Source organism: Silvibacterium dinghuense (genome assembly GCF_004123295.1).
Classification (GTDB): Bacteria; Acidobacteriota; Terriglobia; order Terriglobales; family Acidobacteriaceae; genus Silvibacterium; species Silvibacterium dinghuense.
The window spans coordinates 692,060-749,730 of the sequence record NZ_SDMK01000002.1; the positions used below are offsets into that span (position 1 = coordinate 692,060).

The window sequence follows — 57,671 nt, forward strand, 5'->3', positions numbered from 1 at the left end:
GCGGTCCCTGGACTCAGCTCCGTAAGCCCGTCCCAGGTGCCCACGGGTGCAACGACGCTCACAGTTACAGGCGTTAACTTCACAACTGGCACTACGGTCTATCTCAACGGCAATCCCGTCACCACCACCTACGTCTCTCCAACCACCGTTACCGCGGTGGCGCATGTCGCACCATGGAGCACCGGATCCTTGGCTGTCGGCATCTCTTCTTCCTCCACCGCGGGCGTCTTTGCCTCTCTGTCCCTGCCCATCCAGAACCAGACAACCATCAGCTACGACGCCGCTGCGCGCTTTTCTGCCCAGGCTGCCTTCGGTCCGCGTCCGGATGTCGTCGCACAGATTCAGCAACTCGGGTTCTCCGGATTTCTTACCCAGCAATTTGCACAACCGGTCTCAACTTATCCCACACCCGTACCGCTCAGCAGCAATAGCTCGCAGTCGCAGTTCACACTGAATGCCCTGCAGGGCTCCAACCTGCTCCGCCAGCGTGTGGCTTTCGCGCTCGAAGAGTTCATCGCCGTTTCAGTCATTGACAACAATGTCTACCAGACCGGGGTTCCCTGGCAGCTGCTGATGGAAAAAGACGCATTCGGCAACTTCCGTGACCTGATGACCGACGTCACATTGAACTCCACCATGGGCGTGTGGCTGAACCTGGGCAACAACTGGGCTCCGACCAGCTCCTCTGTTCACCCCAATCAGAATTACGCCCGTGAGTTCATGCAGCTGTTCACTATTGGACCAGTGATGCTCAATATGGACGGCAGCGAGGTACTCGACAGCTCAGGAAACCCTGAGCCGTCCTATGACACAGCCACGGTCCTCGATCTGTCACGCGCGTTGACTGGCTGGGCTCTCCCTGCCGCCGACAGCTCGAACTTCTCGATCAGCGGCGTGGACTATTCGCTGCCCATGCAGGCCGAAGACTCCAAGCACGACCACGGAGAGAAGACGCTCTTTGACACCACGGTTCTGCCAGCCGGCCAGACCATCACACAGGACCTGACCTCCGCCCTGGATGCGGTTTTCAATCACCAGAACACCGCGCCATTTGTATCGAAGCTGCTCATCCAGCACCTGGTCAAGAGCAACCCGACACCGGCCTACATCGCCCGCATCTCAGCGGTCTTTGCCGACAACGGACAAGGCGTCCGCGGTGACCTTAAGGCTGTCGTGCAGGCTATCCTGCTCGATCCTGAAGCGCGCAGAGGTGACACCGGTACGATGGGCAGCCTCGATGGCAACATCCAGGAGCCCATTCTCTATTACCTCAACATCATGAGCGGCCTGCAGATCGCGCCCACGGCGCAGAACTTCGTTCTTGCCGAGCAGAATCTTGGCCAATACCTGTGGGAACCGGACAGCGTTTTCAGTTACTACAGTCCTTCGTACATGATCCCGACGACCTCTATCAATTCGCCCGAATATGAGCTCTTCAACGGCAACCTGCTCGTTCAGCGCTCCCAGATTCTCTACAACATCCTGAATGGAACGCAGACTGACTTCTCCGGTGCGACCTATCGCAACACCGACTGGTTCTTTACTTACTTCTCGACCGTTCCTGACATTCTGGATGCCGTAAATCACATGTACTTCCACGACACGATGCCAGCGGCAACCATCACCGCCATTGAGTCCTACTGCGCCACGCTTTCCACGCTCAAGCAGCAACAGACCACGGCGCTTTATCTCGCTCTCAATTCCGACTCCTTCCAGGTAGCCCACTGAGGTAAATATGATCGATCGACGGAAACTTCTGCAGCTCGGACTCAAGGGTGGCGTCGCTACCGCCACCATGCCTCTCTGGATGCGTCTTGCGGGTGCCAGCGCTTATGCCCAGTCCTCCAGCAGCTACAAAGCCATCGTCTGCATTACGCTCTTCGGCGGCAACGATGGCAACAACATGATCGTTCCGCTCACCAGCGCCACGTATCAGCAGTACGCCACACTGCGACAGGGCCTTGCACTCTCCCAGTCCGCACTTCTCCCCGTGCAGGATCTGACCACGGGTGCAGCCTATGGCTTCCATCCCAGCCTGAAGAATGTCAGCTCTCTCTTTACGCAGGGATATGCATCGGTCATTGCCAACTGCGGCCCGATGGATCAACCGCTCACCAAAACGCTGTTACAGGAGAATTCCAGCCTGCTGCCGCAGATTTTCGGCTCGCATCCTGTCTCCATTGCGCAATGGGAAAGCGCCACGACGGGCAGCGCACCGAGCACCGGCTGGGGCGGACGCATCGCAGATCAGATCAGCAGCCTCTCGGGCGTTCTCCCGCCCGTGCTCAGCGTCAGCGGCGTCGGGACCTTCACTGTCGGAGCATCCACGCAGCCGGTGACGATGATGCAATCGGCTATCGGCGGCGCAGCGCTGCCTTCCGGTCTGCTTGACCCAACCAACGACATTGCCGTCATCGACGAGAGCTCTGCAAACGAGATCATCCAGCACGCCGCAGCCCTGCGTGTCTCCACGATGCAGATGCAAAACGTGCTCACGGAGAGCCAGACCGCCGGCTCCACACTGAAGACGACCTTCCCCACCAGCGCTCTGGGCCAAAACCTGCAAACCATCGCCGAGGTCATCAATGGCCGCTCCGTTGTCGGTGCCTCGCGCCAGCTCTTCTATTGCAGCACCGGAGGCTATGACACCCACGGATCGCAGCTCGCTACCCACGCCAGCCTGCTTAGCGACTTCGATTCCAGTGTTGGCGCTTTTGTCGCTGCGCTCCAAGAGATCGGCATGCTTCAGAATGTGCTGATCCTGACTCTCTCCGACTTTGGCCGCACCATGCAATCCAACTCCAACGCCGGCAGCGACCACGCCTGGGGCAATCATCAGCTCGTCCTCGGCGGAGGCCTGACCGGCAAGCGCCTTATCGGGTCGCTGCCCGACTTCGATCTCGGCGGAAGCCAGGATTACACCGGCCAGGGCGTATGGATTCCGGGCATAGCCACGCAGCAAATTGCCGGCGCTGCGGCCTCATGGCTCGGCCTCGGCTCCAGCCAGATCGCCAACATCTTCCCCAACCTGTCGGCCTTCTCCAGCAGCACCTTCACGCTCTAAAAGAGCCTGACGCAAAATGGGCGCAGAATCCTCCTCAAGAGGACTCTGCGCCCTGTGTTTTGGAACTATGGTGATGGAAACCTGTTATGCCGTGCGCCGCTGCGCTGCGGCAATCACCTCTGCATAGACCTGCTCGAGCTCCATGGTCTGCTTCACGATGTCGAATTGCTCCCGCACCCACTCGACACCGCGGCGACTCGCCCGTTGCCAGGACTGATCGTCGCCCAGGTAATGCATCAGCCCCTCGGCGAGGTGCTCCGTATCCCGTTCTCTGGCCAGAAAACCCGTTTCACCATGGCGCACCACCTCCGGGATACCTCCGTGTGCAAAGCTCACGACAGGAACCCCCATGGCTTGAGCCTCGGCGAAGACCATGCCAAATCCCTCGCTGTCACCATTCCGCGCGGTAATACTCGGCACACAGAAGACTCTGCTGACCTGCAACGTACTGCGGACTACACTGTTCGGCTGAGCTCCGAGAAAACGTGCATTGATACCGAGAGTCGACGCCAGCTGCTCCATCTGCGCACGCAGCGGTCCGTCACCAATCACCGTCAACTGTGCCGATGGCCGCTCCTTTTGCACCAGCGCCATCGCACGCAGCAGGAATTCGCACCCCTTCTTCTCCACCATCCTGCTGACAAACAAGACCGTATCTGCAGCTGGGATCTGGCCGGAAGGCTGGAACTGCGACACATCCACACCGATGTGGTGCACCCTCAACTTCTCTGCCGGAAATCCGACCTCAAGAGCCTTCTGCCGGATGAACTCCGAGACGCAGAGGAAAAGCGATGCCCGTTTCCATAGCTTTGCGTAGGTAGTCGGAGAATTGCGCGGAATCGTCACGTCATATCCATGCAGAGTGACGATCAGAGGAAGGTTCAGCGTCTCCGCCAGGTGTGTTGCGGTCAATGCGTCCGGTGCGAAATGCGCATGCAGCAGATCTGCCTTTACGCTGGCGGCTCGACGATGAAAGAGCGGAGCCACCCATGTCGACCAGTACAACCGCTTGCGAATGCGGCCGGCGACGGAAGGCTCACCGGTAAGAAGAATGGAGTCCCTGGGCACGTCGAGGCTGCGCACAGCCCGGCAAAGACCGATAAAGCGAGGCTCAAACGCCCGCAGAGCGCTCGCCTGCGCAGCAATAAATGTCTCGCTGATAGGAAGGAGGTCTGTCCGATAGATCAGAACTCTCCGCTTGTTAAGCGTCACGAGATTCCTGCGGAGTACTCCTTATCGCCTTTGCGGTCAGATGGGCGCTGTGAGCCACGCAGCCCACGAAATGAAGCATAGTAAAGCACCCTTTTCCGGACATCCGGCGACATGATTTTCCTTAGATATGGATATACCATACCGTTCAACAGCAACAGCCACAAGATCTTCGCATCCAGTGCACCATACTTGCGGCAATCGCTCACCAGCGAGAAACGCTTACGTAAAGGGACCCCCTCCTGCGCTGCCAGATTCATCGGCAGAATGGCGAGGTAGGATGACAGTGCCTTCGGCGTGAAGATTTCCCGGTTACCTACTGCCCAGTTCCGGCAGTCCTGCCAGTCCATGCTCCCGGTGATCCGTTTCCGTTTCCGCTCGTTGTAGAAAATGCTCAATACTTCCGGCACCAGAGCTACGCTCACACCCGGCAGACGCAGCGAGCGCAGCAGCCAGTCCGTATCCTGGTTGCGCTTAAGCCCCTTGGTGAAAGGCGCTTCCAGGAAAAAGCTGCGCGAGATCAGCCATGTCGAGGTCTGGGGAAAGCCCTCCATTAAACCGAGCCAGGAAACTTCGCTGTACAGAAAATCGCTGATCTTCTGGCCAGGAGCCAGAAACCGCCGCGGACGGACCAGCTCGGTGTCGCCCATCTGGTCCAGGTATTGGCAGGCAACCAGAATGCGGGGGCCAGGAAGTGTTTTTGCCACCGCCAGCTGCTTTTCGATCTTCTCCGGTAACCACTCGTCATCGTCGTCCAGCAGTGCGATCCATTCCCCGACTGCTGCTCGCGCGCCAACATTCCGGGCCTCCGAACCGCCGACATTATCCTCCAGCGCGAGAACACGGACGCGGGCATCCCCGATGGCATGGAGTGCGGAGACCGTTTCTTCATCAGGGCCGTCCACGACCACAATGACCTCGATCTCCTGAAAGGTCTGACGCAGTACGCTCCGCACCGCGCGGCATACGAGTGCCGGACGGTTTCGTGTAGGAATCACAGCGCTGACTTGATAGGACACCTGTCGAACCTTCTCCTTATTCCATATCCCAACGGGATTGCCACTTCGACTTGAGCCAGGATTTCCACCATTTTCCCATGCCCGCATTTTCTCCGCTGTACCCGATCGGTCAGCCACCGTTCAGTGACTTGGACGCGATTTCACCTGAACCGCGTTCGCAGGCACATCCTGCCTCACCTGCGCCGGCATGCGCACCTTCCGCAAATCATTTTCTCCGAATGCGATGTTCTGGCTTGCTGATCCGGAGATAGCGGCGTAAACGGCTGCCGGCTCAAGCGCCACGCAGCGCTCAATAGACGCATTCTGCACATTTTGCAGCTCTACAAAAGCCTGCGGATTGGCCGTCCCCGTCGCATCCACATCGGTCAGAGTCAAGCCATTCACATCTTCAAAATGGAGTGTCGCTCGCGGATCACCCACATTCGAGTGAAAGTGAACATCGTTCAGTGCAATCGACTCTGCATGGCGGCAGTAAAGCCCAAAGGATGGAAGCCTGCCGAACATTTTCGATTCCGGATACCCGTTCGGAGTGTCCGGTACCACACTGCCTTTCCATGCCATCTGTCCCGGCTCATCCGTGCTGATCTGAATATTTTCAAGCGTGATTCCACGCACCGGAGACCCAGGAATCCCGGTGATGGAAGACGCCATGATCGCGCCGGTCGCCCTTATGTTCGAGATCTTTACATTCTGCAGACGCCCGGACATCATCGCATCCTTCTTCTTATAAGAGTTCTGCAGGCGAACGAAGATCGGAGCCCGAACATTTTTCATCGTGATATTCGATATCGAAACACCGTCGATCCAACCGTTATCTGTCATCTCGACCGAAACGCCGCCGATTGCCCGTTCATTGATCTTGTCCGCGGTACAGATGATCTCCGAATCTCGAAAGGTGATGTTCTGGAATCCTCCATACCCTTCGACGCCGACCTTAAACCCATTACACGTTGTGTTGATCCGGCAGTTCCATACCTCGATATTGCGAGAAACCGGCGTCGGCCCATACGGATTGAAGGTCTTCACACAGATCGCATCGTCGCCCGTCTCCACATCGCAATCCACGATCTGCACATTCTGACAGCCTGTCGGATCGATCCCATCGGAGTTGGGAATATTGAAAGGATTACGAACCTTGACGCCACGAATCAGCACGCTATTGCAAGCTACCGGTCGCAGCGTCCACCCCGCAGAGTTCTGCAGCGTCACGCCTTCCACCCGCACGCGCGAACATTCGCCCAACTCCACCATCGGCGAGATATAGTGAACCAGCTTCCAATGCGCGCCCTCTACCTCTTTCCATGCATTGTCCGGGGATGGTTCCGGCACACCATTGGGAGCAATCTGGCACTGCCCGTCGATCACTCCCTGCCCCGTGATCGCGATATCCTGCTGCCGCAAAGCGAAGATCAGATGCTGTACCAGTACACCTTTCAGAGCAGTCAGCGCCTCTGCGGGCAGAGTGTAGTCACCCATATCTCTGCTGCCCAACAATACCGCTCCAGCCTGCAAATTGAGCTCTACATGGCTCTTGAGTACCAGCGTGCCTGTCAGATAGCGCCCAGGCGAAAGCGACACAACACCGCCGCCCGCAGACGCACAGGCATCAATCGCCTGCTGCAGGGCCTGTGTATCCTTAGAGGCTCCGTCGCCGCGTGCTCCAAAACGGCGAGGGTCCCATACTCCGATGCCTGCCTGCTGCGCATACGTGTTTAGCGGAGTTCCAGCCAACCACCCGGCAGCCGCCAGCCCAGCCGCACCCTTCGCTGCACCCTTGATCCACGATCTGCGATTCATCCCCTGCCCCATTGCCTGATCTATACGTAACGGTATGGATTACATTTCGTAGTTCAGGTTTTCAGACCCACGACTACGCGCCGCCAGCGCCTCACCCGCAACACCGAATACTTTCCAATAGGCTCTCCGCGCTGCCGCCGGATGGTACTTGCGCAGCACAAGTTCTCTTGCCCGGCGTCCATATTCTGCGGCCAGAGATCGATCTCCGAAGAGCCGGTTCAGCTGCGCTGCGAGGTCCTTTGCTCGCCCGCTCTCAAAGAGCATGGCCGCATATCCATCTTCCGTAATCTCTTCATGCACTTCCAGATCGCTGAAGATACACGGAAGACCATGCCCCATCGCTTCCAGGCTCACCATGGGCAAGCCTTCAGGCCCCATCGACGGCATCACAAAAACATCCGCTCGCCTGTAAAAGACCTCCGTGTCCTTTCGAAAACCGGCGAACTCTACATTTACCCCTTCCGCCATGGACTCGAGCTCTTTCCGGTACGTGCCGTCTCCTACCACGGTGAGCTTTGCCTCAGGCACCCCACGCAGAGCATCTATCACAAACTGCACGCCCTTGTAGCGCTCCAGCCGCCCGACATACAAAATCTCCCAGCCTTCATGAGCCTGATTCCATTCTTTCGGGGTATCTGGAATTTTGCTCACCCAGTTCGGGATCACAGTCATCTTCTCTGCGGGGAGGATTCGCCGCACGGCGCGCCCAACTGTTTCAGAGACACAGACGGTATGCGTTGCAAATCGCACAAATGTCTTTGAGGCCAGACGCGGAAAGTACTTGTGTGGGCTGCGGAACCATGAGTAGAGATCATCTTCAAATGGACCATGCCGCGTGTAGACGGCCTCACGTCCCAGCATCCGTGCAGGAAGCAGATACAGCGACTCCAACAGGCCATTCACCTGTATGACATCGATCCTCCGCAGAAGCAGGACGAAGAGAATGACTGCAAGCCCCACGACGAAACGCAGTGGCTTGAAGATTCCCTTGAATGCCGGCACCATGGAAACCCGCACTCCAGCACGGCGCAACACCTCGGCCAGTTCCGGCAGGATACATACGGCAAATAGATCCGCATGGCCATCCAGCATCCCGGCCAGGCCGATCAGGTAAGACTCCACGCCTCCCATCGACGCGCCCAGGTCGATAAAAAGGATTCGTTTCTGCTTGCTTGCCATCGCTTCCCTGTTTACTCCCTGTATTGCCTAGGCCGTCTGTAGTAGACATCGCCATTCCGTGCAAAAAGGGGGCAGTCGCGTGAAGATGCTCCGCAGACGCCCCCCTGGTGTTGTTTGTGATCGAGGAGGTTTTGCCTCAGGAGTGCCCGGCGATCTCTGCCGAACCCCCATTCACAGGTTACGTGTTCAGCTCCTGTCCCAGCTTCATCACCCGAGGCTGCCCAGCGGTGAAGCCACCGAGAATGCCTCTGCAGTGTGCAAAGCAGAGCCCTGCGGCCGCGATCTTACCCCGCAGCGTAACCAGAACGGCCCGTGCCAGATCATAGGCCGCCAGCATCAGCCATAGAGAATAGAGCGAATGCTTGCGCAATACGCGTCCCATCCCGCGACCATAGCTGACAGCACGCTCCTGGACAATCTGGCTGCTCAGCATATCCCGCCGAGGGTGACCGATGCTCCATGTACGATCGAAGCGCCCGCGGAAGCCCAGTTCCATCAACTGAAGGATGAAGTCTGTCTCATCACCGCAGCCAAACGAAGTTCCAGCGCCAGGCCCAATCGTTTCATCAAATGCCGCTTCTCTGGCTACCGGGGTATTCCGCAGAAAAAGGCTGGAACAGAAGGTGGTCCGGAAAATATTGATCGGACGCAGATCGCACGAACTCTGAATCCACCGGTTTCCGCTTGCAATGCCTTCTTCATCGATAGCACCGACAGCCAGGATGTCGTATTTCTCATGGGTCCGGAACCATTGATCGACATTCGCCAGAAGCCCATCCGTGTACCAGCAGTCGTCATCCGGAAACGCGACGATCTCTCCCCTGGCCTGCATGAACCCGGCATTTCTCGCCCGCGATGCTCCAGGCGGAGACACGATATGCCGATAAGGCACACGGTTGGCAAACTCAGAGAGGAGTACCGCAATGCGGTCGTCACGATTCTGATCGACGACAATTAATTCATAATCCGGATAATTCTGTCGCACCAGCGAATGCAGAAGCACCCGTAGCTCGTCGGTGCGTCCATAGGTGGCGACGACTAAAGAAAATCGGGGCAATGTATCACCTCGCATGGAACAGTATGTTTATGTTTTTCGTCAGCATGGAGTCTTTCTCAACTTGTTTTTAGCGCATAAATTCATGCAAGAACATAAATCGATCCACATGTTCCCACATTAGTACCGGCTCTCGAGCTTGCCGGCACTTCGATGCCACTCTCCTGAGCTGCGCCAACGATTTCCAGCAATTCTCCGCCGCTCAACTACTTTCAGTTTCGGGAGAAAGAAGCGCTATTTCGTTTCCAGCTTCTACTCCGTCTGCCGAAATACTCCTATGGTTCGTGCAACATCCTGCAAATTTGCCAGGTACTATGCGGCTGCCGCGACAGCCTGGCGGGTTGCGGTGCGCGAAAGCCGCGCCACAATGACCCAGTTCATGATGCCCAGGCCACCATCGGTTAAGAGGCTGGCCCAAGCAGCACCCAGCCATCCGTGCCTTGGAATCAGCCACAGATTCAGGCAAAAGTTGAAGGCTGCCGCAACGCATTGGCTTGTTGTACGGTACTTCTGCATGCCGGAACCAGTCAGAGCCGATCCTGTCATTTGATGCACACTGCGGAACACCGGAATCAGGCATAGCCAACGCAGCGCCGAAACACTCTGCGCATAATCATGACCCACGACATAAGGCACCAACGGAGCCAGCAGAAACATTCCCGCTGCACCGGCCAGTCCCAGCCAAAACGCCTTACGCAGCAATGTGCGTCCTAGCTCGGCGGCGTGATCGATGCCTTTTGCTCCCTGCTGGAAGAACCTCGGCATCGCCGCGTCGCGCAGAGAAAAAATCGGAATTGTTGCGATCTCAACTACGCGATAGGCCATGGCATAAATACCGTTGGCCACATTCATGCCGTAATGGCTCAGCATGGTTTTATCGAGATCGTTATAAGCCGAAGACGTCGATTGCGAGAACGAGTATTGCAGCCCCTCGCCAGCATGCCGCTTTGCCAGCGAGAAATCGAATTTGGGACGGCCGAAGTTCATCGAGACTGCCACCACGGCCACAACCGCTCCGATCAGCGAAACGATCAGCGAAGCGATCACCCACTGTCCTGCCGTCGCACGATGCATGGTCACGACCATCACCGCCGCTGCAATCAGGCGCATGACATTGGTCAGCAGGTTCATCATCGCGGTCACGCGCATCTTCTCGAAGGTCTGAAACACGCGTCCTGCGGCAAAACCCATCTGCGTGCAGAAGCAGATACTAATTGCCGCCGGAAAAACGATCGCCGCGCTCTCCGGGTTGAGGATGTAGTGGCCGATCAGATGGAGCACAAAAGAAACCACCAGGCTCAAACCACATACAAACAGCAGCACGTTGCCCCAGTATGGGGCGAAGCGCGTCTTGTCCGCACTCACATAACGGAGAAAAACGGTATCGGAACCAAGAGAGCTATACTGCCCCACCAACGAGACCAAGGCAAAGGTTCCGGCATAGACGCCATATTGAGCCGTCCCCAGCAGACGCGCCAACAGGATGAAATAGAGCGCCTGCGAGATCAGTCCCAGTCCCTGCCCTAGAAACATCCAGCCAGCATTGCGTGCCAGTGTGCTCTTCTTGAGCTTTTGCAACTCCGCTTGCAACAACTTCATGCAGTCACCAAAGCTCTCTGCCGCTTTACTTCCATGGCCAGACAAGCATTGGAAAACACAAGGATCGTCCACTCAATCGAATGCGGAATCATGTAGCGCTGACCATCTACCAGAGCAAGTACTTCGACAAAGATCATGGACATATACCAGAGCGCGTACCCCGGCGTATCGGAGCGATAGCACTGAATCGCACGCCATACTCCCTGTCCTAGAATCGCAAGGATCAGGATCACGCCGACCAGTCCCACTTCAAGACAGAGCTGGAAGAGTGCATTCTCTGCATTCGCCAACCCAGGGGCGCCGGAAGCCAAAGCCAGGTGGATCGCCTCGCCCTTGAATCCGATCCAGAACGCGTCATAGCCAAATCCGAAGAGAGGCCGTTTCATGATGGAGAGAAACACCGCGTGCCAGATGATGGTGCGTCCGCTCAGCGTAGCGCTCTTATCCATCAGTTTCAGCAGCTCTGCGCGGTAAAGATAGATCAGGCATCCGGCTGCAGTTGCCAGGGCGGGAAGCGTCGAAATCACCAGTATCCGCTCAAGCACGCTGAAGCGGCGAAGGTTCTTCGCCAGGTAAACAAACAACAGGCAGCACAACAACACCAGCCAGCCGGTACGCGAAGTGGAGATCGCACTCAACACAACAGCGCAAAACAAATAACTTGCTTTCTTGAATGCTGCCGAATTTCCCTTAAATCGGTAAAAGTACGCCGGCAACATAAAGATGGCAGTCAATACGCCACAGATATTCTTGTGCGGATAGATGCCCTCGCAACCGATGGTGTGATTCTTGTAATCAATCCCAGCCTTCGGCATGCCTCCGATGATGAGAAAGCTTCCCAGGGTTGCCACTAATCCCACCAACAGGAAAAGCTGCATCTGCTGTTTCGGCTTAAAGCGTACGGCAAGAAAGATGGCGAATACGGTATTGATCACCACCGTTATGGCAAAGGCAAAACTTCGCTTGGGCTCCTGCGACCAGACGGTAGAAAACACGGCCCAGAGCGGAAGCGCAAAGGAAAGCTTGTTTTCCAGGATGACAGGCATCAACTGCTTCATATACGGAAATACAGCCAGACAGATGATCCCGTAGTAGAAGCAAAGCTCCAGGGAGTGCAGAGCCGAGCCACTCCCGTAATTCGCGATCATCAGCGATCCGTAGATGCCGGTCTGCGCATTGTTCTGCGCCGTGTATTCGAAGGAAAAGTTTCCGCGCACCGCGAAAAAGAGCAGCGGCAGCACAAGTATGTACGTGATCACCATCCGGTAGGCCGAGATTTCGCTCGGCGCACCGGTATGGTTCTCACTACGCCTGAGCACAGGGAAAGCAAAGGGCGCTGTCATCGTTGCCATGTCATGCCTTCCTCTCCATGCATCAGTTGATTTTTCCGCTTGCGCATCGTATCGATCCCTATTTCCTTAGAAAACGAACACAGACGCGTTCGTAGCCGCGGCGAGAATCGAGGTCACGCCAAGAGCAGCGTTCTTGGTGAAGCTGAACGGCACATAGAGGATGTCATTTGCCTGCAGAACCTCATCCGGATGCTTGCCCTTCTGCATGTCTCCCAGGGGAAGCTTGATGTCTTCGATCTTTCCATCCGGACCGCGGCGCACCAGGCGCACATGTCCGAGGGATGCCGTATGATTCGCGCCTCCGGCAAGCGAAACCAACTGCAGAACAGTCAGGTGAGAGTCGTTGTTATAGATCGGGAATCCGCCCGGACGTCCCAGATCGCCCAACGCAAAGACCAGCTCGGCCTTGGCCACACGCACGGTATCACCCGGATAGACCATCGTCTCCCGTGTATGCAGAGCTTCCGCGTTTGCCGGCTTCACGCCTGGCGCTGCGGAATCCGGCACGGTCAACGGCCAGTTCGAGGAGTAGTATGTCACCATCTCGCCGGTGCCATGGCGCTGAATGATGACATTGCGATCAGCATCGGCCTGCAAACCACCTGCCAGGGCAAGCACCTCGGCTACCGTCTTCGCCGCTGTTACTGGATACGAGCCGGGCTGCCGCACTTCGCCCAGGACCGAGATATTCTGCGTGGCGAACTGTTCCACCACCACCGAGATCTTCGGGTTGACGAGGAAATGTTCGTTCACCAGCTGAGTTCCGATAGCATTCGCCGCCTGCTCGGGAGTCATGCCGGCGATCTTTGCATTCCCGCCCACCATGAGCGGAACCTCGCCGCTCTCTGTCACCCGGGCATGCTGCTCGAGCTCGGGAGCATCCAGCACCGTGATGTGCACCATGTCCCCTGGTCCGATCAGCAACGCATCCTGCTGCGCCCAGGAGGCTCGTGCAAAGCCGAAGGTTACCGCAAGAAGAAGGAGAAGCAAGGACTTAGAGGGTTTCATGAACATTCTCCATGTAATAGTGCGAAGTCTTCTCGCCGAAATAGCTGTGATAAGCATCGGAGTTCATCGTTACGCCGTTGAGTACCACGCCAATGGAAGAGCGCGGTGTGCGCGAAGCCAGCAGATGGAAGGCTCGCTTGAGTGAATCCTGTGTTGTAGAAGCCTGTCTGGCCACCAGCAGCGTAGAATCAGCCAGCTCAGCAAGAATCAGAGCATCCACCACGGGCAGCAGCGGAGGAGTGTCGATCAAAATCAGGTCGAAGCGTGTACGAAGATCCGAGATCAGCTTGCCCATATTGGCCGAGCTCAAAAGCTCCGATGGATTCACCGGAACCGGCCCAGACGGTAAGAGAGAGAGATTCGGCACGCCATCCACGGTGAGGATGTGCGGAACCTGCTCTTCTTCTGTCAGCAGCAGGCTGAGCCCGTCCTTGCCCGAGAACTCAAGCCCCTTCTTATCCGAAGGCTTACGCAGATCTGCATCGATGAGCAGCACCCGCTTGCCCTGCTGGGCTGTGCTCACGGCCAGGTTCTTCGCGGTCAGGCTCTTGCCTTCCCCAGGGCTGGCGCTTGTCACCACCACGACGCGCGGCGGCTCCATGGTCGTCCGTGTCGGCGTCAGCGATGCCCGCAGTCCGCGCATCGCTTCGCTGTACGCCGAACGCGGTGCGTTCAGCGTGCGGACATGTTGAATGCCGTCCAACGCGCGCTTTTCTTTGCTGTACCTGGGCAGGATGGCCACCAGCGGCACACCCAGACGGTCCAGCTGCTCCACGGTCTGGATGCGACGATCCATCGCCTCGGCAATCAGCGCACCGGCTAAGCCAAGCACCAGGCCGCCAAAGGCAGCGATCAGCAGATACAGAGGTACATTCGGCTTCTTCGGCTTCGCAGGTACGCGGCCTGGATCGACGACCGTAATATCGGAAGCCTTCAACCCTTCCAGCACGCCGGCTTCTTTTAACTTGCGCAGCAGATCTTCATAAAGGCCGCGGCTTTGCGTCGCTTCCTCGCGCAGAATCGAATAATCGATCGCTTTATCCTTGAGCGCATCGGCTGCCTGACGATTTGCCTCGTACTGCGCCCGCGAATCGTTCTCTGTCTTCTGCGCGATCTCGTAGTCGCTCTTGGCACGGGCCTGCACGCGGGAAACTTCATCGGAGATGGCCTGGTTCACCTTGTCGAGCGAAGCACGCAGCTCGACCATATGCGGGTAGGCTGAACCATAATGCTTTTCACCGCTGGCAATTTCCGTCTCAATATTGGCCTGCTGCAGGCGCAGATTCTGGATCAGGCTCAGTGCATTGGTGACAGCCGGAGCAGTATCCGCAGTGGAAGTACCGCCCAGCTCTGAAATCAGCTCTGCATTGCCGCTTTCAACAGCCTTGTATACCGCTTCCTTGAGAATACGGTTCTGCGAAGCAACCGAAAGCGCGGCCGTCGACTGCTGCAGGCGATCGAGAACGTCGGAATAAACCTGTTCCCGCCCCTGGTTGTCGGTGCCGAAGCTGTAGATACCGGTCTGCTTCTCGAGAGCAGCCAGCTTCTCCTGTTCTTCCTCACTCTGCTTGCGCAGATCGCCCAGCTGTCCGGTAAGCCAGGTTGCCGCCTCAGAGGTCGAGTTCACGCGCGTCTGGAAGGCATAATCGGTCAGCGCCTGGATCAGGTGATTCACTACCGCAGCCGCAACCTTCGGATCCGAGTTCGTGAAGTCGATCTCAATCAGGCGAGTGCCGCTCACGGACTCTGCCTTCAGGTTTGCAGCAAAGATCTTCAGCAGACGCGTCCGGCGCGCCGGCGAATTTTCGAGCGAGGCTCCCGGAGGATCGGCAATGCCTTTCGGAGCAAAGAGCCCCATCACCCAGCCGATCGGATTGAAGTGCGGCTGGAAGTCGCGATTCTTCTCCAGGTTCAGATCCTCGATGACGCGCAGCGCCAGCGTGTCCGACTGCAGAATCTGAGACTGTGTCTCGAGATTGATGTTTGCGGCCAGAGCATCGTCTCCACCACCGGCAGCGGCATTGTTCTGCAGGTCAGACATGCTGAGACCCGAATCCGTGTCTTTCTGCAGCTGCACAATACCCGTCGCCATATAGCGGCGCGTTGCAAAGATGCAGTACAGAATGGCCAGCAGCAAGATTGCGCCAAAGATCGAATAGACCGTCCGGCGCCGCCTGCGGATGATCTTGGAAAGATCACCCAGCGTAAGGCCGGGCTCGACGTGAGTTGGCGGTGCTTCAAGCAGGTAGTTATTCATGTGCTAATTTCCTATACTGCAAATTTTTTGAAGATAGACCGATCGTCTTCCGCTCGATTTCAACGTTCCGAAGCCGGATGCGCATACAACGACGCTCTTCTGCTCCGGCTCAACGTGCTACTTCTTACCCTTGGCCCAGCGCACTACGCGATACACCACCGGAGGAATGACTTCGTTTGCAATTCTTTTCCGGAGTGGATCTCGCCGGTCATAAAAAGTCGGTGCATACACCGAGGCATGTGGAATGAACTTCTCATCCGGCACCGTGTGAAAGTACGCGGCGAACGACATGCGCGCGCGATCTTCCACCAATACCGGGCGAACCCCGTGAAAGTTCTGGTCGGCAACCTCGAAGATCACCGTCCGATTGAAGATCGGCTCGACAACCCGCTCGCAACGCGAGCCGGTCGTATCCCAGAGCTCCAGCTGGCCGCCATATTCTGGCTTCCAGTTCTTGTTCAGATAGGTCAGCATGGCCAGCCGACGGCGCAGGCCGGTGTTCTGATCGATATTCCGGTCCGCATGCACGTCGAACTTGCCGCCCTTCGGCACAACGTGAAAGCCCGCGCCTCCCATATAGGGGTCGGGCAGCAGAGACCATATATCGGTCAGCTCCGTGAGCAGGTAAAGGAACTTCGCGGAGTTCACAAACGCGGAGAATTGGTAGCCCTTCTCTTCAAACTCAACGGCCGAACGCAGATTCGACTTCGCCAGCCGCTCCCGCCGCTCATGCACCCACTTATCGTCCGTAAGCGGAGGAATTTCATTCAGGACGCCGTCCAGGACCTCATCCGGGAACATGTTATCGATGACCAGGTGGGGAAACGGCTTGGCGTTCTTATACTGCTGCTGCAGCTCCGCGGTGCTGACCGGCAGCTTTATCTTGCCCGCCATCATCGTCATAATGCCTGTCTCTTGCATCGTCGCCATCATCGTTCCTTTATTCGCGGTGTTCTGGGTTGCAGGTCAGGATTGCAAAGTTTAGATCGAGAGGAGGGAGTTAGACACAATGGATCATCCAGGTGCACGCTTACCCGCGCCAATCTGAACCCTGCTGCATCATTACTGTTCTGCTTGCTGGACCTGACGAATCAAAGATGATCGGAGCTGCCCGTCACTACAGGACCTCGATTGCGGCACGCTGAGGGAGGCGCATCGCATGTCTTTCAGAGGTACGGGCTTCGCCCCTTTCAGTCACATACCGCCCTTCACTCGGCCGGCAGCGATCTGCGGTGCTGTCGAGAGCGTATCGCGAGTTTATCCCGCCTCACTCTCGTTCTGATACTGACAAAAGTACTAAACGCGACAATAAATTGTTATCCCCGGATGGTAATAATCACCACGATCTTTGGAATCCGGAAATGGGTCGCACTTATGTAACTGTTACCAGGGTGTATCGACCTATTCGGGGATGCAGCGTTGCTGGGGCAAATTGGCCCAGACGAGGCGGAGTCCGAAGACTGTGGTGGGCCCACCGTCGAGGGCGACAACGAAGTATGGGCCAATTTGCCCCGCAACCCGGAGGGCCGGGGCCGATTTTTTCCGCTCTCCTCGTCACTCGTCGCTCGCAGATGTCCAATCTGCGTCGCTCCTCGCTCCTCGATAGCGGAAAAAATCGGCTCCCGGCGCTCGCTCCTCGAATAGGTCGATACACCCTAACGGTGACTCCCGATGGTCTCCAGATAGGAACGCACTCCGGTGGCCACAATCTGGATGCCAATGCACACCAGAATGAACGAGGAAAGCCGCATCACCACGATGGTTCCCGTCTTGCCCAGCAGCCGTTCGGCACGCCGCGCATAGCGGTAACAGATATAGATCACCAGGCATACCAGCAGGGCGCCGGCAATACCCGGAATCAGGACACGAGGGGATAGAAACGCCAGACCGCCGCGTTCCGCCATCAGGTGCGCGCCCAGCGTGATGGCCACCGAAATCGAACCCGGCCCTACCGTGATCGGCAGCGTAAAAGGATAGAACGCATGGTCGATCAGATTCGATCCATCGTCTCCATCCGTTCGCGCCTTCCGCGCATCCTGGTTCAATAATGACCAGCCCGCGACCGTCACAATAAGCCCTCCGCCGATCTGCACCGCGTAGATGGAGATGCCGAAGAACGACAGCACCTCGACACCCCACAGCATCGATGCGACCAGCAGCACTACGCTGTAGATAGCAATCTTCCGCGCCAGGATCGCCTGGATCCGTTCATCGACCTCACCGACAAGGCCGCTGAAGATCGCAGCACTGCCGAGCGGGTTCACGATAGGAAACAGCGCGGCCACAACCAGCACCGTTTCTTTCAGCAGGAATGTAATGTCCAAAGAAAGATTGCTCACCATTTCGAAGTCTAATCGAAGCTGCGGCCGTTTCCCTGCTCTATCTCTTCCGCTATCTCATCGGCGTATAGGCAAAAAAAAGACGCTCCGGTTGGGAGCGTCTTTCTACCTCTGCAGTCTTCTCCTCAGTTTCGGGGAGATGCCGGCCCATCAGGCTTCGGCATGCTGCAGAACCTCTTCGCGCACCGCTTCGTCTTTACGCTCTTCAGCCAGGGACTGCGGCAGCGCAATCCGAAGCACATCCTCGATCCGGCTTGCATAGTGGATCGAGACACCATCAGTCTGCTCCGGCATCAGGTCTTCTTCCACATTCTGGCGATTGTCCGCCGGAAGAATGACCGTAGTGACCCCGGCACGCTTGGCAGCCAGGAACTTCTCCTTGATACCGCCGACCGGCAGCACATTGCCGCTCAGCGTGATCTCTCCGGTCATCGCGGTCAACGGATGCACGGGGCGATCGGTCATCAGCGAAACCAGCGCTGTCGCCATGGTCACGCCTGCCGAGGGACCGTCCTTGGGAATCGCGCCGGCCGGGACATGGATATGGATGTCCACATTGCTTGTGAACTCCTCATCGAGCCCCACCTTGCTCGCATTCGAACGAACCCAGGTCAGAGCGGCCTGCATGGATTCCTGCATCACCTCGCCGATCTGCCCGGTCATGGTGAAGCCGCCCTTGCCCTTCATCTTGTTGGCCTCGATGAAGAGCACGTCACCCCCAGCTGGAGTCCAGGCCAGGCCCACAGCGACGCCTGCGCGCTTGGTACGTTCGGCAATCTCTGTATCCACCCGCACCTTGATGCCGCCCAGGAACTCCTGGACGATCTCCTTGGTGATGACCAGCTTTTCCGTCTTGCCCTCGGCGATGCGCCGCGCCTGCTTGCGGCACACGGTCCCAATCAGCTGCTCGAGTTTACGCACGCCGGCTTCCCGCGTGTAATGCCGCACGATGTAAGAGACTGCCTCGCGGGGAAAGTCGATGTTCTCCTCCGTAATGCCGTTCTCCTTGATCTGCCGCGGAATCAGGTAGCGGAATGCAATGTGCGTCTTCTCCTCTTCCGTATAGCCCGTCAGGTCGATGATCTCCATGCGATCAAGCAGCGGAGCCGGGATCGGATCGAGCTGGTTGGCGGTGCAGATGAAGAGCACCTTCGAGAGATCGAACGGCTGGTCGAGATAGTTATCCCGGAATGTGTTGTTCTGCTCCGGATCGAGAATCTCGAGCAGCGCCGACGACGGATCGCCACGGAAATCCCGGCCGAGCTTATCGATCTCATCCAGCATGAACACAGGGTCGTTGGTCCCCGCCCGGCGCAGGTTCTGGATGATCTGCCCCGGCAGCGCTCCGATGTACGTCCGGCGATGTCCGCGCAACTCTGCCTCGTCGTGCATGCCGCCGAGCGAAATGCGCCGGAACTCACGGTCAAGCGCCTTGGCGATCGAGCGGCCAAGCGAGGTTTTGCCCACACCCGGAGGCCCGACGAAGCACAGGATCGGTCCCTTCATATCCGGCTTCAGGCGACGGACAGCAAGATAGTCGAGAATGCGGTCCTTTACCTTCTTGAGATCGTAGTGGTCCGCATCCAGCACCTCGCGTGCCTTTGCAATATCGACAGCGGAACCTGAGGATTTGGCCCACGGCAGCACAGCCAGCCACTCGATATAGTTCCGCGTCAGGGAGTAGTCCGCCGCCATCGGGGACATGCGCTGAAGGCGGCTCAGCTCCTTCAGAGCCTCTTTCTTTGTCTCCTCGGGCATACCTGCGGCTTCGATCTTCTGACGCAGCTCCTCGATATCCTTCTGACCCTCGTCCTGTTCGCCGAGTTCCTTCTGGATCGCCTTCATCTGCTCACGCAGATAGTAGTCGCGCTGCGACTGCTGGACCTGGTCCTGCACCTCGGACTGGATCTTGTTGCGCAGCTGCTGTACCTCGAGCTCCTTTGCCAGGTGCTTGTTCAGGCGCTCGAGCCGCGCGGTGACATCACCGGTCTCCAGAAGCTCCTGCTTGTCCGCCGTCGAGAGAAACGGTAGCGAAGAGGCAATGAAATCCGCCAGACGGCCGGCATCGTCGATGTTCATCGCGATGGTCTGCAGCTCATCGGAAAGTGTTGCCGACGCGGTGACGATCTGCTGGAACTGGGTCAGCACATTGCGCTGCAGGGCTTCCAGCGCAGGCCCCTTGGCCGGCATGATCTCCGGCACCGCTTCAACCGAGGCGGTCATGAACGGCTCAGTCTGCGTGAAGTTGCCTACCTTCACGCGCTCGGTTCCTTCTGTAAACACAAAAAGGCTCTGATTCGGCATTTTGACAACCTTGTGGATCGTCGCCAGAGCGCCATAGGTATAGAGATCCCCGGGCTGCGGTGTGTCGATGCGTGCGTCGCGCTGCGCGACCACGACAATCGACTTCTCCTCCCCGAGGGAATTGATCAACTGAATCGAGCTCTCCCGGCCCACTGTGAGCGGAAGAACCGCATGCGGAAACAGGACGGTGTCCCGAACCGGAAGCACGGGAAGAGTCCGCTCCCCGGGGCGATCCTCACGCTTGACGCCTCCGGGTTGAATCACGCTTACGAAATCGCTGGCCATTGAGTGCCTTTCTATCAAATTATTAGCTATTAGACGCAGCAATCATCATTCGGTCGCAAAACGCCGCCAGAAAGATATAAGTAGATGTCTTTTCTGTAACTTGCGAGGTAGGGCAAACTGTTCCCGCATGCCCGGCGCCGGATTTTCGACATTTCCATCGATTCCCATAGGCCCCGCAGCCTCCTCAAAAGAGTGGGATGCCATCGCCGTGCTGGCCGTTCGCCGTCCTATGCCGACGCAAACACCATAGGCCACCTCTTTCGTCATCGACAATCTCTCAACGGGCAATCAACCATGCGCAGGCACACTCCGGCCCGCACGTCCCAATTAGGAAATTGCGATCATGCTTTCTGACCGGCGATGCGCCAGCTCTACTCTGCTTCGGGATACGCTGTCACGTACCGTCCCAGTTCCCTCACCATGGAACAATGGCCGGCCAGCAGCGCCAGCGCCTGCTCTGCCATTTCCGGCGAGCTCAGCTGGTAATCGGTATAGAAGATGTAATGCCAGGGGCTGCCCGGCACAGGCCGCGATTCGATCTTGGTGAGGTTGACACCGAGACCGGCAAGCGACTGCAGCGCAGCAACCAGGCTTCCCGGCCGGTTCTGCACCTCGAAGGCCACGCTCACCTTATCGGCAGCGGGGGAAAGTACGGCCTCGGCTTTTCGCTTCACCAGAAAAAATCGCGTGTAGTTCTGCGCCGAGTCTTCCAGATTGCGCTCGAGAATCTCGGCCCCATAATGCGTAGCCGCTCCGGCTCCGGCAATCGCTGCCCCGGTACGATCCTCCTGCGCCATCAGCTGCTTTACGCTTCCCGCTGTGTCATAGGAGGCACGCGCGGTGATCTGCGGATGCCGAGCAAAGAAACGCCGGCACTGCGCCAGCGCAATCGGATGCGAGTAGACACTGCGGATGTCCGCAATCGTTGTTCCAGGCACCACGATCAGATTGTGATGGATCGGAAGCAGGTACTCCCGCTCGACCAGCACTTCGTGCTGCAACAACAGGTCGTAGTGCTCGAGCACCGAGCCCGCCAGAGCATTCTCGATCGGGATCACCGCTGCATCCACTCTGCCGTCTGCCAATGCGCCGAAGACTTCGGCAGAAAACGCGCAATGGACCACGATGCACTCCGGCACCATACGTACGGCTGCTTCGTGGCTGAATGAGCCCGGTTCTCCCTGAATCGCTACCCGCATTCTGCTTCCTCGAATTTTTCATTGTACGGCAACCCAATTCGAACGCCGCGCACCTTACCTCTCCTAGCAGGTCGCTGCTAAAGCGGCCGACTCTAGGAGAAAAAACACGATGCTTTGGACAATCTTTGTCATTCTTCTTGTTTTGTGGCTGGTGGGTCTGGTGAGTTTCCACGCGATTGGCGCGTACATCCACATCCTGCTGGTGATTGCTCTCGTGGTGCTGCTCATCCAGCTCATCAGCGGACGGCGGACGCTCTAGTCAGCTCCTGCCCTTCTACCGCCGCGTTCGACCCCTCCCCCGCGGCGCATCCTTAACCCCAAAGAACGACTGACCGTAAGACTGGAGCGAATGATGAACCGAGACCAGATAAGCGGAAAGATCGATCAGGCCACTGGAAAAGTAAAAGAAAAAGTTGGAGAAGCGACCGGTAACCAGAATCTTGCCAATCGCGGTGTTGCTGAACAGATGAAGGGCGCGGCAAAAGAAACCTGGGGCGATCTGAAAGAAGCCGCTCACGAGACCGCGCACGACCATCGTCGCGAAGCAGAAGCTCAGGCAAACGAGACCCGCAGCAAGGTTTCCGGCGCGGTGCAGGACATCAAGCAGCGCGTCCAGGGAAAGATCGATGAGCATAAAGAGGCGCACCGCGAGCGACGTCCCGCATAATGCTCGAGTTCCCTCCCCGAACGCCAAAAGGCCCGCGCAATAAGCACGGGCCTTTCGCTTCCTTTTGCCGACAAGCGCTACCGATGCAGCATCAGGTCCGCTGCGACAAAAAGGAAATACACCACCGAGATCACGCCGTTCATTGTGAAGAAGGCCGCGTTCATCCTCCGCAGATCGCCCGGCGAAATAATCAGGTGCTCATAGCACAGAAGCACGGCAACGGCGGCAATTCCCACATACGCCACAGGCCCCAGCGCAAAGGCATGCGCCAACACGATCAGCAGAGCCAGCATCGCAACATGCATGAGACGCGCAATCCAGAACGCCGCTGTTACGCCGAAGGTCGAAGGCACACTGAACAGGCCTTCCTTACGATCGTGTTCCACATCCTGGCAGGAATAGAGGACGTCGAACCCGGCAACCCAGAGCATGACGGCAGCGGTAAGCAGGATGATGCGCGTATCCAGACTGCCGCGCACGGCGATCCACGCGGCAGAGGGTGCAATCCCCAGCGCGATACCCAGCACCACATGCGACCAGCGCGTCAGCCGCTTCATGTAGGAATAGGAGAGCACGACCAGCAGCACCAGCGGGCTCAGCAGCAGCGTCAGACGATTCAACTGGCTTGCAGCCAGCACGAAGAGCGCAGCCATCACCAGCGTAAAGCCACCGACAAAACTCCGCGACAGCAATCCGGCGGGAATCGCCCGCATGGCCGTCCGTGGATTCGTCGCATCGATGTCGGAATCTGCCCAGCGATTAAACGCCATCGCAGCTGAGCGCGCCGTCACCATGCACACGATAATCCACGCGAGCTGCTGCACATGAGGAATACCCCGAGCCGCCAGCATCGCGCCCGTCAGGGCAAAGGGCAGCGCAAAGATCGAGTGCTCCCACTTGATCATCTCCAGCGTGACACGCACATTGCGAAAAAAAGCCATGTCTTCAGTGTAGCGAATGAAGGCGCCATGGCCTGCTGCGCTCAAAAAGCAAAGGCCCTCTGCGAACGAGGGCCTCGATCGAAAGAAAAAGCGAACTTTACTTTTCGTTCGATCCGTTGGCTACCACCAGGTTATTCGTCACGTGGAAGACACCGGATACGGTATTCGCCCGAATCCCCGCGGCATCCTTATCCGCCTGCGAGTCCACCACGCCGTACAGCGTCACATTGCCGTTCTGTACGGAGATGCGGATCGGCTTGCCCGGATCAATCGCATACTTGTTCAGCGAGGGGAAGCCGTAGATGGCGCGGAAGGCCGCAATGCGGATGCGATTATCCATCGGAGATAGCGGATCCACCTGGATATCGTTGACCACATCCTTCACGCCCTTGGTATTTGCCGCAACAGCCACAGCCGAGTCGGCGTCCACCGGACCGAAGGCATGTCCGGAGAGCGTGACCACTCCGCCCTGCACCTGCACAGCAATGGCATTGAAGGCCGTTGTGCCATAGCCTACACGGTCGTACTGAATCGCTTTCACCAGCTTCGACTGCAGCTCAGCATCCGGGACATCGGGGCCGGCTATCTGAATTTCATTGTCCACGCCCGTCACACCCTTGACCCGGTGCACGCGCTTGTCCGCGTCTTCCTTGGTGTCAAAGACATCCACCGTGCCTGTCAGCTTCACCACACCATTTGCAACTGTTACCTGCACATTCTTGAACTTAGACTTATTCAAGGCCTTATTGATGACTTCTGCCCGCAGATTGTTATCTGCAGCCATGGTCTGCGCCACCGCTACGCCGGTGCCGGAGGCTGGTATGAGGTTCGGTCCAAGGAACAGCAGAAATCCAACAACCGCCGTCGTTCCGCGCATTGCTACTCGCATTTCCTCTTCCTCCTTGCTGGTTTTTAAAGCTATCTGACTGCTACCGCATGCGAAGAAATCCGCAGGACCAGCGTATTGCCCGTGCCCGTTACCATACGGTAAAACGGTCATGTTACGCCAGCATCATGAAATATTCAGCTTATAACTCAGCGATAGCGTCGCCGCACCTTGAACAGCAGGCTGAACACGCCCGACTCATCGCGGACTGCCAGAACCGAGAAGTTCTCGGTGAGATTCCACTGTGCCTGGATGAGCTGCTGCGCCGTCGAGTTGACGTTGGTCGCATAGGTCAGCGTGGCATTCTTTGAAACCTGTTGCTGCACCGTAATACGTGCCGTCGAATCGCCTGTACCACTCACAAAGGTCGGATCAATCTTCACGCTGCCGCCGCCAAAGAGCTTCTGGATGCGGCTGCTGACCGTAGCATTCAGCGCTCCGCCAAGCAGTGTGTCGGCAGTCGAATTCACGCCCGCAGAGGCCTGCATGTTCGAATAGATTTGCTGCTCTTCCTGCGTGCGCCCCAGCGCCAGCAGCGAGAAGATATCTTGCTCGGAAAGTGGAGGCTCCGACCGGAAGGTCGGCGTCCATTTCGAGGATGTGCCGGTAAGTCCGACGGTAATGTCGTAGTCTTCCACTCGCGCAGTGGCGCTCAGGTCAATCGTCGGCTCAATGCGCAGCGGGTTATTGAAGTAGATATCTCCGTGCTGTAACTCATACTTCGTTCCCGCAAAGGTTGCACTGCCCTCTGTGACCGTGATGTGTCCCAGCACGGAAGGCTGCGCCAGGGTTCCTCGCACCCGAAGATCCACATCGCCGGCCAGCTTTGCCAGGGAGTTCTGGAAGTCCAGCTGAGGCGCGGAGACAATGTGCACATCAAGGCGTAATTTGTTCGACGGTGCGTCAGGATCGGGAGGCAGCGAGACCGAACTGTTCGACGAACTCAACGACGTGAGATCGAGATCCGATCCGATGACAAAGCGTGTGATGGTTACCGTGCCGCTCAGCAGCAGAGAGGCCTGCGTGCCCTGCAGCCGCATCTTCGCATCCGCCATCGAGCTCACGCCCTGGGGATAACGGATACGCACGTCTTTCGCGGTAGCGCTCAAATCCGCGTAGAGCCCCTGCTGGTAGGTCATGAAGCCCCCCAGCGTGATCTTGCCGCCGCCGCTCACCGCAGTCAGATTTTTTACATCCAGGCGATCCTGGTCGAAGGCCAGCGTGCCGTTCATCTGGCTTAGACCATTCGGGAAATCCTCAAGCGCAACGGCCACGTTGGTGAACTTCACCTGCCCTGTCAGCCCTGGGCGCTTGAGTGTCCCTCCCGCATCCACGTTAAAGTCCACGTGCCCGGAAGAGGTCAGGTCCTTATCCAGCACCTGCGCCAGTTTCATATTCACGGAGCCTGAGGCATGCAGATCCAGCTCACGATCTTTGTCGAATACCCCCATCGAACCGGATGCGCGGGTGTTCGTATCTTCTCCCGTGATGTGCAGCGGATCGAGATGCAAGACACCAGCCGATAAGGTTGCATGCAAATCGCCATCGCTCTTGAGCGGAATGCCTCCGAGTGCGACCTGGAACTGCGAAAAGCGCGCATCGCCGGAGAGCTGCTTCGGCTGCTTCAACGGGCCGCTCACCGTCACGGCTCCGGCAATCGTGCTGTGCACCTCCACACCGCGCACGGCCAGCGATGTCAGGATCGGCTCCACATCCAGCCCGGTCAGGTTCAGCTGCATTTTGCTCTGATAATCCCCCGCAAGCTGGACCTGACCGTTCACCTGCAGCGCCGCATCATTTAAATGCGCATTGCCTGTCAGCAGCAGCTGCTGTCCCTGAGTGTGCGCAGTCAAATCCATAGAACCGGTGGTGGCCTGCGCGAAGTTCAGCTTCGCCAGATGCAATGCCGCCTGCAGGTTCGGGTGCTCGACCGTGCCGCTGCCCTGCGCCTGGAAGCTCACCAGGCCGGAGATGGGGTATTTCCCGTTTTTCAGCCGCTCGATGTGCGCAAGATCGAATCCCTCTCCCTGCGCCTGCACATGAAAGCTCTTCGCGTGATAGTTATAGCCGCCGTCGCCGGTCAGCTTTCCGCCATCGAGCAGAAAAACGAGATGCTCCGCGTCGATCTCCTGCCCGGAGAAACGCAGGTCTGTATTGAGTGTGCGATACGGCTCTCCATATACGGAACCACCGGCAACAGACAGGTGACCACCACCATTCAGGTTGCCGAGCGTTCCGCTTACACGGGCCTGCAGATTCACGGTGCCAGTCACCGGCAGATCCTGTCCGGCGAGTCTCAGTAACTCCGGCACGGCAGCATTCTGCATCGCTACATCCGCGCTCACCACCGAGTCGTCATCGAATTCGCGTCGGTTGCGTGAAAGTTCGTGTGCGTGCAATGCCCCGCTCAGATGTACCGTGGTCTTGCCCTGCTGCACCGAGCCATTCTCGAGCGCAATCAGGTCAGAGGAATAGGTAGCGTGCCCGGAAGCCGCATCCACATGGATCGTCTGTCCGGGCGCAGGCGTCCCATTCCCTGCTGCCGGCGTATTCTCTGCCGGCAACATCAGATCGAAATTCGACGCTTCCAGCTGGCCATCCACTTTGGGGTCGAGAATCCCCTGCGAGATTGTGCCGTCAAAGGACGCCTGCCCATGCAATGCCACCGGAAGCGCCTTGACTCCATGCTCGCCGCGCGCTGCCACTCCCAATACGGTGAGTGTCCGGTCGAACTCCGCCAGATCGTTCGTCGTGAGCTGCACGTGCAGACTCGAATCCTGGGTAATCGGATAGACGCCCAGATTTCCTGACACCGTAAAGTGCGAGCCCGGGGTCTGCCCTTCCAGACTCCGGATGCTCACCACTCCGGTCACATTCGAGTAGCCCGCATCGATAGTGCCAGTCAATGGCACCTCGCCAGCCATAGGGCGGCCAGAGGGCGCGAAGGACATCTTCACATTGCCGGTAAAGGCCTGCGGCGAGCCCGTCCAGTCCACGCCTGCATCGCCATTGACCAGCGTATCGAAGCCCAGATCCTCAAAGTGCCGCGGGGCCACCATCCCCATCACCGCGCGCAGCGAGACCCCGCGTATCTTCGCGCGAATAGTCGTCTGCTGCTTGCTGCGATCCGCATCCAGTTTCTCTGCCTTGCGAATGGCACGCGTCGTCGCCGGAGGCAGATTCGGCACCAGGTTCGACGGCACCGGATTCAGCCAGTTGTGAATATGCATCTCGGCATCGACCAGTCCTCCCACAGCCAGACGCGCATGCACGTCCGTCAGATCGATGGAGTCGCTATCCAGATGCACCTTCGTATCCGCACTCACACCGGCCAGGTGGATCGTCGCAATGTGATAGCCGCCATCCTTCACCCCGGCGCGGCCATTGACTTCAAACTTCGACCGTGTCCCCTGGCCGCCGATATCCAGGCTCACCTGCCCTTGATCGAGCCCCGGGATATCTGCAATCGCATTCACCTGCCGGATATCGAGATTGCCCTGCAGCTTCGCCTTCCACTGCGGGTTTGCGAAGTCATCGAGGGAGGCTGTCCCGGTCAGCACCGATTTTCCTGTCTCGAGCCGCAGGGAGGTCACGTCCACAGCATTGCGTTTCAGGCTGGCATGTACTTCCACCTTCGAATGCACCGGGGCAGCTTTCCCACGCACAGCCACCACATCTTCGGCCGCAATCTCGCCGTCATATCGTTCCTCCGCGGCAGCGTTCTTCGCATCCAGAGGAGCCGGGACAAATGTCACCTTCACCTGCAAATGATCCGCTGTGACATCGAACGGCACAGCACGCTGCTCGACCGCCTGCTCATCCAGCAGAAAGAGGCCGTCTGTCACCTCCGCCCGCTTCACTGCCAGGTCGAAGATCGTATCCATCACCGGCTTGTCGCTCTTCGTCGCCACCTTTGGATGCGGCTGATTCGTCGTTCCGTCGGCGTACACAATCAGGTGCACCACAGGGTGGGTCACGGTCAGCGCGTCGAGCGAGATCTTCGGCCGCAAGAAAGAGACGATACTGACATCCACCCAGATGCGATCCGCATGCGCATAAGGTATTTCTCCCGGTCCTTCCAGTCCGTGAATCGTCAGGTTATCTGCCTCGAACTGCAGATCCCAGAACTTCCAGTGGAAGGCTCCAAGCTCCACGCGGCCGCCTGTCGCTTTTTCGAGGACCGAGATGAGTTCCTGCCGCACGCGATTGGCAAACTCCGGCGTGCTTGCATACCAGGCCACGCCGCCGATCACCACCATCAGCAGTACCAGCAGGCCAGACACAACCCGTCTTATATGCCGCCAGGAAGACTTCTGCGGCGGTGTCGGGTCCTGCTGTTCAGCAGTCTCTTCCTGCTCGCTCACTTAGTCGTCCTCCTCGGTATCCGTGCCCGAACCGCTGCTCTGTCCGTATGCCGGATCGAGCACCTGCACACTGCCCTCATCCCGCAATGCCTTCAGCCAGTCATGCAGCGTCTCGTTCACATGCTCCTGTAGGAGCACCTCCTGAATACGCGACGAGAGCTTGTCCAAAGGAGGCGGCTGTGTCCCGGATTTGGTGAAGCTGGGCACGATGGTCTTCTCGTAGTAGTCCGAAATCTCCTTGCTTGAAATGCGAATACCGGTGCGAAAACGAACATCGATGAACTTCAGAATCTGCATTCTCTGCCGCCAGTGCGTCAGCACATCGGCTTCCGTCAGATCGTTGGTCGCCAAAAACTTCTTCCACCCATCTTCGGTCGTGCAGTCGTATTCCTTGCAGGCCGGCAGGCTCTTACGCATCTCCTCGATCTGCTTTGTTACCTCTGCATCGGTAATGCCAAAGCTCTGCTGCTGTTCCTTCATCTGCTGCAGGATAAGGGTGCGGCTCACCAGCCTGCGCATTGCCCTCTGCAGCGAATCGCTGCCCGTCGGCACTCCAATCGGCTCAAGATGCGCGAAGTGCATCTCCTCCTGCACATCGCTCTCGAGGATCACATCGCCATTGACGATGCCCACCACCTTGTCGAGGACCACCGCTCCGGCCATGCCCCCTGTCGCCTGCGCATGCAGAGAATGCCCGCCGGCAGCAATCGCCAGCAACAGCGCAATATGCAGTCCGCGTCTCATCAGAACGCCTGCCCGATGCTGAAGAAAAAGTTGAAGTGCCCGGCATTACCCACGTAGGGAGGAATCGACGCCCCGCTCGACGTCGTTCCATACGTAACAATCACCGGATAAATAGGCGGATTCAGGTTATAGCTGAAGTCCAAGCGAATCGGCCCGATCGGCGTGTGATAGCGCAGGCCAAGGCCAAGAGCATGAGAAAAATAGTTGAAGTTGCACGTGCCGGCAGCGCCTGTATCCGCATTCGTGACCGTCTCCTGGTCGGCCGCGTCCAGGTCTTTGCACGTGCTGCTATGCGGCTGGCGCGTGCGCAGAAAGCTGGGCCAGATATCGGACGACTTCGAGAACACGTTACCCATGTCATGGAAGAGCACAAAACCCAGCGCATTTCCGAAATATGGCAACGTGGGATTCGGGAAGCGTATCTCCGTGCTGTTTACGAAAACGCCTGCGCCCCCAATAGGAAAGCCCGTCAGCGAATCACGCGGTCCCGCAGCATTGATGGAAAAGCCGCGCAGCGATTGCGCGCCGCCCGCATACAGGCGCTCCGGCAGGGGAATCACCTCATATTTCGGATCGCCGAAGGCGCGCTCAAACCCAAAGCGGGTGCTGCGCGCAAGCACATACTTCTTCTTTCCCAGTACGTAATAGCTCGAGTTCGTTGCGTCGAAGCGGTTGTAGTTGGCTTCTGACGAGAACTTGCTATCGGTAAAGAACTCTTCCACGCTCGTGTAGGTTCCGCTCTCGGCATCGAGTGGCGAAGGACGCCGTGTATCGCGGATCCACGTGATACCTGGTCCAGCCACGCGCACCGGCTCCGATACCAGCGGAATCTCATCCGGAGCCACCTGCACGCTGTCAGGATTCACCTTCACACGGCGGTAGGTGAACTGATAGATCAATGTCTCCGGCTTCGATGGCCTCTGCGTCAGGCGTACCGTACCTTCGAGGCGGGACGCTGCGTAGGTCGTCACATCCTGCGCGTTGGTATAGCCGCCGCTCAGCGAAAAATCGAACTTGCGCGAGTTGAAAATATGCGGGAAGGAATAGACCAATGTAGCCATCTGCTCCAGCGAGCCGTATTCGGTGCGCAGCGTCAGCGACTGGTTCCTGCCCCACAGATTGATGCGCGACACATCGAAGAGCACCAGCGCGCTCGCACCGGTGTTGCCGTTGGAGCTGCAGCTCGATTCATACGTAGCTGGATTGATTCCCAACTGCACCAGGCTCGCCGGATTCGGGCAGTTGGTCGAAGGATTGCCTGTCTGCGCCTGAAAGCCGAATCCATAGCTGATATCCCAGCGCCGCGCTTCGGTGAACTGCAACAGCACATTCTTGCGCAGCTCATCGCCGTTTGGATTCTGCACCACGGCATTCACTTCATTGAACAGCGTCAGGTCATACAGCTGCCGTTGCGTCTCGAGCAGCGCGGACTGATCCAGCGGATCGCCGGGATGCACGAGCACATGCGGCTGGATCGTCGACGTCCGGGTGTAATCAAGACCGGAGATCAATACCCGGTTCACATACACACGCTCACCCTCGCTGATATTCATCGATACGTCGATCAACTCGGGGTGATCCGTCTCGGGCTTTTGCACGATGTTCAGCTGCGCCGCATCGAATCCATGGCTGAAGTAATAGGTGAGAACGGCATCGCGATCGCCGGAAATTCCCGCGGAAGAGTACGGCTGTCCCGACTGGACACTCATCAGTCCCTTCAGCGTCTCCAGCGGCACCTGCTGATTGCCCACAATCTGGTATTTGCCGATCTTCTGCTGTGCGCCTTCGTCGATGATGTACGTGACATCGAGACCTTCCGGCTTGCCTTTTGCCTTCGGTGGAACAGTCTTGATCTCCGGCGTCACCTTCACGCCGCTGAAACCATTGCTCTGGTAGAGCGCCGTGATCGTGTTCACATCCGCCTGCACCAGGGCCTGGCTATAGCTGCCGTGTTTCTGCAACAGGCTCGCCTTGTATACCCCCAGCCGCGGTTCGAGGATATCGCTGGTGAAATACCGGTTCCCCCGCATACGCACCACGGTTACCGTATGCCGATCTCCCAGCTTTACATCGAATGCGATCTGCGTATGCGCCGGGTTCGACATATCGCGTGTATGCGACACCTGCGTCTCGAAATATCCCTGCCGCTGGTAGTAATCCCGGATGCGGCGATTCCCCTCGTTCAGCAGATCCTCATCGACCGAGCCTTCTTCATACACAGGAACCAGGGTCTTTATCTTGCCCGGGCTCAGTTTCACGCCGTTCACAGTGATCGAGACCAACGGTCCCTGGCTCACCAGAAACTTGTAATTGAGCCGGTTGGTCGGTGGTGTGAACTGCTTGGACTCGAGGCCCAGGCTCGCCTCCAGCCGCTGATCCTTCTCATAGTTCTTGCGCAGATTGCTCAGTGCGCGGCTTACCGTATCGCGCGTGACCTTCGAGCCTTCCTTCAGCTTGCCCTTCTTGCGGAAGCGCTCCATGGTCATGCCCGAGTCACCATCCACGGATACCGCTCCCACACGCGTCTGCTTGCCCGACTCTACATTGAAGGCGATATCGGTCTGCGCATCCGCCGTATCTGTGCTCATCGTCCGCGTGATCTTCCCCAGGTAGTAGCCGTTCTCCTCCAGCGTCTCCTGAATCAGACCATCGGCCCGCGTCAGCTTGTTATCCGTAAACACCGTTCCGGGGCTCAGCCGCGTCGAACGCTGTAGCTGATTCGAGAGCCGGTCGCTTTTCACGCCACTGATCGTCACGCGCCCGATAAAGAACGTCGGCGTCCCGCGGAAGATGAGCTTCACGTGATCGCCGGTGCGCACGCCGGCCACCTCGATGGTCTTATACAGTCCCGTCTGATAGAGACGCCGCAGGCTCTGCCGCACATCGGCGGCGGAAAGCGCATGCCCGGGCTGCAGCGGCAGCATCTCCGGCAACGGCTCCAGCCGAGACTGCTCGATGCCCTCGAAGTTCACCGAATCCACCTGCAGACCGACCCACGCCTCGATGCTCTCGGTGGCCGCTGTGGAGGGCTGAGCAATCTTCGCCGGACGCGTATCCCCGTCCACCACTGCGGCAACGCCATTGGCAGACGCCCCCGCCGTTGACGACGGCACGCCGATGGTCCCGGGGGCACCCTTGGTCTGAGGCTCCGATGCGTTCAGAGAAGCAGGTGTTCCGGGCGCGCCCTGCGTCTGCGCCTCCGCAGCCCCGGTCTGCCACAGAACCGACGCCATCAGAAAGCAGAACGAACGCCTCCATGCCTGCCTCGAAGCCCGTCCCCAGGTTTGGCCCGCTGTCCGCAGGAAGAACAATCAGATCCTTTCGCGCATGGATAGAAGTTCAGCCGGCTATGACAGCGCCTCAGGTTCCGCCGGCCAGGATGCAAGTCATTAAGATGCACGGTTTGCTACCCGCGACCGGGCAAGCAGCAAAGCATGCTCACACGGCTCTTCTTGATTGCGACTTCTATACTAATGAAAGAACGAATGTTGCTAAAGAAAGCAGGAAAACCGGTGAACGCAGTCCCCGAACACACGGCCCAGGCACGCGATACCAGAGAGCGCTACTCCCGGCAGATTCTCTTTCGCGGGATCGGTGCCACGGGCCAGGAGCGGCTCACAGCCGGCCACGTCGCTGTCGTTGGCTGCGGAGCCACCGGGGCCGCGGCGGCCGGCCTGCTTGCCCGCGCCGGGGTCGGCACCCTTACCCTGATCGACCGGGATTACGTCGAGGAGAGCAACCTCCAGCGCCAGGTTCTCTTCGACGAGCAGGACGTCGCTGAAGCCCTGCCCAAAGCCGAAGCCGCACGCCGCAAGATCGCCCGCTTCAATAGTGAGGCCGTCGTCCATGCCCATGTCGCCGATCTCGCGCCGGCAAACATCCATGAGCTGCTCGGCAGCGCAGAGCTCGTCCTCGACGCCACCGACAACTTTGAAACCCGCTACCTGCTCAATGACTATGCGGTCGAACAGCAAAAGCCGTGGATTTACTCTGCCGCCGTCGGCGCCTACGCCGCGACCATGAATATCCTGCCCGGCGAAACGGCCTGCCTGGCCTGTATCTTCCCTGAGCCGCCAGGCGGCGTGGTCGAAACCTGCGACACCGCCGGCATCCTCAATGCGGCGGTGAACTTCGCCGCCTCCATCGCGGTCACCGAGGCGATGAAGCTGCTCACCGGCGCCCGGGATCAGCTTCGCCGCACCCTGCTCTCTTACGATCTCTGGACCCATGAATTTTCCGAGATAAAGACCACACGCCCATGGCCCGGCTGCCGCGCCTGCTCCGAGCGTGATTTTCCCCACCTCCGCGGCGAGGGACGGCCGCACATCACTCTTTGCGGCCGCAACTCCGTCCAGATCCACGAACACCATCGCCCTGTCGATCTCACCGCGATGGCCGAGCGCCTGCGTGCCCATGGCAACGTTCGCTCCAACAGTATGCTGCTGCGCTTCGAGCGCGGGGAGCACGTTCTTACCGTCTTCACTGATGGGCGCGCCATTATCCAGGGCACGACGGACGTCGCCCAGGCGCGCAGCCTCTATGCCCGCTTCATCGGCTCCTGATCGCGATGCTCTACGGCCCGGGTCTGGCAGACAGCCCGGGCAACCTTTCTTCCGCGGCTCGCTTCGTAACAGAAAATACCCAACGGCCTACCGACATTCGGCAGATCGGATGAACTATTCTGTTTCAACATCGACAGGCAACCCTCAGGGAGCGAGCCTTCATGGAATTCCTGCAAGACAAATGGAGCCGGGCATGAGCGCGGGCCCGGCGACACAAAAGCCGGCAGTTCAGCACATGCGCCGCAATCCACCTATCGCCGGCGAGGCCGAGGCCATTCAGGCCGCCCAGAACGGCGATGCAACTGCCTTTGAAACCCTCTATTCGCTGCACAAGCGCCGCGTCTACAGCCTCTGCCTGCGCATGCTGGGCAACGTGGCCGAAGCCGAAGACCTGACCCAGGAGGCCTTCCTCCAGCTCTACCGCAAAATCGGCACCTTCCGCGGCGATTCCGCCTTTTCCACCTGGCTGCATCGCCTTTCCGTCAATGTCGTCCTTATGCATCTGCGCAAGAAAGGCCTTCCCCAGGTCTCTCTGGAAGAAACACTCGAGCCTTCGCAGGAAGATGGACCGCGCAAAGACCTCGGTGCGCGTGATCTCATGCTCTCCGGTTCCATCGACCGCGTGACCCTGGAGCGCGCCGTCGAGAACCTGCCTCCCGGCTACCGGCTCGTTTTCGTCCTGCACGATGTCGAGGGATATGAGCATAATGAGATTGCCACCATGCTCGATTGCTCCATTGGAAACAGTAAGTCCCAACTTCATAAAGCGCGCATGAAGCTGCGCGAGCTCCTCCGTACGGGTGAGCGGAAGGAGGCTGCCGTATGACCGACACGCGCCCGGGAATCGATAATCAGGAGTGCGCTGCGTTTCAGGAAAAACTGCCTGATCTCTTCGAGTCGCAAACCGATCTTTCTTCGCTGGAACACCTGAAAACCTGCGAAAACTGCGCCGCGCTCGTTCGTGATCTGGAATACATCGCGCAACAGGCCAAACTCCTGCTGCCGATCCACGATCCCAGCCCCGCGGTCTGGAGCCGGATCGAGAACGCGATCCAACAGGATCCGCCCAGCGGCAGCAACGCGCCGGCCACCACATAGGATGTGAACCCTCTCTTGCCCGGGAAGCGCACCCACCGTTTCACGGGCGAGACAGCTTTTTCATCTCAGTGATATTCTGAGCGCGTTTCGTCACCTCGCGCACACTGAGAGCCGCTTTGCCGTTCCTTTCTTTCTCTTCCGACCTTTATTTTCTCCAGCGGAGCGCCTGCTAGCGTATGTCGCACGCCGCCCCTCTTCCCCGCTCCTCGCAGGATGCCGCCTCCCCGGACACGCCACTGCTGCCTCAAGGCGTAATGCGCACCTACCTGCTGGTCAATGTCCTCTTCCTGCTTTGGGGCATTCCCAACAACCTGAATGACGTCCTCATCCGCCAGTTCATGAAGTCTTTCGAGCTCAATCGGCTCGAGGCTGGCCTGGTCCAGTTCGCCTTCTATCTCGGATATTTCCTGCTCGCACTTCCCGCCGGCATTCTCATGCGCCGCAAAGGATACAAGGCCGGCTTCCTTACCGGTCTCATCCTTTTCGCCAGCGGATGCTTCCTCTTCCTGCCGGCTGCGGAAATGGGCCGATACAGCTTCTTTCTCGGCGCGCTCTTTGTCGTAGCCAGCGGTCTTGCTTTCCTGGAAACAGCGGGCAGTCCCTTTGTCGCCCAGCTTGGCCCCAGCGCGACTGCCGAGCGCCGCCTGAATATCTCTGCCGCCTTCAATCCCACCGGTTCGATCCTCGGCGTGGTCGTCGGGAATCTCTTCATCTTTTCGGGCGTCGAACTCTCCCATACGCAGGTCGCCACCATGCAGGCCGCCGGCACCTACGCCGCTTATCTCCATAAAGAGACGCTGCGCGTCGTCGCTCCCTATCTCGTCCTTGGCGTCATCGCCCTGGTCTGGGCCGGTCTGATCGCCGCCACGCGCTTCCCTGCCTTTATCACGGCGCGGGAACACAAGGCCGAGGTCGCCGGCAACTGGCGCGACCTGCTGCGCGAAAAGCATTTCCTCCATTCACTCCTCGCCCAGTTCGCCTATGTCGGCGCACAGGTCGGCACCTGGAGCTACCTGATCCAGTACGCCCACGACTATGCGCATACCCCCGACCGCACCTCGGGATGGCTGCTTACCGGCACCCTGATCGCCTTCGCCATCGGCCGCATCGTCTCGTCGTGGCTCATGCGTTTCTTCAATCCCACGCGTCTCATGGCCATCTACGCCATCGCCAATGCGATTCTCCTGGTCCTGGCACTGGCTCGCCCTGGCTGGATCGGATTGGGCGCGATCCTGCTCACCAGCTTCTTCATGTCGGTGATGTTCCCCACCATCTTCGGTCTCGGCCTCAAGGATCTCGGCCCCAACACGAACATCGCAGGCTCGCTGCTGGTCATGACCATCATCGGCGGAGCGCTTCTCACGCTGCTCATGGGCTGGCTGGCCGATCACTTCCACAGCACGGCGATCGCCTATGCCGTGCCACTGGTCTGCTATCTGATCGTGCTCCAGTTCTGCACCGCCATGACGCGTTATACCCGCCAGCGGCTTACCGTCTCTACGTTCGAGATATAGCCCGCATATCCGTCCCGGTGGCATAGTATGGCTAACAAGCTCAGCATCATCTGAAGCCGTTTTTGTATCCGAGGAGAACCATTAAGGTGGCCACAAAAAGCAAAGCCCAGGCGGCTGCCCGCTACACGACACCGGCTCTGGAAAAGGGCCTCGATATCCTCGAGCTCTTCGCATCGACTTCCGAGGAGCTTACCAAGCGCGAGGTCGCACGCCGACTCGGCCGCAGCGTCTCCGAGATCTTCCGCATGCTCGTCTGCCTGGAGCAGCGCGGCTATCTTGCCCAGACGCCCGATGAAGATCGCCTCCGCCTCACGCTGAAGCTCTTCCGTCTCGCGCAGGAACATCCACCGGTCCGCCGCCTCACCGAAAAAGCGCTGCCTGTCATGCACGAGCTCGCGCACCATACGAACCAGTCCTGCCATCTCGGTGTGCTCGACAGCTACGAGGTCATCATCGTCGCGCAGGTCGATGCTCCGACCAGCACTGGTTTCTATGTCAAAGCGGGCTCACACGTCGACCTGATGGAGGCCGCCACCGGCCACGTCATCCTCTCGCACCAGCGGCCGGAGATGCGCCGCCGAGCGATCGACGCATGGAAGCATGCGAGCAACAGCCCCCTCCCCGACGACCTCGACGCGCACCTGCAGCGCATCCGGCGCCGCGGCTATGAAGAACGTCCCAGCTACCAGGTCGCGGGTGTCACCAACGTCAGCTACCCCATCCTCGATGCGCAGGGCTATGCCATCGCCGCGCTCACCGTGCCCTTCCTCAAGCGCGTGCACGATGCCACCACTGTCCGCGACGTCCGCACCCACCTCGAAGAAGCCGCACGGCAACTATCCAAAGAAATCGGCGGCCTATAGGCCGCCGCGCATTTGTAACCATTTCACTTCTAAATCCGGCTCTTCCACACCCTAATCGGTGTGGAATACCTCTTCGAGCCCTGCCCACCATGCGCCCGACTCACGGTCTTCAAAGGGTTCCTGCATGGGATCCATCCACTTCCACCACTCCTGCGTCTTCGGACACTCTGCCATCTTCGCCATATCGGCAGCGTGATCCTCGCCGATGTACTCGTAGTAGGCAAACAGCACGCCGTTCCGCAGAAAGATGGTGTAATTCCGGATATTGCAATCGTGGATGGTCTTCAATACCTCCGGCCATACCGCGGCGTGAGCCTTCCGATACTCCGCTTCATGCTCCGGCCGCAGCCGGATGATCTGCCCGTAACGCTTCATTCCTTCTCCTCCGGCTGTACGGTGGCAATCTCCAGGCCGCCCCGAGCACTCGACTCGTAGAGCGCCTCAACCAGCCGCATGGTTTCATAACCGTCATCGTAATGGGTCGGCAGCGTCGCCACCGAGCCCTCTACGTACGCCTGCAGATGCCCCATGGTACCCATGAAGGCATCTGGGAAATTGTTGCCGCTTACCGGCAAATGCTGCCACTCAGCAGCCTCGTTGCCCCGCGGCGCATACTCCGCGGTATCGGGACGCCCCTTCGGATAATCGAGATTCAACCCCATCGAAATGCGCGCCGCACCCGCCGTCCCCTCCCACTGCACAAAGCTGTGCTGGTGCTCGGGACCGAACTGATGGCTGTGATTCGTCGCTACGAAAACACGCATCGATTCGCCGTAGTCGAGAATGGCCACGGTCTTTGTCGCCGCCAACTGCGCCGTCTGCGGACTCTTCACGGTCTTCGCCATCACCCGCAGCGGATTGCCCAGCCAGGAGCGAATCAGATCGAAGTAGTGAATGCTGTGATAAAGAATCTCGAGCCGCGGGGCAGTTGCGAGAAAGCTCCATAACTGCCACGGCGTGTACGTCCGCGTCTGCACTTCGAGGTCATGAATCTCGCCCAGCAGCCCGGCATCGTCCAGTTTGCGCACCGCAAGATTGTTCGGCGAATAGCGCAGAGAGAAGTTCACCGAAGCCGTCAGCCCCTTGTCCCGGCAGATCTGCCGGATCGCCGCTGCTTCGGCCAGCGTCTCTCCCATCGGCTTCTGCATCAGCACTGCAGAGCCATCCGGCAACTGCGGCAGAATCGCCGTCAGCTGCGAGGCAGGCACCGCTACGTCGAAGACCGCATCCGACGGCGCAAATTTGACCGCCTCGGCTACGGAACCGAATGAAGCTCCGATGCCGTGCTCTTTTGCGACAGAGGCTGCGCGCTCCGCAACCGTATCCATCATGCCAATCACCGGGAACCCGGCTTTTGTGTATGCAGGCAGGTGCGCCGCCTGCACAATCCCGCCTGCGCCAATCACCACAATTGGGTGCGGCTTGCGCGGCCGTGGCATCTCAATCGCCAAAGTATCCGGCAGTTTCTGTTTCTGATCCAACGTCATCTCCACATTCCAGCCTACGCCGTCTCCAGCACCAGCACTGTTGCCACCGGATCAAGCGCCTTTCCCGGCAGCGTCACTTCGATGGCGCTGCCATCGTGCGTCACCTTCAGCGGCTTACGATCCGCCAGCAGATAAGCGTCCGTCACTGAGCGGGGCACAGAGGCAAGCTGGAAGCTTTCGCCCGGCCATTCCAGCAGATGGATGTAGATCCGGTCCACCTTGGTCGTTGAGCGCCACTTCCACTCCGGAATAAACTTCGCGCTGCCGTCCTTCTCTTTCTCTGTCGTGGAAAAAGAGCCGGCCTCCGCACCGAAGAGCGTCGGCGTCGTGCCATAAATCGACTCGCCGTTGACCTTCAGCCAGCGGCCCATCGCTTCCAGCCGTTCGAGTTCCGCCTCAGGGACTTCCCCCGTCGACTTCGGACCGATATTCAGCAGGTAATTGCCGCCCTTGCTGGCAATGTCGATCAGGTTGTGCAGCAGGGTCTCGGTACTCTTGAAGTTCGTATCGTCCGTCTTGTAGCCCCAGGTGCCGTTCATCGTCATGCACGACTCCCAGTCCTTGCCCGGATATCCATTCGCTGGAATGTACTGCTCCGGCGTCTCCGTATCGCCGCTGTAGCCGCCGCCCAGGCGGTTGTTCCAGATCAGTTTCGGATGCTGGTTCAGCACCTTCACCACTTCCCCTGCCAGCTCCGGTGTCATATCCGAGCTAGGAGTATCGAACCAGAGGATCGCCGGAGCTTCGCCATAATTCGTCAGCAACTCCTGAATCTGCGGAATCGACTTGCGGTGCAGATAATCGGCAAAGCTGCCGTCCTGTGCCGGATCCCAGTGGTATGTCGGCGGCTTGTGATCGCCAGTCTGATACGCCGCTCCGCCGGGAGCGGTCCAGTCCTGATCCTGCGAGTAGTAAAAGCCCAGCTTCATGCCCTGCTTCCGGCACTCCGCCGCAAGCGCCTTGAGAGGGTCCTTCTTATACGGGGTCGCGTCGACGATGTTGAAAGGATCGGCCTTCGACGCAAACATGGCGAAGCCCTCATGGTGCTTCGCCGTGATCACGATGTACTTCATGCCCGCCGTCTTCGCCAGCGTCACCACGCGCTCCGCGCTGAACTCTGTCGGGTTGAACTGCGGGGCCAGCGCTTTGTAGTCCGCAACCGGAACGGAAGCATCGATCATGAGCCACTCTCCCGCGCCGGGCACTTCCTTTCCATTCCAGCGTCCTGCAGGAATCGAATACAGTCCCCAGTGGATAAACATGCCGAAGCGCGCCTCGCGGAACCAGTGCATGCGTGCATCGCGCTCCGCTTTCGTCTCCGTATCCTGGATCGACGGCACCGGATGCTTCTTCGTCGTGTCGATGTGGTCACCTTTCAACTGCGACCAGGCCTGCTTTCCACCGACCGCGACACCTGTCGCCGCCAGCACCATGCCCTTTGAAAACCTTCGCCTCGACACTTTCATGCGCTTCTCCTCTGCGTCGTCTACGCCACCGGTCCTGCCTGCGGCAACTCGGAACCACTGTATCATGAGCAAGATAGACGCTTCACAGGCGGAACGCGCCCATTCTCTCCGGCAACCGCTTCCCGCCCATCCCAACCTATAATGACCAGCAGCAATATGTCCGCTACTCCAGCTCCGCAACGCATCGTCCTCATCGGCTTCATGGGAGCCGGCAAGTCCACCACCGGCCGCCTGCTGGCCAGTGCCCTCGGCTGGCGTTTCGTCGACTCTGACGATCTCATCGAGGCCCGCGTCGGACATACCATTGCCGAAATCTTCACGACGCAGGGAGAAGACGCATTCCGCGCCCTCGAGTCCGAAGTCATTCGCCAACAGTGCTGCGAGCAGCACCTCGTCCTTGCCCTGGGCGGAGGCGCAATCGAACACCCCTCTACGCGCGAACACCTGCACACATTGCCTGACACGCACATCGTTTATCTCGAAGCTCCGCTCGACGTCATGGTGGCCCGCTGCCTGGAGCAGCCGGGAGCTGCCATCCGCCCGGTCCTCGCCGACCGAGTTCGCCTGGCCCATCGCTTCACCTCGCGTATCCCGCATTACCGCACCGCACATCTCACCGTCGCAACCGCTCATCTCACTCCGGAACAGGTTGTAGAACGCATCTTAGCGGCGCTGGGCGGAACACCGTTCGAACCGGCCCCCTCCGCCGCCGGGGAGAATCTACCCACACGATGAACATCCAGCGAGAAGCCGCTCTTGCGGCCCAGCGCGCGAATGAAACCAGCGCCCCCAGAATCCCTTCTCCCCGCGCGCATATCCTCTTTGCCTTCGGTGTCGCTCTCGCGCTTTACACTGCCTGGCATGTCCGCGAAGAACTTGTTCTGCTCTACGTCAGCGCGCTCTTCGCTGTGGTCCTCATGCCTGTCGTCCGCTTGATCACCGGTCTGCACATCGGACGCTGGTCACCGGGCCGCGGTTTGGCCATTCTGCTGCTGCTCATTGTCGTCGCCGGGGCGGCCACGCTCTTTTTCGCCTTCGCCCTGCCGCCGGTCATCCGCGACCTGCATGAGTTCCTCCGCGAACTGCCCACGCGCGGACCGCAGCTGCTCGCACGGATTCGCAAGCTGCCTTTTGCCCAGCGCGTCGATGTGAATTCGCTCAACGCCAAGCTGCAGGATTTTGCCTCGAATTTTGCCACTTACCTCTTCTATTCCATCAAAAACTGGGCTGGAGCCCTCGCTCAGATCGTCACCGGCGTTATCCTGACCATCTACTTCATGCTCGAAGGCGAGACCGCCTATCGCTGGCTGCTCTCGTTCTTCCCCGTCGAGCAGAGACAGCGCCTCGATACCACGCTGGCGCGGGCCGAGGTCAGGATGGGCAAGTGGCTCCTCGGCCAGGGACTCCTGATGCTCATCCTTGGAGTCTGCAGCACAGTCACCTACAGCCTGCTGCACATCCGCTACGCTTATGCGCTCGGAGTCCTCACCGGCCTGCTCAACATCATCCCGTTTGTCGGTGCGCTGATCTCCATCTGCCTGGCGATCCTGGTCGCAGCCATCGACTCCTGGGGGCATGTGATCGGAGTAGCCATCTTCTACGCCATTTACTCCCAGGTGGAAACTTCCGTTCTCACCCCGCGTATCATGCGCACCAGTGTCGATCTCGCCGGCCTCGCAGTCATTGTCGCCCTGCTCCTCGGCTCTGCTCTGGCTGGAGTCATTGGTGCCATGGTCGCCGTACCGACCGCCGTTCTTGTTGCCGTACTGCTGAATGAATATGCCGTCAAGCCAGACGCCATCATCGAGACACCACAAACGCTGAAATAAGAGCCGGACTGAACCTCCCACACCTCACCTCCACAGGCTCCGGAGCGGCTACGTTAAAATGAGGAGTTGCCACCTCATGCCTCCTGCCTCCACCAGTCCCGTGATTGCTTCGCCTGACGTGAAGGCAGACGAGCCGGAGCCAGCTCCGGTCATGCGGCAGACGCGTGCTACCGCAGCCGGAGCCGCTGCCGCCCGTATCGCCGACTACCGCGAGCTGTTCAAGGATCGCGTCACCCTCATGGTGATGCTCACCGCCTGGGCCGGCTTCTATCTCGCTTCCATGCGCTCGGGGATCAGCAGCGTGCAGCCTGGCCTCGTCGAAGCGCTGGTGGGCATCGGTCTCGTCTCTGCCGGGTCGGCAGCGCTGAATGAATGCATGGAGCGCCGTCACGACGCGAAGATGATCCGCACAGCGAATCGTCCTCTGCCTTCGGGACGCATCAGCCTTGCGCATGGCCTGCTGCTTGGCTTCGGAGCGGTCATCGCAGGCTCCGTCTGGCTCATCCATGCGACCAATTTCATCACCACCGTGCTCACGCTGAGCACCGCATTCAGCTATGTCGCCATCTATACGCCGCTCAAACGCTACACCAGCCTCGCCACCTTCATCGGAGCCTTCCCCGGCGCCATGGGCCCGCTGCTGGGCTGGACCGCGGTCCGCGGGGCCATCGAGTGGCCTGCGGTTTCGCTCTTTGCCATTCTCTTTGTCTGGCAGTTCCCTCACTTCATGGCGATTTCATGGCTCTATCGCGAGGACTACGGCCGCGCCGGTATCCGCATGCTGCCCGTCGTCCAGCCCGACGGCTGGTCCACCGTACTGGAAGCCGTGACCTACGCCATCCTGATGATCCCCGTCAGCCTCGCGCCGGTGTATCTGCATGTCGCAGGCCCGATCTATGGCGTCATCGCTACCATCCTCGGCATCGTTTACCTGGCCTACACCATCCGCTTCGGACGCATCACCCGCGCCCGCTCACATACGGAATCGAAGATGTACGCCCGCGATCTGCTCAAGGTCAGCGTGATCTATCTTCCCCTGCTGCTCACCGCCCTCATGCTCAATGCGCGGGCCAAATAATTTCATGACGTCGGAGAATGCCAGCCATGTCCACGGCCGTTGATCCTCGCCAGCCCGGAACACCCGGCAGGACCATTGCCACCATCATCGCCGTCAGCGCCGCCGCCAGCGCATTCATCTGCTGGCTGGTTTATTTCCACGTGCCCGCGGATGCGGGGGGCGAACACTTCCGTTTCCTGCCTGCGGTCAATGCTGTACTGAATGCCCTCAGCACCGTGGCCCTGCTCTTTGGCTTCTATTACATCAAGCAGCACAAGATCCTCCAGCATCGCCGCTCCATGCTGACGGCGTTCTTTTTCTCCTCGATCTTTCTGGTCTCCTACCTGACCAATTTCGCTCTGCACGGCGAAACGAAGTTCAACCGTCATAATCCGCTCTGGGGCTTCTACTGGAAGCTGCTGCTCTCGCATATCCTGCTCTCGGTCGTAGCGCTGCCCATCATTCTCATCACCTTCTTTTTCTCGCTCAGCGGACGCATTCCGGCTCATCGCCGCATTGCGCGCTGGACCTTCCCCATCTGGCTCTACGTCTCGATCACCGGCGTGCTCGTGTACGCCATGCAGGCTGCCTGCCGCTAACGCGATTACCGAGGAGTCTTATGTCGCACGCCGTCATGGAACAGGAACCCGAACGCCAGCCTGAGAGCCAGGCACAGGATGCTGTGCCGGCGCATATCTCGCTTGAGCGTCCGGGCGACCTCAATGACGACGGCACGCGTCAGCTCCTCCGCGCCGGAGCCGGTATTCTCGCCGTGGGAACCCTCGCCGCGCTGCTGACCGTCAGCATCCTGGGCGGCATCGGCCCGCAGGGACCGCACACCAACGCCGGGTGGCTTGCCCTGATGGTCGCGCTCATGTGCTGGCCCTTCGGCTCGCTCTGTTTCCTGCTCGGAGCCGCCAAGTGGCTCCGCAACCGCCACATTTCCAGCCAGGGCACTGGGCACGGCCGTAACCGGCGATAGCGTTTCGGCTATCCCAATTCCCTCTCCCCTACGCCCTATTTGTTATCCTTCTCAAGATAGAAAGCGTCCTTCAGCGGCGCAGTGATTGGAGCTCATCGACCCCATGGCCAAGACAGTCAACAAAGTCATTCTCCTCGGCAACGTCGGCAAGGACCCGGAAATCCGCGCAACCGCGGGGGGATCCTTCGTCGCCAGCTTTTCGCTGGCCACCACCGACCGCAGCAAGGATCAGTCCGGCAACTGGACAGACCGCACCGAGTGGCACAACCTCGTCGCCTTCCAGCGCACCGCCGAGATCATCCGCGACTACGTCAAGAAGGGCTCCAAGCTCTACGTCGAAGGCAAGATCCAGACCCGCTCCTGGGACGACAAGACCACCGGCGAGAAGAAGTACCGCACCGAGATCATCGTGAACGACATCGCCCTGCTTTCCGGCCGCGGCGAAGGCGGCGAGGGCGGCGGCTACTCCAGCGGGAGCAGCTACGGCGGAAGCAGCAACTACAACCGCGGCGGCGCTTCGAGCTACGACCAGCGCGGTCCCGGCGGCGCAGACGACCTCGTCAGCTCGACGGAAATCACCGACGACGATATCCCATTCTAGTTTGAGCTTTCACGCAGGAACGACAAACGGCGCAGCCTGAAGGCTGCGCCGTTTTCCTGCTCGAAACCCGGGCCGGCAGGGCTACTCGTCGTTATCGGTCGGCTTGTCCATGTGGTCGATCACCAGCTTGAAGCCCTCGTACTTCCCTGTCTTCAGCTCGAGCCCCAGCGGCTTCACCGGCCAGAGGAGAATTTCAAGATCGCGGTCATGCGTGGGGTTGTTGCCCGCCGAGGTCATGGTGAAATCATAGCGCCCGGTCAGGCCAGTACGGTCGTGGACCTGCCGGCTGGGCGACATCTGCTGCAGGAATTCGGCCAGCCCGGCCACCTGGACGCCGTAGAAGTGTACGACCGTCCGCCCGTTCGACCACTCGAGCTTCTTCTCGCCACCCGAGGCGAAGGGTATGCCTCCAGCCGGCAGTGGCGCTTTCGGATCGGAGGGCTTCATGCCGGTGAGGCCCTTGGGACCGACCACCAGCGTGTAGTCGGTAAACTCGGCGGGCACGGTGTGGGCTTCGAGGTGGCAGCGGGTCTTTAGCAGGTCCCGCATGGCCGCCCTCAGCAGTTCATGGCGAGGGCCCTGGTCGCGCCACGCCGCCTCGTCGGCCTCGGAAACACGCGCGCGAATCGTGTACCAGTCCGGGGTGTACATCCACTTCGGCATGTGCAGGATGGGGAAGGTTTCCCACGAGTTGTCGTCGGGCGCGTAGGCGATCGCCACCATCATCCACACCGTCAGGTTCGCAGTGAAGCCGGTCGGTGAAGGATTGAAGTTGACGCCCTCGCCGATGACGCCCGGCCGGACCGGACGAATGGAGGTGACCTCGAACCGCATGCTCTTTGACGGTTCACCACTACCTTCGGCGATCATGGCAGTGCTGCCGAAGAGGAGGACTCCGGCGAAAAGACACAAAGAGGCGGGCACAGCTCGGCACAGCCTGATCAACAGGAACATTCAGCCCTCACGCAGCGCACGGAAAGGATGGCGTACCCAGTCTATTGCAGCGCGAGGGCTATCGGGAGCGCTATCTTTGCACGGATGCCAGCTCGCGGCCGCTGCCACCAGCCGCTTTGTCGAGCAGTTGCTTGGCTTCGGTCAGCGTAATTTCGTGGCTCACCGGATGGAACTCCGACCGCGTCTCCCGCTGATTCTTGGTCACATCTTTGAAGAGCAGGATCTTGCCCTCCACATGGACTTCCACCAGGGATGTTTTCCAGTGCTCCGCGCTCACCTGCATGCGCCCGATTTCAAATGTCCCACCCTGATCGACGTGTCCCAGCAGGCCATAGCCGAAGTCGACACGCTGCTCCAGCACTCCGTGCATCGCGATCATCCGCTTGAGCCGCGGATTCACCGTGATGGTCCCGGCCATCGCGTGCATGATCCGCTCTTCGTAGCCCGAGGGTGTAAACGCTGGATCAGGCCGGAAGCCGATACGCACAGCATCGCTGCTCTCGACGCGGTCGTAGGTGAAAAGAAACGCCTTTGGCAGCATTTCCATCACCCGGCGCAGCCGTTCTTCGTCCGCCTCATGCGCCTTGCGGACCTTATCCATCGCACCCGGGTGCTCGACCAGTGTCTTGAGTCGCTGTTCTTCTTCAGCCCGCGCCGTGTTGTCCAGAGGAGCGCCCTGTTGCTCGATCACACGGAAAATCGGCCCCTCGGAGGTCTCCACCTGCTCGCGCACCAGCGCACGGCCGGCCTCCAGCCGCTCGCTGCGATACTCCCAGAAGCTGTCGCGCTCCCGGTCCTGCATCTCGTTGTAAATCACGTCGGCCACCAGCTTCTGCGCCGGCTCGGCTGGGACAGAGATCTGCGGTTGGGCTACGGCTGCCGGAACCATCGCGAACAGAATCGGCAAGGTGACTGCGAAAGACAAGCGGGATGGCATGGCTCGTATTCACCTCTCGGAGGAAATGAACTCCGCCTCCAGAGTGGCAAATACTTGCCCCCGCGCATGCTAAAAGTCTGAGAATTGCTGCAGAAATTGTGCGAACTGCATCTCCCTCGGAACAGGGTCCGAAGTGGTTCCTCGGCTCCGTCAGCCACGCTGCACTACACTAGCCTCATGCTCGACGAAACCACCTTCCGCCGCCACGCCGACCAGGCCATCGAATCCCTCAAGCGCTCTCTCATCGACGCCGAAGAAGACGGCGGCTTCGAGGTCGAGGAGCAGGGCGGCGTCCTCAATATCGTCTTCGAGGAACCGCCGGCCAAGTTTGTCCTCACGCCGAATGCGCCCGTCCGCCAGATCTGGATTTCCGCTCTCTCCACCAGCTTCAAGCTTGAATGGTCGGAGGAAGCTTCCGCCTTCGTTCTGCCAAAGGATTCCACTCCGCTCAAGCCATTGATGGCTCGCCTCATCAACGAGCAACTCGGTGGCGGCAGCGTCACACTTAACTAGCGTCTTCAGCGGCACTCTCGATTAAAATCCGGTCAACGCCTTACAGCACCTAAATCAGACCCGGGTAGCCTCAGGGCTGCCTGTAAGGATGGCCGATGCCCCGTTCCTCTTTGTTAGCCGCGGCGCCCATGCTCGCCGCGGCACTTCTGCCCGCTGCCGTCGCCTTGTCTTCGTTTACTGTCTCAGCCCCTGCCTACGCACAGTCACCCGACTCCTCTATCGGCAAGAAGACCGCTGGCATGCGTCACTGGGATGGCTTCCTGCCCCTCGACTGGGACGCAAAGAACGGCAAGCTTTATCTCGAAGTCAGCGATTTCGATAAGGAATTCCTCCTCCTCGACCAGCTCCCCTACGGCATCGGTTCGAACGATCTTGGCCTCGATCGCGGACAGCTTGGCCGCGGAAAGGTGGTGCATTTCTACCGCAGCGGGAACAAGATCCTGCTCATCGAACGCAACCTGATGTACCGCTCCAGCTCTCAGGACCCGGCCGAGCGCCTCGATGTCGAACAGTCCTTCGCCCGCTCCGTCGTCTGGGGCTTCCCAGTGGAGGCGGAAGAGAACGGCAAGGTTCTCGTCGATGCCACCGGCTTCTTCCTCCGCGATCCGCACGGTGTCGGGGAGCGCCTGCAGCAGGCCAAGCAGGGCGATTACGCCATCGACCCCAGCCGCTCCGTTATCGTTCCTGAAGATACGAAGAACTTTCCGGAAAACACCGAAGTCCAGGCGATGATTACCTTCGCCGCGCACGGCCACACCGGCAAGCTCATCGACTCGGTCACGCCCGATGCCCACGCCGTCACCGTCGAAGAGCACACCTCGCTCATCCAGCTGCCGGACGATCATTACAAGCCGCGCGCCTTCGATATCCGCGCCGGCTACTTCCCTGCCAGCTGGCGAGACTACTCATCCCCTCTTGGCGAACCCATCGATCTGAATTTCATCATCCGTCATCGCCTGGAGAAGAAAGATCCGAATGCGGCGATCAGCGATCCGGTGAAGCCGATCGTCTACTATGTCGACCGCGGTGCCCCCGAGCCGATCCGTTCAGCGCTGGTGGAAGGCGCAAGCTGGTGGAACCAGGCCTTCGAGGCCGCCGGCTTTAGGAATGCGTTTCAAGTAAAAGTCCTGCCCGAAGGCGCCGATCCCATGGACATCCGCTACAACATGATCCAGTGGGTACACCGTTCCACGCGCGGCTGGTCTTATGGCGAAGCGGTCACCGATCCGCGCACCGGCGAGATCATCAAGGGCCAGGTCACGCTCGGCTCGCTGCGCGCCCGTCAGGACTACATGATCGCCGAGGCGCTGCTCTCACCCTATGTGCAGGGCAAACCGGTCACGCCCGAGATGAAGGAGATGGTGCTGCAGCGCATCCGCCAACTGGCCGCACACGAGGTGGGCCACACCCTCGGCCTCGCGCATAACTTCGCCGCCAGCTCCATCGCCCCCGGCACCTCGGTGATGGACTACCCGCACCCGTGGGTCACGCTCGATGCCAACGGCCGTCCCGACCTCTCGCACGCCTACCCAGTTGGCATCGGCGCATGGGACAAGGTCGCCATCGCCTACGGCTACTCGGAGTTCAAACCCGGCTCAGACGAGAAGGCACAGCTCGATCACATCCTGCGCAACGCTACCGACCATGGCCTGCTCTTCATCACCGATGAAGACTCGCGCCCGCTCGGCAGCGCTCATCCGCACGCACATCTCTGGGATAACGGTGCCGATCCGGCCGATGAGCTGAACCGCATCCTCGACGTCCGCGCCGCCGCCCTCAAGCGCTTCGGCGAAGAGGCCATCCCGGTCGGTGAGCCGATGAGCGAGCTCGAAAACACACTCGTTCCGCTCTACCTGCTGCACCGCTACCAGACCCAGGCCGCAGCCAAGGAGATTGGCGGTCTCGACTACCGCTACGCGCTGCGCGGTGACGGCCAGCTCATCACCCAGATCGTCTCGCCTGAAGACCAGCGCAAGGCGCTTGATGCCGTACTCAAGACGCTCGATCCCGCGACGCTCACACTGCCCGAGTCGCTGCTGAAGATTCTGCCGCCCACACCTCCGGGCTATGACCTCAGCCGCTCCGGCAATCCCGAGCCATTCCCCGGACGCACCGGCCTCACCTTCGACCCCGAAGGCGCGGTCGAGTCGGCTGCCGACCTCACGCTCGACCTGCTCTTCGAGCCTAGCCGGGCCTCGCGCCTGGTGCAGTACCATGACCGTGAGCCTGCAGAACCGAGCCTCGACGACGTGATCGAATCGACGCTGAAGGCCACCTGGTATGCGCCGCATCAGTCCGGACTTGCAGGCCTTACGCAGTTCACCGTCGAAGATGCCGTTCTCAATCATCTGCTGGCCCTCGCTGCCAGCAGCGAAACGGAGCCGCAGGCTGCAGCGCAGGCCGGCTACGAGGCATCAAAGCTCAGCGTCTGGCTCAAGTCGCAGACAGAAAACCTGAACCTCGATCCTGATCTCAAGGCCGCATACAGCGCGGCTGAGCAAAAGATCGCAGCCTTCGACAAAAACCCGTCTGCATTCAAAGCCTCTGAAGCACTGGAAGCGCCGCCAGGCCAGCCCATCGGAGACGACGATGAGGATGTCGCAATCTTCTGAGCTGTATTGCTGCTGAAAACCTTCCAACTTAAAGGGCCGCCAGTGAGACTGGCAGCCCTTTTTCTTTTCGTTCCCCCATGCAAGAGATCAACGGTAATCGTTTTATATTTCTGCCTGCACTATCGCCAGATTGGGCTTCCTATGCATACTTTCCTCATAGAAATAGATTGGCTTGTACAGTAAACGTCTTCCCGATATCGGCAACTGTGACCAAGCATAAACCGGAAAGCACCCTGAAAAAATCGTTTTAGTTTGCCTGCGCCCGAAGAGCGATTCCCTCGCATATCACCCCCTCCGCGTGCTACAACATCCGCTATGGTTAAGAAGAAGCCGGAGTCAGACCTTGAACAAGGTCCGATCAATCTCCGCCAGCTCTCCGAACTCCTTCATCTCTCGCAGACCACCATTTCGCTGGTTCTGAACGACTCACCCGCTGCCAAATCCATTCCCGAGCACACCCGCGCACGCGTCTTCGAGGCTGCCCGCAAATTTCAGTATCGCCCCAACTACTTCGCGCGCTCTCTGCGCCGCAGCAAGAGCATGTCTGTCGGCGTGCTTGCGCCCGATCTCAGCGAAGGCTATTTCACCCTCGTCATGCAGGGCGTCGAGGAGACGCTGCTCCGCTCGCACTACTTCTACTTCACCGCCAGCCACTACTGGCAGACCGAACTCATGCGGGAATACCCGCGCATGCTCGCCGAGCGCGCGGTCGACGGCTACCTGCTGCTTAACACGCCCGCAGCCTTCTCAAGTCCGCTGCCCACCGTCGCGATCTCCGCACACCATGACGCAGCCGGAGTCACCAATGTCGTGCTCGATCATCACCGCGCCGCCGAGCTGGCCCTCCGCCATCTCTACGAACTCGGGCACCGCCACATTGCCTTCGTGAAGGGCCCGGAGATCATCCCCGACACCGAGTACCGCTGGAAGTCGATCCTGCAGGTTGCGAAAAGCCTTGATATCAAGGTTCTCCCCGAGCTCTCCATTCAGCTCCCTGCCGACAGCTGGTCGCCGGAGATCGGCTATCAGCCCATGAAGGCACTGCTCGAGCGCACCCGCGCCTTCACCGCCATTTTCTGCTTCAATGACATCTCTGCGATCGGCGCCATCCGCGCTATTCACGATGCCGGGCTCTCCGTCCCCGGCGATGTGTCGGTCGTCGGCTTCGACGACATCATCAGCGCCGCCTACCAGAAGCCAAGCCTCACCACCGTGCGCCAGCCGCTGCGCGAGATGGGCAGCGAAGGCGCGCAGCTCCTGCTCGCTCTCATTGCCGATCCGAAGAAGCCGCAGCCCGCAGAGGTTCTCATGCAACCTGAGCTGATCGTTCGCGAGTCCACAGGCCCGGCTCCCGCACGTTCCGGCGCGGGCAGCAAGCGAACCCCTGCGAAACGGCGCACGCGATAGCTCTCGCATGCAAAAGAGGCAGGCCGATGGCCTGCCTCTTTTGCATGCGGTACCGCAGCCTACTCGTGGCGTTTGCTGCCCAGGCCCTTGCCCACCGCTTCAAGCACATTTGCGCCAAGGGCCATCGCCCTTCGGCTTTCCTTTGACATCATCTTCCGCAGCAATGCAAAAAAGGACGGCGGCTCAGCCTCCGGTTTGACCGCCATCGCCTGCGGCAGATCGGCAACCAGGCTGTGCAGTGTATCCGGCGGAATGCTGCCCATCACCTTGCTGAGGATGAGCAGGTTGCGCAGCGCAGTCACCGCTTCGGGCTGAGTCGTCAGGCCAACAACATGCTCGATCACGCGGTCTCCCGCGCCCAGTACCCCGCGCACCGTGTCGAGCACCCCGCTCTCGTGCATCTGCTCGAGCAGCGCATAGGCGGAGAGCACGGCCTCGGCATGCTCCACCGGGGCCTCTTCCACCTTCTTGCGCAGCTCGGCTCGCGGATCGCGCCCCACGTGCGGCAGCAGCTCAATCGGCTTTGCCATGGCCTACTCCTTCTTCCCCGTCTGGATCTGCACCAGTCCGTTATTCTGCCCGCTGTTCTTTGGCTCCGTGCCTGGCATCCAGTAGTCGGCGCGCTTCCACTTGCGCTCCACCTCCACGCCGCGCTGCGGCGTCGGATGCCCGTGGCGGAAGTTGATGCGCGGCAGCGGGTCTTCGCCCACGCTGGGCAGCGTCTTCATTCGCACCGCGGTCTCCTTGTAGGCCGGCGTATGCGTCACCTTGTCGGTATGTGTGCCAGTCAGCAGGTTCACCGCCTGCTCGCGCAGGTTTAGCGGCACAAAGACCTGGTCGCCGAAGACCCGGTCGGTTACGTAGACCTGGGTCTTCACCTCGCCGTGCCGGGAGTGCAGATGCACCCACTGCCCGGTCTGGAGCCCGCGCGCCTCAGCCAGCTCCGGAGACACCTCCACAAAACCCTCCGGCGTCTCCTCGTCGATGCCCGGTACGCGGTAAGTCATGTTCCCTTCGTGGAAGTGCTCGAGCATGCGCCCGTTGTTCAGGAAGAGATCGAACTCCGCGTCGAGGGCTTCGGAGGGCGGCGTCCAATCCACCGGATAGAAGCGCGCCTTGCCATCCGGGAAGGCGAAGCCCTCGGTATAGAGCAGCGGCGTGTCGGTGCCGTCGGCGGCCACCGGCCACTGCAGTGTCTTGTAGCCTTCGAGCCGCTCGTAGGTCACGCCGGTGAACAACGGCGTCAGCAGCGCGGCCTCGGCCATGATCTCGGAAGGATGCGTGTACTTCCAGTTCGCTCCCAGGCGGTTCGCTACATCCTGGATGATCCGCCAGTCGGGCCGGCTGTCGCCGAGCGGCTCCATCACCTGGTAGAGCCGCTGGAAGCGACGTTCCGTGCTGGTGAAGGTGCCGTCCTTCTCCAGCGCCGGGCTGGCCGGCAGCACCACGTCGGCATACTGGCAGGTTGCGGAGAAGAAGATGTCCTCGACGACGAAGAACTCCAGCTTTTCAAAGCCCCCACCGACAAAGTTCGCATTCGCATCGGCCTTGTACATGTCCTCGCCGACGAGATACATCGCCTTCAGGTGACCCTCGTAAATCGCCTCCACCATCTCGTGGTTATCCAGGCCCTTGCTCGACGAGAGCTTCACGCCCCAGGCCTGCTCGTAGCGGGCCTTCGCCGCCGGATCGTCCACCTTCTCATAGCTGGGGAAGTAGGCCGGCATCGCGCCCCAGTCGCTGGCGCCCTGCACATTGTTGTGCCCGCGCAGCGGATAGGCACCGGTGCCCGGCCGCATGTAATTGCCGGTGACCAGCAGCAGGTTCGAGATCGCCGTCGAAGTATCCGAGCCGCCGCAGTGCTGCGTCACACCCATCGCCCACAGAATGCAGGCCGAGGGCGCGTCGATGAACTCCTGCGCCACCTGCTTCAGCAGGTCGATCGAGAGGCCGCAGATATGCGAGGCGTGCTCAAGCGTGTACGGCTCCAGGCTCTTGCGATATGCCTCGAGACCATTTACCCAGCGCTCGATGAAATCCATCTTCGCGTTGCCGGTATCGAGGATGTACTTCGTTACTGCCGACATCCACACCAGGTCGGTGCCCGGATTCGGCCGGAAGAAGATATCCGCGCGCCGCGCCATCTCGTGCTTGCGAAGGTCGGCCACAATCAGACGCTGCCCGTTAAGCTTGTGCGCGCGCTTAACGCGCGTGGCCAGCACCGGATGCGCCTCGGCTGGATTCGCTCCCACAATCATCACCAGCGCAGACTGCGCAATGTCGGTAATCGATCCTGAGTCGCCGCCATAGCCTACGGTGCGGAAGAGCCCCTGCGTTGCCGGACTCTGGCAATAGCGCGAGCAGTTGTCGACGTTGTTGGTGCCTACCACGGCGCGGGCCAGCTTCTGCAGCAGGTAGCTTTCTTCGTTGGTGCACTTCGAGGAAGAGATGAAGGAGAGCGCATCCGGCCCATGCTCGGCCTTGATCTCGCTAAAGCGCCGCCCGACCAGTTCCAATGCCTCCTCCCAGCTCGCCTCGCGGAAGACCCCGTTCTCGCGGATCAGCGGCGTCGTCAGCCGGTCCGGGCTGTTCACAAAATCCCAGCCGAACTTGCCCTTCACGCAGGTGGAGATGTTGTTCGCCGCACCCTCGCCGGGCTCGATCTTGAGGATGTGCCGGTCACCGCCCGCACCGCCCGTCCAGACGTCGTAGCTGCAGCCCACGCCGCAATAGGTGCAGACCGTCTTCGTCCGCTTGTTGCGCACGTTGCGCATCGCCGCCTCGGTCTCGGAGACCTGCAGGATCGGCCCGTAGCCCATCTCCGGCTCGATATCCTTCACCAGGTCGATCATCTTGGTCAGCGCGGCGCCCGGCAGCTTGGTCATGTAGCCGGCCTCCCCCAGCATTGACTTCTCCATCAGCGCGTTGCAGGGGCACACCGTCACGCAGTGGCCGCAGGAGACACAGCTCGAACCGGCGATTGTCGTCCCGCCGTCCCACAGCACCCGCGGGTGCTCGTCCTCCCAGCGGATCGAGAGCGTCTCGTTCACCTGCACGTTCTGGCAGGCCTCCACGCACCGCCCGCACAGGATGCACTGCTGCGGGTCGTAGCGATAGAAGGGGTTCGACATGTCCTTCTCGTACGGCTTTTCGCGATAGGGATACTTCTGGTGCTGAATATCCATCAGCGCCGTCGTGTTGTGCACCGTGCAGTTCTGGTTGTTGTTGTCGCAGACGGTGCAGTAGAGCATGTGATTCTTCAGGATGCGGTCGAAGGCCTCGTGCTGCGCGGCCTCGGCCGCGGGTGACGCGGTCACGATCGTCATGCCCGCCTCGACCTTCGCCGCGCAGGCGCGCCCCAGCGTGCCGTCAATCTCCACCATGCAGGTGTCGCAGCTCTGGATCGGCCCCATGCGGGGGTGATAGCAGACCTGAGGGACGCGCTTGCGACCATCTTCCCCGGCATGATGATCGTGCTCAGCGGCGCCGTCGTCGGCGTACCGGTTCAGCGCATCGATCAGCCGCTCACCGGCCTGCGCTTCCACTTCTGTCCCGTTGACCGTGATCCGGCAGTGCCCGGATGTGGCTTCCGGCGGAAGAACCTTCGTAAGCGAAGTAGCAAGTGCATCTGTTTGCAGGCCCATAATCCTCCTACACCTTTGTGAATAACGCTGTCCTGCTCCCCGAGAAGCGCGGAAACCTGTAACCGTTCACTTTACACCGCATTCCCGCACGAAGGACATGCAGCGGCAGCCCTCCTCGGCAGTCAGCGCACTCTTTCGTTTCAAATCGCCACAAACCGTCTGTCCAGATGCCATTCCAGCCTTTGCCGCCCGGAACTACGCGTCGAGTCCCATTCCCTGCCGCCGCATCCAATGCCTGTATCCCACTTCTCCCACTCAGAGGATCCTCGATGGACTACGTGAATCTCGGCCGCACCGGCCTTAAAGTCTCCCGCATCTGCCTCGGCACCATGACCTACGGCGCAAAGGCATGGCGCGAATGGGTACTCGAAGAGCAGGAGAGCCGCCCCTTCCTCCAGCGCGCCCTCGAAGCCGGCATCAATTTCTTCGACACTGCGGACATGTACTCGGTTGGCGTCAGCGAGGAGATCCTCGGCCGCGCCCTCCGCGACTTCGGCCCCTCACGGGATAAGGTCGTCATCGCCACGAAAGTCTTTAATGCCATGGGCAGCGACCCCAATCAGCGCGGTCTCTCGCGGAAACATATCCATCACGCCATTGACGACAGCCTGCGCCGTCTCGGCACCGACTACATCGACCTCTACCAGATCCACCGCTTCGATCCGCATACCCCGGTCGAAGAGACCATGGAAGCTCTCCACGATCTGGTGCGTGCCGGCAAGGTGCTCTACCTCGGCGCCTCGTCCATGTATGCCTGGCAGTTCCAGAAGATGCAGTACACCGCAGAGCGCAACGGCTGGACGAAGTTCGTCACCATGCAGAACCACTACAACCTCGTCTACCGCGAGGAAGAACGCGAGATGATCCCGCTCTGCCTCTCCGAAGGCGTCGGCCTCATCCCCTGGAGCCCGCTCGCCCGCGGCTTCCTCACCGGCAGCCGCAAGCGCGGCGACAAGGGCGAGACCATCCGCGCCAAAACGGACGACTTCGCGCACGGCCTCTACTACCGCGACTCGGACTATGTCGTCGTCGACCGCATCACCGAGATCGCCACAGCGCGCGGCGTCAACAACGCGCAGGTCGCGCTCGCCTGGATGCTCTCCAAACCGGGCATCACCGCGCCGATCATCGGCGCCAGCAAGATGCACCACCTCGAAGACGCCCTCAAATCGCTCGAAATCCAGCTCACCACCGAAGAGATCAAGGCGCTTGAGGAGCCATACGAGCCCCACCCCATCCTCGGCCACAGCTACTGACAGGAAACAAAGGCCGCCAGCGTCTTCCCCGGCGTTGGCGGCCTCCTGTATAACGTCCGGCGAGGACTCACACCCGCATGAATCGTCGCGAATTCCTTGCTGCCGGCAGCGCCGGAGCCGTCACCTTTTTTTCCGCACACCATCTTGCTGCCCTTTCTGCCGCCGCGCCCGCCACGTCGCCCATAGTTCCGCCGATGCTCTTCGGCGTCGACTACTATCCCGACCAGACACCCGAACACCTCTGGGAAGAGGATGCCGCCGCCATGGCCGCAGCCGGTGTCACCAACGTCCGCATCGCCGAGTTCGCCTGGGGATTGATGGAGCCGAGCGAAGGCACTTACGACTTCCGCTGGCTCGACCGCGCCGTTTCCATCCTGCATGCGCACAACATAGGCTGCATCCTCGGCACACCATCCGCCGCACCTCCACCATGGCTCACGCAGAAGTACCCCGAAGTTCTGATGGTGAACGACAAGGGCGTCACCCTTGCGCCCGGCACGCGCCGCTTCACCTGCCCCACCAATGCCACCTATCGCCGCCTGTCCGTGAATATCGCCACCGAGATGGCAAAGCACTTCGCTTCGACACCCGGCGTCATCGGCTGGCAGATCGACAACGAGCTGACCCTCGGCGACAGTGCCCGCTGCTACTGCCGCTGGTGCCGCGAGGGTTTTCAGCAGTGGCTGAGAAAGCGTTATCCGTCGCTTGAAGCCATCAACCAGGCCTGGGGTACCGTCTTCTGGAGCAACACCTACACCGACTTCTCGCAGATCCCCGTCCCACTGCCCTCCGGAGCGCCGCCCAATCCCGGCTTCGCTCTCGACTACTATCGCTACCAGAGCGACGCCAACGCCTCATTCCTCGACGAACAGCTCACCGTGCTGCGCCGGCTCTGCCCGCAGCACTTCATGACCACCAACAACGCCGGCCTGGTCGACAACCTGAACCTGCGCGACCTCTATCGCAACCTCGACTTCGCCTCGGCCGACAACTATCCCAGCTTCTTCGCCATCATCCTCGCCGACTCCGGCACCTCGCTCCCGCCCGAGGCCATCGCCGCGCTCGCCGCACTGGGCCATGACTCCGCACGCGGCCTCAAGGACGGCAAGCCCTTCTTCATCATGGAAGAACAGAGCGGCAAGGCTGGCCAGCCCTTCTTCACGCCGCAACCCGAACCCGGCCAGCTTCGCCTCTGGAGCTATCAGGCCGTCGCTCACGGCGCCTTCGGCATCAACTATTTCCGCTGGGATACCGCCGTCTTCGGCGCCGAAGAGTATTGGCATGGCCTGCTCCGCCATGATCGCTCGCACAGCCCAGGCTTCGATGAAATTGTGCAGACCATCCGCGAACTGAAGACCCTCGGGCCGGAAGCGCTGCATGCCTCCTGTGATGCCGGCCTCGGTCTTCTCTACGACCTCAGCTCCGACTGGGCTCTCGGCTTCCAGCCCGGCCAGCCAAAGCTCAAGTACCTGGGCGAGCTCACCAGCTGGTACGGCTCGCTCGCTGCCGCCGGACGCGGCGTCGATATCCTCGATGGCACCGAAGACCTTTCCCGCTACAAGGCCGTCTTCGCTCCGCTCTCCTATATCGTCAGCGCGCAGCAGGCCGAACGCATCCGGGCC

General features: G+C 59.7%; 45 protein-coding genes (2 of these 45 running past the window's edge). 20 read left to right on the top strand and 25 right to left on the bottom strand.

Annotation, left to right across the window (positions count from 1 at the left end; genetic code table 11):
- Nucleotides 1–1,728, top strand: the 3' portion of a protein-coding gene (locus tag ESZ00_RS12085) for a DUF1800 family protein (protein WP_164981486.1). Its footprint begins 2,088 nt before the window's first position; only the last 1,728 of its 3,816 coding nucleotides appear in the window; the start codon falls outside the window, past its left edge; it ends in the stop codon at nt 1,726–1,728.
- Between the two features lie 7 nt (nt 1,729–1,735).
- Nucleotides 1,736–3,064, top strand: a complete 1,329-nt coding sequence (locus tag ESZ00_RS12090; protein WP_129208518.1) for a DUF1501 domain-containing protein — start codon at nt 1,736–1,738, stop codon at nt 3,062–3,064.
- An 84-nt stretch (nt 3,065–3,148) separates the two neighbouring features.
- Here ESZ00_RS12090 and ESZ00_RS12095 read toward each other — a convergent pair whose 3' ends face one another.
- From ESZ00_RS12095 to pheA, 13 genes are all read right to left on the bottom strand, one after another.
- Nucleotides 3,149–4,276, bottom strand: coding sequence for a glycosyltransferase (locus tag ESZ00_RS12095; RefSeq protein ID WP_129208519.1), 1,128 nt, complete (start codon nt 4,274–4,276; stop codon nt 3,149–3,151).
- Nucleotides 4,273–5,379 carry a glycosyltransferase family 2 protein gene (locus ESZ00_RS12100; protein WP_129208520.1) on the bottom strand — a complete coding sequence of 369 codons (1,107 nt, stop codon included), beginning with the start codon at nt 5,377–5,379 and terminating at the stop codon, nt 4,273–4,275. The genes ESZ00_RS12095 and ESZ00_RS12100 overlap by 4 nt, the downstream gene beginning before the upstream one ends.
- Before the next feature lie 33 nt (nt 5,380–5,412).
- Nucleotides 5,413–7,089 (bottom strand): glycoside hydrolase family 28 protein, encoded by a 1,677-nt coding sequence (locus ESZ00_RS12105; RefSeq protein WP_164981487.1) that lies wholly within the window; start codon nt 7,087–7,089, stop codon nt 5,413–5,415.
- A 39-nt stretch (nt 7,090–7,128) separates the two neighbouring features.
- Entirely contained in the window at nt 7,129–8,268 is a 1,140-nt protein-coding gene (locus tag ESZ00_RS12110; RefSeq protein ID WP_129208522.1) for a glycosyltransferase family 4 protein, read from the bottom strand.
- 178 nt (nt 8,269–8,446) lie between these two features.
- Nucleotides 8,447–9,325, bottom strand: coding sequence for a glycosyltransferase family 2 protein (locus ESZ00_RS12115; RefSeq protein WP_164981488.1), 879 nt, complete (start codon nt 9,323–9,325; stop codon nt 8,447–8,449).
- A 309-nt stretch (nt 9,326–9,634) separates the two neighbouring features.
- Nucleotides 9,635–10,921, bottom strand: a complete 1,287-nt coding sequence (locus ESZ00_RS12120; RefSeq protein WP_129208524.1) for a flippase — start codon at nt 10,919–10,921, stop codon at nt 9,635–9,637.
- On the bottom strand, nt 10,918–12,069 hold the full coding sequence (locus ESZ00_RS12125) for an O-antigen ligase family protein (RefSeq protein WP_164981489.1): 1,152 nt from the start codon (nt 12,067–12,069) through the stop codon (nt 10,918–10,920). The genes ESZ00_RS12120 and ESZ00_RS12125 overlap by 4 nt, the downstream gene beginning before the upstream one ends.
- Nucleotides 12,070–12,339: 270 nt before the next feature.
- A complete protein-coding gene (locus ESZ00_RS12130) occupies nt 12,340–13,281 on the bottom strand; it encodes a polysaccharide biosynthesis/export family protein (RefSeq protein WP_164981490.1) in 942 nt (313 codons plus the stop codon).
- Nucleotides 13,268–15,538, bottom strand: coding sequence for a GumC family protein (locus ESZ00_RS12135; protein WP_129208527.1), 2,271 nt, complete (start codon nt 15,536–15,538; stop codon nt 13,268–13,270). Before ESZ00_RS12135 ends, ESZ00_RS12130 begins: the two co-directional genes overlap by 14 nt.
- 117 nt (nt 15,539–15,655) lie before the next feature.
- Nucleotides 15,656–16,468 carry a 2OG-Fe(II) oxygenase gene (locus tag ESZ00_RS12140; RefSeq protein WP_164981491.1) on the bottom strand — a complete coding sequence of 271 codons (813 nt, stop codon included), beginning with the start codon at nt 16,466–16,468 and terminating at the stop codon, nt 15,656–15,658.
- A 725-nt stretch (nt 16,469–17,193) separates the two neighbouring features.
- Nucleotides 17,194–17,862 carry a MarC family protein gene (locus ESZ00_RS12145; RefSeq protein WP_204520205.1) on the bottom strand — a complete coding sequence of 223 codons (669 nt, stop codon included), beginning with the start codon at nt 17,860–17,862 and terminating at the stop codon, nt 17,194–17,196.
- A gap of 165 nt (nt 17,863–18,027) precedes the next feature.
- Nucleotides 18,028–20,466, bottom strand: coding sequence for an endopeptidase La (gene lon, locus ESZ00_RS12150; RefSeq protein ID WP_129208530.1), 2,439 nt, complete (start codon nt 20,464–20,466; stop codon nt 18,028–18,030).
- 371 nt (nt 20,467–20,837) lie between these two features.
- The gene (gene pheA / locus ESZ00_RS12155) at nt 20,838–21,665 is read right to left on the bottom strand and encodes a prephenate dehydratase (protein ID WP_129208531.1); all 828 of its coding nucleotides are present in this window, start codon (nt 21,663–21,665) and stop codon (nt 20,838–20,840) included.
- 109 nt (nt 21,666–21,774) lie between these two features.
- Between pheA and ESZ00_RS12160 the strand changes: the two genes are divergently transcribed.
- Nucleotides 21,775–21,924, top strand: a complete 150-nt coding sequence (locus ESZ00_RS12160) for a lmo0937 family membrane protein (RefSeq protein WP_129208532.1) — start codon at nt 21,775–21,777, stop codon at nt 21,922–21,924.
- Between the two features lie 93 nt (nt 21,925–22,017).
- Nucleotides 22,018–22,332: a CsbD family protein gene (locus tag ESZ00_RS12165; RefSeq protein WP_129208948.1), complete on the top strand. Its 315-nt coding sequence runs from the start codon at nt 22,018–22,020 to the stop codon at nt 22,330–22,332.
- Nucleotides 22,333–22,409: 77 nt separating this feature from the next.
- Here ESZ00_RS12165 and ESZ00_RS12170 read toward each other — a convergent pair whose 3' ends face one another.
- The 5 genes from ESZ00_RS12170 to ESZ00_RS12190 form a co-directional block, all read right to left on the bottom strand.
- Complete coding sequence (locus ESZ00_RS12170; RefSeq protein WP_129208533.1) at nt 22,410–23,273, bottom strand: UbiA-like polyprenyltransferase; 864 nt, start codon at nt 23,271–23,273, stop codon at nt 22,410–22,412.
- 97 nt (nt 23,274–23,370) lie between these two features.
- On the bottom strand, nt 23,371–24,162 hold the full coding sequence (locus ESZ00_RS12175) for a BON domain-containing protein (protein WP_229741223.1): 792 nt from the start codon (nt 24,160–24,162) through the stop codon (nt 23,371–23,373).
- 146 nt (nt 24,163–24,308) lie between these two features.
- Nucleotides 24,309–28,523: a translocation/assembly module TamB gene (locus tag ESZ00_RS12180; RefSeq protein ID WP_129208534.1), complete on the bottom strand. Its 4,215-nt coding sequence runs from the start codon at nt 28,521–28,523 to the stop codon at nt 24,309–24,311.
- Nucleotides 28,524–29,267: a SurA N-terminal domain-containing protein gene (locus ESZ00_RS12185; protein WP_129208535.1), complete on the bottom strand. Its 744-nt coding sequence runs from the start codon at nt 29,265–29,267 to the stop codon at nt 28,524–28,526.
- Entirely contained in the window at nt 29,267–32,500 is a 3,234-nt protein-coding gene (locus ESZ00_RS12190) for a POTRA domain-containing protein (RefSeq protein WP_129208536.1), read from the bottom strand. Before ESZ00_RS12190 ends, ESZ00_RS12185 begins: the two co-directional genes overlap by 1 nt.
- 279 nt (nt 32,501–32,779) lie before the next feature.
- Between ESZ00_RS12190 and ESZ00_RS12195 the strand changes: the two genes are divergently transcribed.
- The 5 genes from ESZ00_RS12195 (at nt 32,780) to ESZ00_RS12215 (ending at nt 37,304) form a co-directional block, all read left to right on the top strand.
- The gene (locus ESZ00_RS12195) at nt 32,780–33,829 is read left to right on the top strand and encodes a ThiF family adenylyltransferase (protein ID WP_229741224.1); all 1,050 of its coding nucleotides are present in this window, start codon (nt 32,780–32,782) and stop codon (nt 33,827–33,829) included.
- Nucleotides 33,830–34,022: 193 nt separating this feature from the next.
- Complete coding sequence (locus tag ESZ00_RS12200; protein ID WP_229741225.1) at nt 34,023–34,655, top strand: RNA polymerase sigma factor; 633 nt, start codon at nt 34,023–34,025, stop codon at nt 34,653–34,655.
- Nucleotides 34,652–34,927 carry a hypothetical protein gene (locus ESZ00_RS12205; protein ID WP_129208538.1) on the top strand — a complete coding sequence of 92 codons (276 nt, stop codon included), beginning with the start codon at nt 34,652–34,654 and terminating at the stop codon, nt 34,925–34,927. Before ESZ00_RS12200 ends, ESZ00_RS12205 begins: the two co-directional genes overlap by 4 nt.
- 176 nt (nt 34,928–35,103) lie before the next feature.
- Nucleotides 35,104–36,441 carry an L-fucose:H+ symporter permease gene (gene fucP, locus ESZ00_RS12210; RefSeq protein ID WP_129208539.1) on the top strand — a complete coding sequence of 446 codons (1,338 nt, stop codon included), beginning with the start codon at nt 35,104–35,106 and terminating at the stop codon, nt 36,439–36,441.
- Between the two features lie 86 nt (nt 36,442–36,527).
- Nucleotides 36,528–37,304, top strand: a complete 777-nt coding sequence (locus ESZ00_RS12215) for an IclR family transcriptional regulator (protein ID WP_229741226.1) — start codon at nt 36,528–36,530, stop codon at nt 37,302–37,304.
- Between the two features lie 51 nt (nt 37,305–37,355).
- On the opposite strand, the gene ESZ00_RS12220 is transcribed toward ESZ00_RS12215, so the two are convergent.
- The 3 genes from ESZ00_RS12220 to ESZ00_RS12230 are packed head-to-tail and all read right to left on the bottom strand — an operon-like array spanning nt 37,356 to nt 40,257.
- Entirely contained in the window at nt 37,356–37,679 is a 324-nt protein-coding gene (locus ESZ00_RS12220) for an L-rhamnose mutarotase (RefSeq protein ID WP_129208540.1), read from the bottom strand.
- Nucleotides 37,676–38,785: a Gfo/Idh/MocA family protein gene (locus tag ESZ00_RS12225; protein WP_229741227.1), complete on the bottom strand. Its 1,110-nt coding sequence runs from the start codon at nt 38,783–38,785 to the stop codon at nt 37,676–37,678. The genes ESZ00_RS12220 and ESZ00_RS12225 overlap by 4 nt, the downstream gene beginning before the upstream one ends.
- A 20-nt stretch (nt 38,786–38,805) precedes the next feature.
- The gene (locus tag ESZ00_RS12230) at nt 38,806–40,257 is read right to left on the bottom strand and encodes an alpha-L-fucosidase (protein ID WP_164981492.1); all 1,452 of its coding nucleotides are present in this window, start codon (nt 40,255–40,257) and stop codon (nt 38,806–38,808) included.
- 156 nt (nt 40,258–40,413) lie between these two features.
- On the opposite strand from ESZ00_RS12230, the gene ESZ00_RS12235 reads away from it, so the two are divergent.
- From ESZ00_RS12235 to ESZ00_RS12260, 6 genes are all read left to right on the top strand, one after another.
- A complete protein-coding gene (locus ESZ00_RS12235) occupies nt 40,414–40,992 on the top strand; it encodes a shikimate kinase (RefSeq protein WP_164981493.1) in 579 nt (192 codons plus the stop codon).
- On the top strand, nt 40,989–42,086 hold the full coding sequence (locus tag ESZ00_RS12240; protein ID WP_129208544.1) for an AI-2E family transporter: 1,098 nt from the start codon (nt 40,989–40,991) through the stop codon (nt 42,084–42,086). The genes ESZ00_RS12235 and ESZ00_RS12240 overlap by 4 nt, the downstream gene beginning before the upstream one ends.
- Before the next feature lie 76 nt (nt 42,087–42,162).
- Nucleotides 42,163–43,164, top strand: a complete 1,002-nt coding sequence (gene cyoE, locus ESZ00_RS12245; protein WP_308419071.1) for a heme o synthase — start codon at nt 42,163–42,165, stop codon at nt 43,162–43,164.
- Nucleotides 43,165–43,190: 26 nt separating this feature from the next.
- The gene (locus ESZ00_RS12250; RefSeq protein ID WP_129208545.1) at nt 43,191–43,742 is read left to right on the top strand and encodes a DUF420 domain-containing protein; all 552 of its coding nucleotides are present in this window, start codon (nt 43,191–43,193) and stop codon (nt 43,740–43,742) included.
- Nucleotides 43,743–43,762: 20 nt separating this feature from the next.
- The gene (locus ESZ00_RS12255) at nt 43,763–44,125 is read left to right on the top strand and encodes a hypothetical protein (protein ID WP_229741228.1); all 363 of its coding nucleotides are present in this window, start codon (nt 43,763–43,765) and stop codon (nt 44,123–44,125) included.
- 103 nt (nt 44,126–44,228) lie between these two features.
- The gene (locus ESZ00_RS12260) at nt 44,229–44,726 is read left to right on the top strand and encodes a single-stranded DNA-binding protein (protein ID WP_129208546.1); all 498 of its coding nucleotides are present in this window, start codon (nt 44,229–44,231) and stop codon (nt 44,724–44,726) included.
- A gap of 81 nt (nt 44,727–44,807) precedes the next feature.
- Here ESZ00_RS12260 and ESZ00_RS12265 read toward each other — a convergent pair whose 3' ends face one another.
- Nucleotides 44,808–45,560, bottom strand: a complete 753-nt coding sequence (locus ESZ00_RS12265; protein ID WP_164981494.1) for a TIGR03435 family protein — start codon at nt 45,558–45,560, stop codon at nt 44,808–44,810.
- 190 nt (nt 45,561–45,750) lie between these two features.
- Complete coding sequence (locus tag ESZ00_RS12270; RefSeq protein WP_129208548.1) at nt 45,751–46,587, bottom strand: hypothetical protein; 837 nt, start codon at nt 46,585–46,587, stop codon at nt 45,751–45,753.
- Nucleotides 46,588–46,794: 207 nt separating this feature from the next.
- Here ESZ00_RS12270 and cyaY point away from each other — a divergent pair, with 207 nt between their 5' ends.
- The 3 genes from cyaY to ESZ00_RS12285 all read left to right on the top strand — a co-directional run bounded on the left by cyaY (nt 46,795) and on the right by ESZ00_RS12285 (nt 51,149).
- A complete protein-coding gene (gene cyaY, locus ESZ00_RS12275; protein ID WP_129208549.1) occupies nt 46,795–47,130 on the top strand; it encodes an iron donor protein CyaY in 336 nt (111 codons plus the stop codon).
- 95 nt (nt 47,131–47,225) lie between these two features.
- Nucleotides 47,226–49,742 carry a zinc-dependent metalloprotease gene (locus ESZ00_RS12280; protein ID WP_229741229.1) on the top strand — a complete coding sequence of 839 codons (2,517 nt, stop codon included), beginning with the start codon at nt 47,226–47,228 and terminating at the stop codon, nt 49,740–49,742.
- 315 nt (nt 49,743–50,057) lie between these two features.
- Nucleotides 50,058–51,149: a LacI family DNA-binding transcriptional regulator gene (locus ESZ00_RS12285; RefSeq protein WP_129208550.1), complete on the top strand. Its 1,092-nt coding sequence runs from the start codon at nt 50,058–50,060 to the stop codon at nt 51,147–51,149.
- Nucleotides 51,150–51,208: 59 nt separating this feature from the next.
- Here the strand turns inward: ESZ00_RS12285 and ESZ00_RS12290 are convergent, their stop codons facing one another.
- Both ESZ00_RS12290 and fdhF read right to left on the bottom strand, forming a co-directional pair.
- Entirely contained in the window at nt 51,209–51,679 is a 471-nt protein-coding gene (locus ESZ00_RS12290; RefSeq protein ID WP_129208551.1) for a helical membrane plugin domain-containing protein, read from the bottom strand.
- A 3-nt stretch (nt 51,680–51,682) separates the two neighbouring features.
- Entirely contained in the window at nt 51,683–54,793 is a 3,111-nt protein-coding gene (fdhF, locus tag ESZ00_RS12295; protein ID WP_129208552.1) for a formate dehydrogenase subunit alpha, read from the bottom strand.
- Nucleotides 54,794–55,062: 269 nt separating this feature from the next.
- Here fdhF and ESZ00_RS12300 point away from each other — a divergent pair, with 269 nt between their 5' ends.
- Together ESZ00_RS12300 and ESZ00_RS12305 are read left to right on the top strand one after the other, a co-directional pair.
- Nucleotides 55,063–56,049, top strand: a complete 987-nt coding sequence (locus tag ESZ00_RS12300; protein WP_129208553.1) for an aldo/keto reductase — start codon at nt 55,063–55,065, stop codon at nt 56,047–56,049.
- Between the two features lie 77 nt (nt 56,050–56,126).
- Nucleotides 56,127–57,671: the 5' portion of a beta-galactosidase gene (locus ESZ00_RS12305; RefSeq protein WP_129208554.1), read on the top strand. 606 nt of this gene lie beyond the right edge of the window; the window shows 1,545 of its 2,151 coding nt (coding positions 1–1,545); it begins with the start codon at nt 56,127–56,129; its stop codon lies off the right edge, out of view.

What these genes read in the sequence shown, in the direction of transcription:
- fdhF (WP_129208552.1), bottom strand. Translation starts at nt 54,793, where the DNA reads ATGGGCCTGCAAACAGATGCACTTGCTACTTCGCTTACGAAGGTTCTT.
- ESZ00_RS12255 (WP_229741228.1), top strand. Translation starts at nt 43,763, where the DNA reads ATGTCGCACGCCGTCATGGAACAGGAACCCGAACGCCAGCCTGAGAGC.
- ESZ00_RS12190 (WP_129208536.1), bottom strand. Translation starts at nt 32,500, where the DNA reads ATGGCGTCGGTTCTGTGGCAGACCGGGGCTGCGGAGGCGCAGACGCAG.
- ESZ00_RS12230 (WP_164981492.1), bottom strand. Translation starts at nt 40,257, where the DNA reads ATGAAAGTGTCGAGGCGAAGGTTTTCAAAGGGCATGGTGCTGGCGGCG.
- ESZ00_RS12175 (WP_229741223.1), bottom strand. Translation starts at nt 24,162, where the DNA reads ATGCGAGTAGCAATGCGCGGAACGACGGCGGTTGTTGGATTTCTGCTG.
- ESZ00_RS12165 (WP_129208948.1), top strand. Translation starts at nt 22,018, where the DNA reads ATGAACCGAGACCAGATAAGCGGAAAGATCGATCAGGCCACTGGAAAA.
- ESZ00_RS12110 (WP_129208522.1), bottom strand. Translation starts at nt 8,268, where the DNA reads ATGGCAAGCAAGCAGAAACGAATCCTTTTTATCGACCTGGGCGCGTCG.
- ESZ00_RS12125 (WP_164981489.1), bottom strand. Translation starts at nt 12,069, where the DNA reads ATGATCGCGAATTACGGGAGTGGCTCGGCTCTGCACTCCCTGGAGCTT.
- ESZ00_RS12170 (WP_129208533.1), bottom strand. Translation starts at nt 23,273, where the DNA reads ATGGCTTTTTTTCGCAATGTGCGTGTCACGCTGGAGATGATCAAGTGG.
- ESZ00_RS12220 (WP_129208540.1), bottom strand. Translation starts at nt 37,679, where the DNA reads ATGAAGCGTTACGGGCAGATCATCCGGCTGCGGCCGGAGCATGAAGCG.
- ESZ00_RS12090 (WP_129208518.1), top strand. Translation starts at nt 1,736, where the DNA reads ATGATCGATCGACGGAAACTTCTGCAGCTCGGACTCAAGGGTGGCGTC.
- ESZ00_RS12285 (WP_129208550.1), top strand. Translation starts at nt 50,058, where the DNA reads ATGGTTAAGAAGAAGCCGGAGTCAGACCTTGAACAAGGTCCGATCAAT.
- ESZ00_RS12140 (WP_164981491.1), bottom strand. Translation starts at nt 16,468, where the DNA reads ATGGCGACGATGCAAGAGACAGGCATTATGACGATGATGGCGGGCAAG.
- pheA (WP_129208531.1), bottom strand. Translation starts at nt 21,665, where the DNA reads ATGCGGGTAGCGATTCAGGGAGAACCGGGCTCATTCAGCCACGAAGCA.
- cyaY (WP_129208549.1), top strand. Translation starts at nt 46,795, where the DNA reads ATGCTCGACGAAACCACCTTCCGCCGCCACGCCGACCAGGCCATCGAA.
- ESZ00_RS12105 (WP_164981487.1), bottom strand. Translation starts at nt 7,089, where the DNA reads ATGAATCGCAGATCGTGGATCAAGGGTGCAGCGAAGGGTGCGGCTGGG.
- ESZ00_RS12290 (WP_129208551.1), bottom strand. Translation starts at nt 51,679, where the DNA reads ATGGCAAAGCCGATTGAGCTGCTGCCGCACGTGGGGCGCGATCCGCGA.
- ESZ00_RS12135 (WP_129208527.1), bottom strand. Translation starts at nt 15,538, where the DNA reads ATGAATAACTACCTGCTTGAAGCACCGCCAACTCACGTCGAGCCCGGC.
- ESZ00_RS12120 (WP_129208524.1), bottom strand. Translation starts at nt 10,921, where the DNA reads ATGAAGTTGTTGCAAGCGGAGTTGCAAAAGCTCAAGAAGAGCACACTG.
- fucP (WP_129208539.1), top strand. Translation starts at nt 35,104, where the DNA reads ATGTCGCACGCCGCCCCTCTTCCCCGCTCCTCGCAGGATGCCGCCTCC.
- ESZ00_RS12235 (WP_164981493.1), top strand. Translation starts at nt 40,414, where the DNA reads ATGTCCGCTACTCCAGCTCCGCAACGCATCGTCCTCATCGGCTTCATG.
- ESZ00_RS12185 (WP_129208535.1), bottom strand. Translation starts at nt 29,267, where the DNA reads ATGAGACGCGGACTGCATATTGCGCTGTTGCTGGCGATTGCTGCCGGC.
- ESZ00_RS12260 (WP_129208546.1), top strand. Translation starts at nt 44,229, where the DNA reads ATGGCCAAGACAGTCAACAAAGTCATTCTCCTCGGCAACGTCGGCAAG.
- ESZ00_RS12100 (WP_129208520.1), bottom strand. Translation starts at nt 5,379, where the DNA reads ATGCGGGCATGGGAAAATGGTGGAAATCCTGGCTCAAGTCGAAGTGGC.
- ESZ00_RS12240 (WP_129208544.1), top strand. Translation starts at nt 40,989, where the DNA reads ATGAACATCCAGCGAGAAGCCGCTCTTGCGGCCCAGCGCGCGAATGAA.
- ESZ00_RS12130 (WP_164981490.1), bottom strand. Translation starts at nt 13,281, where the DNA reads ATGAAACCCTCTAAGTCCTTGCTTCTCCTTCTTCTTGCGGTAACCTTC.
- ESZ00_RS12200 (WP_229741225.1), top strand. Translation starts at nt 34,023, where the DNA reads ATGAGCGCGGGCCCGGCGACACAAAAGCCGGCAGTTCAGCACATGCGC.
- ESZ00_RS12205 (WP_129208538.1), top strand. Translation starts at nt 34,652, where the DNA reads ATGACCGACACGCGCCCGGGAATCGATAATCAGGAGTGCGCTGCGTTT.
- cyoE (WP_308419071.1), top strand. Translation starts at nt 42,163, where the DNA reads ATGCCTCCTGCCTCCACCAGTCCCGTGATTGCTTCGCCTGACGTGAAG.
- ESZ00_RS12265 (WP_164981494.1), bottom strand. Translation starts at nt 45,560, where the DNA reads ATGCGGTTCGAGGTCACCTCCATTCGTCCGGTCCGGCCGGGCGTCATC.
- lon (WP_129208530.1), bottom strand. Translation starts at nt 20,466, where the DNA reads ATGGCCAGCGATTTCGTAAGCGTGATTCAACCCGGAGGCGTCAAGCGT.
- ESZ00_RS12160 (WP_129208532.1), top strand. Translation starts at nt 21,775, where the DNA reads ATGCTTTGGACAATCTTTGTCATTCTTCTTGTTTTGTGGCTGGTGGGT.
- ESZ00_RS12250 (WP_129208545.1), top strand. Translation starts at nt 43,191, where the DNA reads ATGTCCACGGCCGTTGATCCTCGCCAGCCCGGAACACCCGGCAGGACC.
- ESZ00_RS12280 (WP_229741229.1), top strand. Translation starts at nt 47,226, where the DNA reads ATGCCCCGTTCCTCTTTGTTAGCCGCGGCGCCCATGCTCGCCGCGGCA.
- ESZ00_RS12300 (WP_129208553.1), top strand. Translation starts at nt 55,063, where the DNA reads ATGGACTACGTGAATCTCGGCCGCACCGGCCTTAAAGTCTCCCGCATC.